This window comes from Micromonospora sp. KC606 (genome assembly GCF_004348675.1).
Classification (GTDB): domain Bacteria; phylum Actinomycetota; class Actinomycetes; order Mycobacteriales; family Micromonosporaceae; genus Micromonospora.
In genome coordinates this window covers 1-45278 of sequence record NZ_SMKN01000024.1, presented here as the reverse complement: position 1 = coordinate 45278, position 45278 = coordinate 1, and the positions used below count along the sequence as shown (strand labels likewise).

Annotated in this window: 34 protein-coding genes and 1 pseudogene; 15 read left to right on the top strand and 20 right to left on the bottom strand. The window is 69.3% G+C overall.

Features of this window, described 5'->3' with window-relative positions:
* The 5 genes and pseudogenes from E1193_RS31775 to E1193_RS08655 form a co-directional block, all read left to right on the top strand.
* Positions 1-935, top strand: a pseudogene (locus tag E1193_RS31775) (tachylectin-related carbohydrate-binding protein); the annotation flags it as partial.
* Positions 936-955: 20 nt separating this feature from the next.
* Entirely contained in the window at positions 956-1483 is a 528-nt protein-coding gene (locus E1193_RS08670) for a hypothetical protein (protein ID WP_132181962.1), read from the top strand.
* Positions 1484-1518: 35 nt separating this feature from the next.
* Entirely contained in the window at positions 1519-3516 is a 1998-nt protein-coding gene (locus E1193_RS08665) for a trypsin-like serine protease (RefSeq protein WP_165945685.1), read from the top strand.
* A gap of 55 nt (positions 3517-3571) precedes the next feature.
* A complete protein-coding gene (locus E1193_RS08660; protein WP_132181958.1) occupies positions 3572-7885 on the top strand; it encodes a polymorphic toxin-type HINT domain-containing protein in 4314 nt (1437 codons plus the stop codon).
* The gene (locus E1193_RS08655; RefSeq protein WP_132181956.1) at positions 7872-8408 is read left to right on the top strand and encodes a hypothetical protein; all 537 of its coding nucleotides are present in this window, start codon (positions 7872-7874) and stop codon (positions 8406-8408) included. Before E1193_RS08660 ends, E1193_RS08655 begins: the two co-directional genes overlap by 14 nt.
* A 171-nt stretch (positions 8409-8579) precedes the next feature.
* Here the strand turns inward: E1193_RS08655 and E1193_RS08650 are convergent, their stop codons facing one another.
* From E1193_RS08650 to E1193_RS08640, 3 genes are all read right to left on the bottom strand, one after another.
* Positions 8580-8807 (bottom strand): hypothetical protein, encoded by a 228-nt coding sequence (locus tag E1193_RS08650; protein WP_132181954.1) that lies wholly within the window; start codon positions 8805-8807, stop codon positions 8580-8582.
* Positions 8808-8978: 171 nt separating this feature from the next.
* On the bottom strand, positions 8979-9161 hold the full coding sequence (locus E1193_RS08645; protein WP_132181970.1) for a DUF397 domain-containing protein: 183 nt from the start codon (positions 9159-9161) through the stop codon (positions 8979-8981).
* Positions 9162-9165: 4 nt separating this feature from the next.
* Complete coding sequence (locus tag E1193_RS08640; protein ID WP_132181952.1) at positions 9166-10047, bottom strand: helix-turn-helix transcriptional regulator; 882 nt, start codon at positions 10045-10047, stop codon at positions 9166-9168.
* A gap of 465 nt (positions 10048-10512) precedes the next feature.
* Here E1193_RS08640 and E1193_RS08635 point away from each other — a divergent pair, with 465 nt between their 5' ends.
* Together E1193_RS08635 and E1193_RS08630 are read left to right on the top strand one after the other, a co-directional pair.
* Positions 10513-10776 (top strand): hypothetical protein, encoded by a 264-nt coding sequence (locus tag E1193_RS08635; RefSeq protein WP_132181950.1) that lies wholly within the window; start codon positions 10513-10515, stop codon positions 10774-10776.
* Positions 10773-11036, top strand: a complete 264-nt coding sequence (locus E1193_RS08630) for a hypothetical protein (protein WP_132181948.1) — start codon at positions 10773-10775, stop codon at positions 11034-11036. The genes E1193_RS08635 and E1193_RS08630 overlap by 4 nt, the downstream gene beginning before the upstream one ends.
* Before the next feature lie 94 nt (positions 11037-11130).
* Here E1193_RS08630 and E1193_RS08625 read toward each other — a convergent pair whose 3' ends face one another.
* From E1193_RS08625 to E1193_RS08610, 4 genes are all read right to left on the bottom strand, one after another.
* A complete protein-coding gene (locus tag E1193_RS08625) occupies positions 11131-11745 on the bottom strand; it encodes a TetR/AcrR family transcriptional regulator (RefSeq protein WP_132181946.1) in 615 nt (204 codons plus the stop codon).
* 43 nt (positions 11746-11788) lie between these two features.
* Positions 11789-12316, bottom strand: a complete 528-nt coding sequence (locus E1193_RS08620) for a hypothetical protein (protein WP_132181944.1) — start codon at positions 12314-12316, stop codon at positions 11789-11791.
* A gap of 406 nt (positions 12317-12722) precedes the next feature.
* Positions 12723-13088, bottom strand: a complete 366-nt coding sequence (locus tag E1193_RS08615) for a hypothetical protein (protein ID WP_132181942.1) — start codon at positions 13086-13088, stop codon at positions 12723-12725.
* Positions 13085-13339 (bottom strand): dihydrofolate reductase family protein, encoded by a 255-nt coding sequence (locus E1193_RS08610; protein ID WP_165945684.1) that lies wholly within the window; start codon positions 13337-13339, stop codon positions 13085-13087. The genes E1193_RS08615 and E1193_RS08610 overlap by 4 nt, the downstream gene beginning before the upstream one ends.
* A gap of 14 nt (positions 13340-13353) precedes the next feature.
* On the opposite strand from E1193_RS08610, the gene E1193_RS08605 reads away from it, so the two are divergent.
* Together E1193_RS08605 and E1193_RS08600 are read left to right on the top strand one after the other, a co-directional pair.
* On the top strand, positions 13354-13815 hold the full coding sequence (locus E1193_RS08605) for a TetR-like C-terminal domain-containing protein (protein ID WP_207922631.1): 462 nt from the start codon (positions 13354-13356) through the stop codon (positions 13813-13815).
* Positions 13816-13940: 125 nt separating this feature from the next.
* Positions 13941-15533: an alpha/beta hydrolase gene (locus E1193_RS08600; protein WP_207922630.1), complete on the top strand. Its 1593-nt coding sequence runs from the start codon at positions 13941-13943 to the stop codon at positions 15531-15533.
* Between the two features lie 160 nt (positions 15534-15693).
* On the opposite strand, the gene E1193_RS08595 is transcribed toward E1193_RS08600, so the two are convergent.
* Positions 15694-17673: a phosphatase PAP2 family protein gene (locus E1193_RS08595; RefSeq protein ID WP_132181938.1), complete on the bottom strand. Its 1980-nt coding sequence runs from the start codon at positions 17671-17673 to the stop codon at positions 15694-15696.
* A 259-nt stretch (positions 17674-17932) separates the two neighbouring features.
* Here E1193_RS08595 and E1193_RS08590 point away from each other — a divergent pair, with 259 nt between their 5' ends.
* Complete coding sequence (locus E1193_RS08590; RefSeq protein ID WP_132181936.1) at positions 17933-18424, top strand: DUF2079 domain-containing protein; 492 nt, start codon at positions 17933-17935, stop codon at positions 18422-18424.
* A complete protein-coding gene (locus E1193_RS08585) occupies positions 18403-18915 on the top strand; it encodes a DUF2079 domain-containing protein (protein ID WP_165945683.1) in 513 nt (170 codons plus the stop codon). Before E1193_RS08590 ends, E1193_RS08585 begins: the two co-directional genes overlap by 22 nt.
* Before the next feature lie 685 nt (positions 18916-19600).
* On the opposite strand, the gene E1193_RS08580 is transcribed toward E1193_RS08585, so the two are convergent.
* Positions 19601-20074, bottom strand: a complete 474-nt coding sequence (locus E1193_RS08580) for an NUDIX domain-containing protein (protein WP_132181932.1) — start codon at positions 20072-20074, stop codon at positions 19601-19603.
* Positions 20071-20793 (bottom strand): helix-turn-helix domain-containing protein, encoded by a 723-nt coding sequence (locus E1193_RS08575; protein ID WP_243707431.1) that lies wholly within the window; start codon positions 20791-20793, stop codon positions 20071-20073. The genes E1193_RS08580 and E1193_RS08575 overlap by 4 nt, the downstream gene beginning before the upstream one ends.
* Positions 20794-21072: 279 nt before the next feature.
* Between E1193_RS08575 and E1193_RS33935 the strand changes: the two genes are divergently transcribed.
* Positions 21073-21312 (top strand): flavin reductase, encoded by a 240-nt coding sequence (locus tag E1193_RS33935; RefSeq protein WP_132181928.1) that lies wholly within the window; start codon positions 21073-21075, stop codon positions 21310-21312.
* A 53-nt stretch (positions 21313-21365) separates the two neighbouring features.
* On the opposite strand, the gene E1193_RS08565 is transcribed toward E1193_RS33935, so the two are convergent.
* The 5 genes from E1193_RS08565 to E1193_RS08545 form a co-directional block, all read right to left on the bottom strand.
* The gene (locus E1193_RS08565; protein ID WP_132181926.1) at positions 21366-22640 is read right to left on the bottom strand and encodes a site-specific integrase; all 1275 of its coding nucleotides are present in this window, start codon (positions 22638-22640) and stop codon (positions 21366-21368) included.
* Positions 22630-22821, bottom strand: coding sequence for a helix-turn-helix domain-containing protein (locus E1193_RS08560; protein ID WP_018806103.1), 192 nt, complete (start codon positions 22819-22821; stop codon positions 22630-22632). Before E1193_RS08560 ends, E1193_RS08565 begins: the two co-directional genes overlap by 11 nt.
* Positions 22818-24167 carry a replication initiator gene (locus E1193_RS08555; protein WP_132181964.1) on the bottom strand — a complete coding sequence of 450 codons (1350 nt, stop codon included), beginning with the start codon at positions 24165-24167 and terminating at the stop codon, positions 22818-22820. Before E1193_RS08555 ends, E1193_RS08560 begins: the two co-directional genes overlap by 4 nt.
* Before the next feature lie 100 nt (positions 24168-24267).
* On the bottom strand, positions 24268-25605 hold the full coding sequence (locus E1193_RS08550) for an FtsK/SpoIIIE domain-containing protein (RefSeq protein ID WP_132181924.1): 1338 nt from the start codon (positions 25603-25605) through the stop codon (positions 24268-24270).
* Positions 25606-25631: 26 nt separating this feature from the next.
* Entirely contained in the window at positions 25632-25955 is a 324-nt protein-coding gene (locus tag E1193_RS08545; protein ID WP_132181922.1) for a hypothetical protein, read from the bottom strand.
* 156 nt (positions 25956-26111) lie between these two features.
* Here E1193_RS08545 and E1193_RS08540 point away from each other — a divergent pair, with 156 nt between their 5' ends.
* Positions 26112-26672 (top strand): GntR family transcriptional regulator, encoded by a 561-nt coding sequence (locus E1193_RS08540; protein WP_132181920.1) that lies wholly within the window; start codon positions 26112-26114, stop codon positions 26670-26672.
* Positions 26673-27570: 898 nt separating this feature from the next.
* Here the strand turns inward: E1193_RS08540 and E1193_RS08530 are convergent.
* From E1193_RS08530 to E1193_RS08515, 4 genes are all read right to left on the bottom strand, one after another.
* On the bottom strand, positions 27571-34398 hold the full coding sequence (locus E1193_RS08530) for a polymorphic toxin-type HINT domain-containing protein (protein ID WP_132181917.1): 6828 nt from the start codon (positions 34396-34398) through the stop codon (positions 27571-27573).
* Positions 34399-34480: 82 nt separating this feature from the next.
* Positions 34481-37975: a LamG domain-containing protein gene (locus tag E1193_RS08525; RefSeq protein WP_132181915.1), complete on the bottom strand. Its 3495-nt coding sequence runs from the start codon at positions 37973-37975 to the stop codon at positions 34481-34483.
* A gap of 92 nt (positions 37976-38067) precedes the next feature.
* Positions 38068-41202, bottom strand: a complete 3135-nt coding sequence (locus E1193_RS08520) for a DNRLRE domain-containing protein (protein ID WP_132181913.1) — start codon at positions 41200-41202, stop codon at positions 38068-38070.
* A gap of 239 nt (positions 41203-41441) precedes the next feature.
* Complete coding sequence (locus E1193_RS08515; RefSeq protein ID WP_132181911.1) at positions 41442-42224, bottom strand: aldo/keto reductase; 783 nt, start codon at positions 42222-42224, stop codon at positions 41442-41444.
* Positions 42225-42337: 113 nt separating this feature from the next.
* Between E1193_RS08515 and E1193_RS08510 the strand changes: the two genes are divergently transcribed.
* On the top strand, positions 42338-43378 hold the full coding sequence (locus tag E1193_RS08510; RefSeq protein WP_132181909.1) for a DNA polymerase ligase N-terminal domain-containing protein: 1041 nt from the start codon (positions 42338-42340) through the stop codon (positions 43376-43378).
* 248 nt (positions 43379-43626) lie between these two features.
* Here the strand turns inward: E1193_RS08510 and E1193_RS08505 are convergent, their stop codons facing one another.
* Entirely contained in the window at positions 43627-44019 is a 393-nt protein-coding gene (locus E1193_RS08505) for a cupin domain-containing protein (protein WP_132181907.1), read from the bottom strand.
* A 444-nt stretch (positions 44020-44463) separates the two neighbouring features.
* On the opposite strand from E1193_RS08505, the gene E1193_RS08500 reads away from it, so the two are divergent.
* The coding region (locus E1193_RS08500) for a beta family protein (protein ID WP_243707427.1) at positions 44464-45278 on the top strand (815 nt) is incomplete at its 3' end.

Sequence of the window (45278 nt, the reverse complement as noted above, 5' to 3'; positions counted from 1 at the left end):
GCACGGACCTGGCCGCGTCGGGTTGGAACCACGAGCATCTGCTGTCGCCGGGCAACGGTCTCTACTACGCCCGCACCGCGCAGGGAGCCATGCTGCGATTCCTGGACCCGGCGCCGCTCAACGGCAGCGGGACGGACATCCAGTCGTACCCGAACGATCCAGTGGATGCAACCGGTTGGAACCAGGCCCTGCTGTCCGCCGAGCCGCGGACGTCCTTCCCGGAGAGCCCGGTCGACGTGTCGATGTTCGGGATCCGGTCCGACGGCCGGTTGACGTACTCGCAGATCGATTCGGCCACCGGCGACCGGCGGGGGACCGTGACGTCCGCGGCGCCGCTGGGCTTCCCGGCGCTGTCGATGGCGACGCTGAACTTCAACACCCTGCTGGTCGCCTCGACCACGGGCGTGTTGTACCGGGTGGACATCCTCACCACGAACCCGTTGCTGTTCCAGCCGCCGGTGCAGATCGGTACGGGGTACACGCACAAGTTGTTGGCGTACGACGGGGACGGTTCGCTGTTCGGGATCGCGGCGACGACGGGGGCGTTGCGCCGGTACACGGTGCCGAGCGCGAAGCCGGCCACACTCATCAACAACACGCTGATCGGTGAAGGATTCGGGACCCTGAAGACGCTGACGGCGGCCGCACCGGATCTGCTGCTGGCCACGACCAGTGCCGGAAAGCTGATCCAGTACCGGATCACCGGCACGTGGGCGCGCACGGACCTGGCCGCGTCGGGTTGGAACCACGAGCATCTGCTGTCGCCGGGCAACGGTCTCTACTACGCCCGCACCGCGCAGGGAGCCATGCTGCGATTCCTGGACCCGGCGCCGCTCAACGGCAGTGGCACGGACATCCAGCCATTCCCGAACGATCCGGTGGACACCGGCGGCTGGAATCAGGCACTGCTGTCCGCCCAACCCTTCATCGCGTAACGGAACCGGGGAGACACATCGTGAAGCGCATGCGACTGGTCGCGGCGGTGCTCGGCCTTGGCGGCGCCGCGCTCCTCATCGGGGCGCCGGCACCGACCCGCGCCGTGGCCGACGACGCACCACCATCCATCGTGGAAGACTTCAGCTACCCGGGTGCCGCGCAGATCCTGGCGCGCCAGAACGTCCGGCTGATCTCCGGTGACGGGCACATCCTGCTGGCCGACTGCGCCACGCCGCCGCAGGGTGACATCGGCCTGTTGAAGGTCTACACCACGGACGAGCAAATCGGGGCGGATGGCATCGGGCGGGTCTGCTTCCAGGTCACGGCCCCGACCGGACTGCTCAACCTGGAGGTTCCGGGTGTGTACGAGATCCGCGGTGACGGGCAGAGCGCCGGCACCGGCCACGAGGTGACCGCGGAACTGCGCAGCGACGAGGGCGAGGCGATCACGGTGGACGTCGATCCGGACGGCAGCACCCAGGTGGGTTTGGGCGCTGATCCGGATGCCTCGCCGACCATGTTGTTGCGGCTGACGGTCACGGGTTGAACAGGGTTCTGACGATGCGGTGGAGGAGCACACATATGCGTTTCGTGGGTAAGCGACGCCGCGCCGCGGCGCTGATCGTGGGTCTGGCGACGACCCTGTTAGCGACCGGAACCCCCGCCTATGGAATCGCCAACGGGGCACCGGTCGCTCAAGGCACCGACGGCTTCGTCGCTCACTTGCGGATCGGCGAGGTCCGCGCCTGCTCGGGGGCCCTGGTCGACCCGCGCTCGGGATTCATGAACGCCCCGTCCACGCAACGCTGGGTGCTCACCGCGGCCTCGTGCTTCGCGCAGGATGGCCAGCCGACCAGGTTCGGCCCGCCGCCGTGGCCGACGACGGTCACCATCGGCCGTGCCAACCTCCTCGCCACGGACGTCGGTAACGCTCTCCAGGCCACCGACGTCATCCCGCACCCGGACCGCGATGTGGCGCTCGTCCGCCTGGCGAGCCCGGTCACGGGCGTCACGCCCGCCAGGCTCCCCGCCGACCCACTCCCGGTCGGCGGGGAGGTCCGGGTGGCCGGGTACGGCCGGACCGCGACCGAATGGGTGTCGGATCGCCTGGACGGCGGCGTCTTCACGGTGCAGGCGGTCGACGCGGCGAGCTATGACATCACCTCCTCCGCCAGCGCGTGCGACGGTGACTCGGGCGCGCCGATGTTTCGGCGTGGCGCGGGGACATCGGCTGAGCTGCACGGACTGGTCATCGCGTCCTGGCAGGCCGGATGCCTCACCGAGACCGAGACCCGGAACGGCGCCACCGCGGTGCGGGTGCAGGACCTCCGCGAATGGGTCAGCGCCAACACGGCCGCGCAGCCGAGCGGTCTCGTGCGACTCGAAAAGGGCGAGCTCACCGGCGACCAGTACACCGATCTGCTCGGCGTGGACGCCGACGGCTACCTGTGGCTCCATCCAGGACTGTCAACGCCCGCGCGGTTCGGCAGGCCGGTCCAGGTCGGCAGCGGCTGGGCGTCCATGCTGCACATGACCGTGGGCGAGTTCACCGGGGATGGCTACGACGACGTGGTGGGTGGCGATCGCGAGGGCCGGCTGTGGGTGTATCCGGGCCGAGGGCTGGCGGGGTTCGGTAGCCGGATCCAGATCGGCCTCAGCGGGTGGGCCGCGATGAAGGGTCTCGACATCGGCAGGTTCAACGAGGACGCCTACGACGACATCCTGGCGGTCGGTTCCGGCGGGGAGCTCTGGGTCTATCCGGGCCGCAGTGACGGGCAGCTGGGCCCGCGCTTCAAAATCGGCAACAGCGGCTGGGCGGCCATGGTGCACGTGACCGCCGGCGAGTTCAATGAGGACGCCTACGAGGACGTGCTGGCGATCGACGCCGCCGGCAAGCTGTGGCTGTACCCCGGGCGCGGTTCCGCCGGACTCGCCAGCCGGATCGAGATCGGCAGCAGCGCTTGGGCGCCCATGCGCACGTTCACCGTCGGTGAGTTCAACCGCGACGCGTACAACGACGTGCTGGTCTTCGACAAGGACGGCAAGCTTCGGCTGTACCCCGGCACCAACCAACCCGGTGTCGGATCGTGGGTGGAGATCGGCGAGCGCGTCGTACCCGCCCCCGGCACGCCGGTCGGTCACGATGTGCTCGGTACGCCGGTGATGGAGGAGTACGCCTACCCCCACGCCGAGCGGATCCTGGCGGAGCAGAACGTCAAGCTGATCTCCGGTGACGGGCACATCCTGCTGACGGACTGTGCCACACCGCCACAGGGCGGCATCGGCCTGTTGAAGGTGTACACCACCGACGAGCAGATCGGCGCCGACGGCATCGGGCGGGTCTGCTTCAAGGTGCGCGCCCCATACGGCTTCCTCAGCCTCGAGGTGCCGGGCGTCTACGAGATCCGTGGTGACGGCCTGAGTACCGGCACCGGGCATGAGGTGAGGGCGAATCTTCGGGACGACGACGGCAAGCAGCTCACGGTCGAGGTCGATCCCGACGGCAGCACGCAGGTGGGTATGGGCGCCGATCCGGACGCTCCGCCGACGATGTTGCTGCGCCTGACCGTGACGGGCTGAGCCGGCACCCCTCGTCTGACCGCTTCTTACCCCTCCACGGGAGGAGTCACCCGCAATGAGCCAGTCGCTTCGATTCCGCGCCGATCGGCCCCGCGCGCTGGTCGCCGCGCTGACCGTCCTAATTCTGCTGGCGGGTTTCCTGCGCGCCGGTCCGGCGCGTGCGGCCGAGGAGCCGACCCCCGTCGATCGGACGTTGGTGGTCTCGGCATGGCAGGCGGGCGGTACCCAGGTGCGGGCCGCGGCGGAGGCCGCGCTGGTCGGCTCCGACGACCAGGTGCGCGCGTTCGTCGCGAGCGGGTGGCAGGAGGCCCAGCGGCTCGACGAACGTGACGCGCTCGTCGGTGTGATGACCGATGGGGGGCCGGCGGTCCGGGCGGCGGCGAAGCAGGCGCTAGACGCCGCCGGCGACGCGAACGCGATCGCCACGTTCTTGAACGCCGGGTGGCAAAAAGCGTCCAACATCGACGCCCGGGTGTCGGTGAACCAGCTGATGGCGACCGGCGGCCCGCAGGTGCAGGAGGTAGCGCAGCGGGCGCTGGACTCGGAGAACCCGGCGCTGCTGCGGAAGTTCCTGGACTCCGGTTGGCAGTCGCAGTGGGTTACCGATCAGCGGTTGCGGGTCAACCAGGCGATGGCCACCGGTGGTCCGCAGGTGAAGGCGGCGGGGCAGAAGGCGCTGGACGCCGGTACGCCGGAGGCCTTGGAGCAGTTCCTGGAGTACGGGTGGGCGGTCGCCTCCGCGCGGGATGACGAGGTCGCGACGCTGACCGGCCTGCTGGCGCAGGCGGAGGCCGCCGGGAAGATCGCGGCGGAGGAGACGCGGCAGGCCAAGGAGGAGGCGGCGCGGGCGAAGGAGTCGGCCGACGCGGCGCGTCGGGCGGCGGCCGCTGCGGCGCGGGCGACGGAGGCGGCGCGGAACAACACCGTGCAGGCGGCGGCGCACGCCAAACGCGCGGCGGTGGCGGCGCGTAAAGCAGCGGAAGCGGCCAAGGTGGCGGTGCAGGCGGCGGCGGCCGCGTCGCGGGCGGCGCGGGCGGCCGCGACGGCGGCGGCGCGGGCCGCCGCGGCTGCGTCCCGGGCGGGTCAGGCGGCAGCTGGCGCGCGGAAGGCCGCCGCGGACGCGGCGAGGGACGGGTCCAAGGCCTCCGCCGCGCGGTCTGCGGCCGAGTTGGCGAACGCGGTCGCCCGCCAGGCGCGCAACTTCGCGGACAAGGCCACGGCCGCGGGTGAGGCGATCGAGGCGGCCCGGGGCGCCATCGACGCGGCTAACTCGGCGGCGACCAACGCGCAGCTCGCGGCGGCGGCCAACGACGAGGCGGTGCGGGCCGCGAACGCCGCTGGCGCGAACGCGGCGGAGGCGGTGGCGGCGGCGGCGCGGGCGCGCGCCAACGCCGACCGGGCGGTACGGGCGGCGCGGGCGGCCGAGCGGTACCTGCTGGTGGCACGGAACGCCGCGTTCGCGGCGGCGGCCGCCGCCCGGCGGGCGGCGGACAACGCGGAGGCCGCGGCGCGGGCGGCGGTCGAGGCGGCCGAGCACGCCGGAGAGGCGGCCGAGGCGGCCCGCCGCGCGACCGAGAACGCGCAGGCGGCGACCCTCGCCGCGCAGGACGCTGTCAAGGCGGCGACCGACGCGGTCGGCGTGTTCGAGGCGGCTCGGCAGGCCGACGCCGAGCGGCTGGCGGTGGCCCGCGACGACGGGTTGGAGGCGGCCCGGGACGCGACCGCGGCGTACGAGGCGCAGCAACAGGTCGCCGATTGGGATATCGAGCAGGCGGCCAAGCGGGACGCGGAGACCAATCGGTTGATCGCCGAGGCGCGGAATCCGGCCACGCCGCGGGAGGCGGCGGTGGCCGCCGGCCGCCGGGTGGCCCTCGCGCTGGCCGGCGCCGCCGGCACCTGGACCCGGCAGGCCGCCACGAGCGCGCTCGGTGGCGATGACGAGCAGGTGCTGTCGTTCGTGCATACGGGGCTGGCCGATGCCGCCGCCCAGGACGACCGGCACGCGGTGATGAACCTGGCCGTCACGGACAACACGGCGTTGCGGGACGCGGCGCGGGCCGCGCTGGCCGGCGGCGCTGCGGACGTGCGGCAGTTCCTGGCCACGCAGAACTATCCGGGCCGGTACACCGCGGACCGGATGAAGGTGAACCAGATCGCCGCGGCCGCGCGCGAGGCCGGCAACGCGTACCTGGCGCAGAAAGCGCAGGAAGCGCTGGACGCCGAGAGCCTGCGGGCCCTGCGCGACTTCCTCGACACCGGCCAGTACAACGCCGCCGCGGTGGGCGAGCGGCTGCAGGTGAACCAGATCCTGGGCAACGCGGACAGCGGGCCGGAGATCAAGGCGGCGGCGCAGATCGCGCTGGACGGCCCGCCGCTGGGGTTGCGCGAGTTTCTCGAGAAGGGCCGGTACGCGGCCGCCGAGCGCGACCATGAGAGCGCGGTGCACCTCGCCGTCGTCGGCGGGCTGCTGGAGAAGATCAACCAGGTCGCCGAAACCGCGGTGCGGACCGCGCTGGAGGCGCAGGCCATCGCCGCGCAGGCCCGCAACGACGCGGCACAGGCCGCGAACTACGCCAACCAGGCCGCCGCGTCGGCGCAGAAAGCGGCCCAGTACGCCAACCGCGCCCAGGGGTACGCGAACCAGGCCGCCCAATCGGCGGACAAGGCCGCCGCCGCGGTCAACACGGCCAGGAACGCCGCGACCCGCGCGAACGCGTCCGCGCGCAGCGCCATCCGGTCCGCGGCCTGGGCCATCTCCTCACAGCAGGTCGCCGCCCAGGCCGCCGCCGACGCGCAGGCCGCCGCCCGTCGGGCCTACAAGTCGGCGATCGCCGCCGGCCAGGACGCCACCGCGGCGGCCGTCGCCGCTCAGAACGCGTACAAGGAGTACGAGCACGCCAAGAACGCCGAACTGCTCATCTGCGCGGACCAGTACACCTCCAAGCCGTCCTCGGAGCTGGAACAGGCGCTGGGCGCCCAGGAGGGCGAGTGGCTCGACAACTGCGCAGCAAACGTGATCGCCGACAAGACGGAGCTGGCCACCCGGGCCTACACCAACTCCTCCTACTGCGAGGTGTTCCGTCCGGGCAGCCAGGACTACCAGAACTGCGTCCACAGCGTCCTGGACCCGGCGTTCAAAGGGAGCCTGCAGCTCAGCCTCATGCTGGAGGCGCTCAACTACACGACCGCCCTGCTCACGCCGCTCGCGGTCGGCGTCGGCGGCGTCTGCCTCCTCACCGTCGTCTGCGGGATGGTCGCCGGGACGGTACTCACCATCGGCGACGTCGGGCTGAACCTTCACCGGCTCATCAACGGCGACCAGTCGCTGGCGGCCACCCTGCTGAACCTCGGCCGGACCGTGCTCGAGTCGCTGCTGTTCGCCGGCCTGGGAAGGCTGCTCAACGTCGGCTTCCGCAGCATCAAGGCGATGTACGTCACGGCCAACAACGCCAGGACGGCGAGTCTGGCACTTCAGACCGCGAACTTCAGTCGGCTTCGTCTGCTCCAGCTCACCGCCTGCCTGCGGCACAGCTTCGATCCGGGCACGCCCGTCCTGCTGGCCGACGGCACCTATCGCCCGATCAGCGGCATCAAGGTGAATGACCGCGTCCTCGCGAGCGACCCCCGCACCGGGCGTACCACCGGCGAGTCGGTCACGCACGTCTTGCGGCACCAGGACGTGGCGCTCACCGACGTGCAGGTAGTACACCCCGACGGCGCTACCGGCACGATCCATACCACCGCTGCGCATCCGTTCTGGTCAGTGACGCGTGGCGCCTGGGTTGACGCGTCCGACCTTGCGGTGGGTACGCGGCTGCACACCCCGACGGGCGTACCGGCCAGCGTCGGCGAGGTCCGCTCCTTCACCGGTTCGAAGGTGATGTACGACCTCAGCCTCGCCGACACGCACACGTTCTACGTGTTGGCCGGCGGCGCACCGGTCCTGGTACACAACAACTACGAGTGTGTCGAGTTCCCGAATACGATGGCCGACCGACTGGAGGCAGAGCTCGAACTCGCCGATGACCTCGGGGTCCGCCCGGTCAGGCTGGGAGCGGCGGGGTTCGACGCAACGATTGAACAGGGCACACTGAAGTGGGTGATCACGATGGACGGCTCGATCCTGGTGATGCCGCACACGGTACAGGCAACGGAGATCTCACACACCGCGCTCGCGCGAGGTGCCCCGGTTCTGGCCGCGGGCGAGGTGGAGATAGCGGGTGGCGGCGGTGTGTACTTCGGGCTCAGAATCTCAAACCACAGTGGGCACTATCAGCCGTCCGATGCCAGCCTTGATTTCGCGGTTCGAGTCTTTGCTGATGCCGGAATCACGTTCGACCCCGGGGACATCGAGTATGCCAACCGATGATGTCGAGCGCCTCAAGGGTCTCGGTGTGAAGGGTCAGGGTGAAATCCGACGATGGTTGCGGGAGAAACAGCCGGACCGGGGCAGCGGACGTGCCTTCTGGTGGGAGAGCCTTGCCACGCGAGCGCTGCATGAGGTGTATCACGCTGGAAACGACGAGGACAGACGTGCCTACGCGTCAGTGGTGAAGGCGGTGACCGACGAGGCGGTCGAGGTGACGGTGTTGAGCCCGGTCGACGGCGCCATCCGGATCGCCAAGCTCGCAGCCGTCCTGGGCGAACAAGGGCGGGGGCTCTTCGACGCCAACGAGGTCGTCAAGGAGTGTCTCTCGTACATCGGGGTCCCGTTCGACGTGGCGGCGACGCAGGCAAGTGACTGGCGGGCACTGCCGCTGCCCGGCATCCTCGCCTTGAGGCGAGCCAAGAATCTGATTTCGGCGAGTTCGCCGCTGAGGGATCGAGTGACCGACGCGGGGCTCTTGGCCGACTTGACGCGGTGGGCCGCACTGCGAGACCAGCTTCCGTGACGTACCTCAACTGCCTGCGCAGCGGTCCCCCATGATCAAGGCGTCCCTCAATGTCCACCGTCGTCCGCCCCCACCGGGTACGTCGAGGAGCACGATGTCCGGGATGAAGAGGTCGTCACCGGAGACGACATTGGTTTCGAGACAGAGCCACAGCTTCACTCGGCGAGCCGCCTACCTCAGCAGATGCGCAAGATCAAGCTCGGCGTTCTGGTGGTCGATTCCGGCATGTGGTGTCACGATCACGCTTCCGCTCAGGACCTCGACCTTGGGACCGTTGGTCTCCGGCAACAGGTCGAGGGCGAGCTGGGCGGTCCACGGCTCGTCGTGCCAGCGCAACACGTCGAACGACGGCTCACTCGGCTGCGGCGCCGGCTCGGGCACGAATGCGGCCTGGGCCATCCGGGCTCACCCCCTCAACGGAACATCCTGCTGCCGACCAGCCTAGTCGCGCAGCCCCGCCCGGACCCGCATCGCACCGCCTGTGCGTCGCGGTCGGCGCTCGTCCCACCGGCCGTGTGGCTGGGTGATCCGGGTGCCCCCGGTGGTCGGGGCACCCGGATCGCCCGGGCGTCACGGACGGCTGGTGAGGGCTCCCGAGCAGGTGGCCCGGACGAAGCCCGTCCAGGCGTCCGGGGCGAAGGTCAGGACCGGCCCCTGCCGGTCCTTGCTGTCCCGCACGCCGACCGAGTCGGCGAAGCCCGCCACCTCGACACAGTCCCCCTCACCGCCGGACCGCGACGACGTGCGCCACACCCCGTCACGTTTCATGGTTCATCTCCTTCGCTATCGCCGCCATCAGGGCGCGGCTCTCGTCTTCGTCCAGCACCCGCTCGCCGAGAGAGCGCCAGGCGTCCTCATAGGTCTGGATCTCGTGTGGCTTGTCAAGGTAGACCGCCCCACACGGGCCGTCCATGTAGACGGTGGTCGGCTCCTGCTCCCGCACGTCGGTCGGGAAGTCGAGCATGGTGAAGGTGCCCGCCTGGGCGCAACGGAACAACCCCGCGTCCAGCGGCAGCACCTTGACGCGGACGTTGTGCTGCCGGCTCGCCGTGACGAGGGAGTCGAGCTGCCGGGCCATCGCCGCCCGGTCCCGCAGCGGGCGGCGCAGCACCGCCTCGCTGAGAACCACGTCGAGCTGCGGAGCACGCGGCACCGCGCGCGCCAGCAGCCGTTGCCGGCGCAGCCGGACGTCCACCTTCGCCTTCCGCTCCGCCTCGCTGAGGTCGGGGCAGTCCGTGGCGATGACCTCGGTCATGTACTCCACCGTCTGCAACAGGCCCGGCACCAGGTCGGCTTCGTACTTGCGGATTCTGGACGCGGCGGCCTCCAGGCCGACGTACAGCTTGAACCAGTCCTTGATCGCCTCCCCGTAGCTGTGCCACCAGCCGTGCGCCTTGGTCTCCCGGGCCAGCGCCCGCATGGTCTCGATGGTCTCCCGCGACGCGCCGTAGACCCGGCACATGGCCTCCACGTCGTTCGGGTGCATGGAGACCTGACCGGTCTCGTACCGCCAGATCCGGGGTGCCGACCATTCCAGTTCCTTGGCCGCCGCCGTGACGGTGACGTACGCGTTTTCGCGAAGCTCTCTCAAATACCTGCCGAGTTGCCTACGCGGGACGGTGCTTCCCGAGTCGTCCACGTCATCATCCTTCCTGCTGTCGCGTAAGGCACCTCATCCCTTGGTCCGCATTCTTCTGCAAAAGATTGCCCCGCCGCAATGCGGAACCGAGCATCGGAAAGGGCCGCTGACCAGTCACGGTGACCCTTCGGGCGGGAGCCGACTCCTCAACCTCATCCCCGCTCCCGCCCGTACCACAACAGGGACGAACATCCACGGAGGTACGCGCGTGGGAATTGTCAGAATGCGTTTTCCCAATGCCCCGGTACCAACGGCACCTCGGCACCGGCGGAACTGGTCGCGGTGGGGCCGATACTGCGTCTGCGGATTGCGCTGGCCGTGCCCGGACCGGCACGCCGTCGTACCGACGCGTCAGCAACCTGCGGCGGTCCCGCCGCTGCCCACGCCGCGCAACCACCGGTGGCACCGTCGCGGCGCGGACCGGATCGCGCGGGGCCCGGCGCACCGGGGAAACGGGGGCCAGCGGTGACCCGGCCGGAGCCCGCGCCGCCGGTGGCGGTCGGCGATCTGGTCGAGATCGGCGAGGCCGACTACTGCTACGGCACCGGGACGCTACGGCTGCGGGTCACCGAACGCCCCGCCGGGCTCGACCGCCCCGGCCTGGAGTGGGTGGAGTTGACCGGGGTGGAACTGCGGCCGGACGGGCGCGCGGCGCGCGGCGGTGAGCCGCGTACCGCGCTGGTCCGGGTCGCCGCGCTGCGCGCCCGGTCGTCCGGCGGCCGGCGGTGACCGGCGACGCGCCCACCGCCGCCGGCCCCGACCGGCACCTCGCGGCCCGCCCCGCCTGGCGGTGCCGGTCGTGCGGCGCGCCGTGGCCCTGCCAGCCCGCGAAGCTGCACCTGCGCCGGGAGTACGCCCACGACCGGGCCGGCCTGGCCACCTACCTCTGCCTGCTGATGCACGACGCGATCGGCGACGACCTGCGACTGCGCCCCGGCCACGTCGACCCGGCGGGCTACTTCGCCCGGTTCATCGGCTGGACCCGCTGACTGACCTTGCGAGGGCCTGCGGTTGTGGGGTTCAGCCTCGGCGACGCCGACTCCGACGATGAGCGCACGCTTGGGCCGGGTGGTCATGTCTGGGTCATTCCTTCCGCGGGGTGAGTCCCGCAGCGACGATGTCGATGAGCAGGTCGAGGATCGTGGGGTAGCTGGCGGGGTCGCCGAGGCGTTCGGCGAACATCGGCACCAGCAGCACGCACTGCAGCACGCCGATGATCACGGCTGGCTCGGCGGCGAGGAGTTCGCCGCGACCGGTGCGGTCGGCGACGAAGTCGCTCAGCGCGGTGACGGGGTTGTCGTTCATGGCGGTGACGCGGGCGGGGTCGAGTTTGCGGGCGACCGCCTGCATTTCCTCGGGGTGGGTCATCAGGCGGCGCCACAGCGGGTTGGTCGACAGTTCGGCGACGGTGGCGTGCAGGAACCGGCGCAGCCCTTCACGCGGGTCGTCGGCACTGAGCAGGGCGCTGTCGATGACCTTGCGCTTGACCTCGGCGGATTGCTGGATCATCAACTCCAGGTACAGCGCTTCCTTGGAGTCGAAGAAGAGGTAGAAGCTGCTCTTGGCGACCCCGGTGGGGGCCATGAGTTCTTCCAGCGACGTCTTGCGCAGCCCTTGGCTGGTGAACAGGCGCTGGCCGTGCTCCAGCAGCAGCGCGGTGATGCGGGCCTTCTCCTCGGCGGAGAACGCGGGTGGCATCACGCAACCCCTTTCCCTCTGTGAACAGTTTGTTCAGATAGTTTCATGAGGGCGTGGCCTCACCCGCGCGCGGCCCCAGCCGGAGCCCTTTCCACCTGGCGACAGCGATGATGACCGCGGTCATCACGATGGCGCCAAGCCCGAGCGGCAGGACCGTGGCGAGACCGTCGCTGCCGGAGTTGGCGACAGTCCACGCGATCTTCAGGGCCAGACCGCCGTCGATGATGACCAGACCCCAACCGATCGAGCGGAACCAGAACGCCGCGCACAGCCCGCCGAGCAGCGCCGGGATCAGCGGCAGCGTCACCCAGGTGACCCAGGTCGGGTCGGCGAACAACTCCTTCTCCATCTCCAGCACCCCGGCGATCTTCGGGTCGACCTGCCCTTGCGGCGGGGCGGGGAACCAGAAGAAGCTCGACAGCATCGCCACGATCGTCACAGTCAGCCACACCGGGCGGCGCGTCCAGCAGAAGTAGGCGATGGGCAGGAAGAACAGCGGCCGGATGTACCAGCTGATCGGGTTGAGGTGACGCGGCCAGGCCCAGGCGAGGAAGTCGTTGATCAGATCCATGGCGAACTCCTTGGTCTCAGAGAGGACGAGGCGCCCTCGCGATTGAGTCCATAAAACCAGCTTGGAGATATGTTTTCAATGGCTGCCGCAGCGGCGAGCGCGCCTGGCCTGGCGTTCGGACGCCAGCGGCCCGGGCACCGATGGCGCATGGCGCCCGGGCCGCTGCGTGCCAGTGTTTCCGGGCCAGCGTCATCACTTCCCGGCCGTCGGCGCGGACGGAGACGACGGCGGATTCACCGACGTAGCGAGGCCACGGTCAGCTTCATGATTTTCGCCTCTGCGCTGGCCGGAGCCGGCCTTTCGAGGGCTTGACGCAGCGGTGGTCCGCGCCTGCTCTCGGGTCCACTCGGCCCGAATCCCCTGCTCGCGGCACGACCCGCCGTCCGGCATGCCGGGAGCTGCCGCGCTACCGGATGCATCGGTAGTACAGGTGGGTCACACCGTCGCCGGGAGTGACTCGGAGGGGCTCGCGTTCGCGGTGGGTGACCACGAACACCGGGGCGCGAAACGGTGGCTCCTCGCCCCAGGGTTCCTCGCCGAAGTCGAACATGGTGCGACCCATCACGTAGGCGCCGGTGCTGGTGAACTCTTCGGCGACCAGCTCTGACGAGATCGTGTGCTGGCCGCCGGTCATGCCCTGCCGTTCGCGCCAGGCGGCCAGGTCGAACACCCAGTTGTGCACCCGGTTGCGCACCGGGAACCACTGCTCGGGATCGCTTGCGCCGACGAAACCGTCGACCGAGATCGACATTGCCGCGACAACCTTGCTCATCGGGCACCGCCGATTTGGTAGTGCAGGTTGACGACCCCGGTGTCGAACCGCTGGCAACCGGCCAGGGACATTGCGACCCGCTTTCCCTCCTCGGGGAACAGGCGGGTCCCGCCGCCGAGCACCACGGGGAACACCATCAGGTGCAGGTCGTCCAGCAGCCCGGCGGCCAGCACCGCCTGCACCACCGAGATGCTGCCGGAGATGTTGATGTTGCGGCCCGGGGTGTTCTTCAGCGCGGCCAGGCCCTCCACCAGGTCACCGTCGGGTGAGCAAGAAGACGATCTACCGCTGGTGGCCGTCCAAAGGGAGCGTCATCCTGGACGCCGTCGACGACGTGGCCACCATGGTGGCCGACTACCCGGACACCGGCGACCTCGCCGCCGACCTGCACACCCAACTGACTGCGGTCATCGACCTGCTCACCCCGCCGGACCGCTCCCCCGTCGTCGGGCTGATCGCCGAAGCCCTGCACGACCCGGATCTGGCACAAGAGCTGCGGGAACGACTCATCCGGCCGCGCATCGCCCAGTTCAAGGAACGGATGCGCCAAGCCCAGCTCAGCGGGCAGGTGGCCGCCGACGCGGACCTGGACCTCGCCGTGGACCTGGTATACGGGCCTCTTTATCACCGACTCGTCTTCCACCTCGGCATGCCGGACGCCCGGGAACTGAAGTCGCTGGTCGCGTACGCCCTGCGCGCGCTCGGCCCGACATCCTCGGCTCGGTGACCGCTCCGGTAGCGCCCGGCAACAGCACGCGCCCCGCGAACCCCGAATGATCGTCATCGACTCGGCCTCACCCGGCGTGGAACGGCACCCCTACCATCAGCACCATCGATGAACGGAGGTGCTCGATGCTCGACCACGGGAGCTCCACCCGTCGGCCACGGATACGGCGGTCACTCGCGCTCGTCACGGTGGCCGTGTTCGCGGCCACGCTCACCCCGGCGACACCGGCAGGAGCCACGGCTGCAACGGCCGGGCCGGTCTGGGGCACCTGCCCGCCCCCGGCCGAAGGTTCCGGGCGCGACGCCCGCCAACAGTGCGCCACACTGCGTCTGCCGCTGGACTATCGCCATCCGCACGGCCGCCAGATCGACGTCACGATTTCACGGATCGCCACCGCCGAGCCGGGCCTACGGCGCGGCATCCTGCTGTCCAACCCGGGCGGGCCCGGCGGCTCCGGCCTCGACATGCCCAGCTTCCTCGCCGCCGCGCTGCCGGCCGAGGTGCTGACCCGCTACGACCTGATCGGGTTCGACCCGCGCGGTGTCGGGGCGAGCACGCCGATCACGTGCGGCATCACCGACCCGGTCGCGGTGACCGACCTCATCCTGCCCTACCCGGCACCGGACGGGTCGATCGCCCGCAACATCGAGTTCGCCCGGACGACGGCGCGCGACTGCGCGGCGCACTCCGGCGAGTTGCTGCCGCACATCACCACCGCCAACACCGCACGCGACATGGACCGCATCCGGGCCGCGCTCGGCGAGCCGAAGCTGTCGTACCTCGGGTACTCATACGGCAGCTACCTCGGCGCGGTCTACACCTCGCTGTTCCCGGGCCGCAGCGACCGGATCATCCTCGACAGCGCGGTCGACCCGACCCAGATCTGGCACGGCATCTGGCGGCAGTTCGGCCCGTCCACGGCGGTGCGCTTTCCCGACTTCACCGCCTGGGCCGCCGCCCGCAACGACGGGTACGCGCTGGGCACGACACCGGCGGCGGTGACCCGAACCTATTACGCGACCGCCGCGAAGCTGGACCGCGAGCCGGTCGTGACGCCAGAGTTGGTGCTCACCGGCAACGTCTACCGCGCGATCACTCGCGCCCTGCTGTACGACGACCGCAACTTCCCGCTGCTCGCCACGATCTGGCAGGAACTCGCCCAGGCGACGCCACCGGCAGCCCTGGCCGCGCTGCGACGACGGGCAGCAGCCGCCCAGGCACCGGCCGACAACAGCATCGCCGTCCTCTACGCGATCGCCTGCGGCGACGTGGCGTGGTCGCGCGATGTCGACCGGTACGCCCGCGACGTGGCCGTCGACCGCCGGCTGTTCCCGATCACCGCCGGCATGCCGGCCAACCTCTGGCCGTGCGTGTTCTGGCCGAACCGCCCGCTGGAACCACCGGTGGCGGTCACCGGCAAGGGGCCACGCAACGTGCTGATCCTGCAGAACCTGCGTGACCCGGCGACCGGCTGGCGGTCCGCGTTCGGGCTGCGCCGGGCGCTGGACCGACGGGCCGCGATGGTCACCCAGGACGCGGGCGGGCACGGGGTGTACGGCATCCGGTCCGGTCCGTGCGCCGCCGACATCGCCACCGCGTTCCTCACCACGGGGACGCTGCCCGACCGGGACCGCTTCTGCCCCGGTCCATCACCCGACGACGTCGGCATCGCGTCACTCGCCCCGCCGATACCGTCCGGTCCGCTCGCCGTCCGATAGACCGTGACGATCCCGCGCACCAGGATGTTCGGACGGTTGGGCGTCCTGGTGCGCCGGGACAGGTTCCACCAGCGCTCACGGGGAGCGCGCACGCCTGCCCGGACAGGTCAACCGGGAAGGCCCTGACCCGGGACGACGCCCGGGCCAGGGCTCCGATGGTTCAGCTCTTGCGGAGACGGACCGAGACCGCCGTCCTGATCTGGATCAGCTCGGCCCGGTAGCCGTCCACACCGGTGAGGGTGACCGTGCCGAACCGGCCGTTGATCTGCCGGGCGTGCAGCACCGGCACCACCACACCGGGTGCCGGCGGGCGCTCCGGGTCGAGGGTGAGCACCAGTTCGGCGCGAGGGCCGAGGGTCGCCCGCCGCGTCACCGTCAGCGCCGGCTTGCCGTTGTCGCGCAGGCTCACCGCCAGCGCGGCGCCGTCCGCCTGGCCGTAGTCGCCGTCGACCCGCACCTCCCCGGCGGCCCGGTCCAGGCGCAGGGTGCCGCCGCGCAGCTCGACCGGCCCGTGGCCCAACGCCGTGGCCGAGGCGGCCACCAGGGTGCCGGCCAGCAGGCGGGTGCCGCCGGCGAAGCTGTTCCGGCCGGTCAGGGTCAGCGTGCCGGTGCCGTTCTTGACCAGCGTGCCGGTGCCGTCAATGTCGTTGCGCCAGGTGTCGGCGGCGTGGAAACCACCGGCGGCGGCGTCCATCGTGACCGTCACGGTGTCACGTAGCGAGCCGTACCCGTCGGCGGCGGCGAACAGGTTCAGCCGGCCCCACTGCTCCGGCCCGTCCAGCAGCGGGTAGCCGCCGGGAAGCGCGGTGCTTGCCAGCACCGCGCGGCGCTGCTCGGCGTCCAGGTAGGGCAGCCGGGTCTCCAACAGCACCTCGGCGCCCTTCGGCACGTCCAGCGGGGTGTCCTCGCCGGTGCGGGTGAGCATGTACGTCAACCGGGGCGTCACCCGCGCCAGGTTCGCCTCCCGGTCCGCGTACGGGTCGGTGTCGGAGCCCGCCGAGTGGGCGTACGCGAACAGGTCGGTGGCGTTGGTGCGGGCGCGCAGGTATTCCACGGCCTGGCGGCGGGCGGCGACCTTCAGCTCGGCGGTGGCGGGGTTGCTGAGGACGGCGGCGGCCAGCGCGGTGGCCAGGATCCGCCCGCCGATCACGTCGACCGGGGAGTGCATGCCGGCGGCGATCCGGCTGTCCGACACGTCGCTGGCGCGGGCCAGCAGCTCCTGGAACCGCTCCGGAATCGCGTACGCGAAGCCGAGCGCGGCCAGCCAGGCGGCATTGGCGTGGCCGCTGGGGAAGCCTCCGTCGCTGGCCGGAGTCTCGGACCGCTGGCGGAGCAGTTGCGGAACGACGAACGTGTCGGCGTCGTAGACCGGCACACCGAGCACCGGGATGCCGCCGGTCGGGACCACCCGATTGTCGTCGCTGAGCCGCCACGGACGCGGGTACTGGTAGGCGAACTTGCTCGGGTTGCTGGAGGTGAAGTTGCCGCGAACGCTGTTGACCAGCGTGACGACCGTGCCGAGCGCCGAGGAGGTGGAGCCGGCGCCGAGCGCGGACCCGGCCGGAGCGTCCGGAGGCACGACATCGTTGATTTTGGCGGCCGGGATGCCGTCAGGCGCGGACGTGATCCCGGTGACGGCGAGGGAGCCGGCCAGGTACGGCTCGGCCAGCGGGCCGAGACCCCGGATCGCGCTGTAGCTCTGGTGCTGCCGGTCGAAGATAAACGCCTGCTTCGCCTCGGCCTCGCCGCGCTCGGTCGTCCGCTTCACCACGTAGCGGATGTTGGCGCGCAGCACCTCCGGACTGCGGGGCACCCCGTTGTCCCAGGAGAGCCCGGTGCTCCAGAGCTGCTCGAAGCCGGCGAGGATCCGCACCGCCGCGTTGGTCTGCGGAGTCAGGTTGGCGGTGGTGTTCGTGGCGTAGTCGTCCACGAAGGGGCGGCCCGGGTACTCGGGCGGCGGCGGCACCTGTCCGGCCTTCGTGGCCGCTGCTGTGGCCGGCTCGGCGGTCGCGGGGGCGGCGGTCGCCGCGGTGGCGGCCAGCCACTCGCCGGCGACGGGAAGGGCGACCAGGGCCGCCGAGGTCCCCACCGAGCGGCGCAGGAAGCCACGCCGGTCGAGAGGCCTGTGCTGAGGGATCATGGCTGTCGACCTTGACGAAGCGCCATGAACACCGCCGGTCGCCCAGGCCAACAACGGATTGCGGCAGATCTTCGCCTCGTCGCCGCTGTCCGCGCCGGCGCGGAGTCGGCTGTTCGATTGGCGGAAGATCATCTATGCGGCGCGGTCGTGTCGACAATGCGGGAGCATGTGATCAGGTTGCTCCGATCGCCGTGTACGTGGCTTGTCCTGATCGCGATCTACATCTTCGGACGGTGGTCCGCGTGCCCAGTTCCTGGCGATGCATCCCGCGGTCGGAGCATGTGACCTGGGCATCTTCCACCAGGCGGTGCAGGGCTGGGCGTTCGACGGCTGGCCGCACGTACCGATCAAGGGCTTCGCGCAGCTGGGCGACCACTTTTCGCCGGTCTTCGCGCTCCTGGCGCCGATCCTGTGGGTGTACGACTCGCCGATTGTCCTGGTGTACGCGCAGGTGCTGCTGATCTGCTTGTCGGGCGTCCCGGTCTATCACCTCTTCCGGCGCCGGTACGGCGTCCGGGTGGCGAGCGGAATGCTTGTCGCCTACCTCGGCAGTCACGCCGTTCCAAACACGATCAGATTTCCCGTGCACGAGGTGATGTTCGGCGCGGTGTTCCTGGCCTGGGGCCTGGAACGGATGCTCGCGGGCAGATGGACGCAGGCGAGCGTGCTGATAGCCGCGCTCGTCAGCGGACGGCAGCCTGCCACCCGCTGGAAGTCCTGCAGCTCATGGTGGACCAGCCGGCCAAGGTGACAACCTGGCAGCAGTTGCTGATTCCGATCGGGTTCGTCGCGCTCGCATCACCGCTGGCACTGCTCGCCGCCCCACTGATGCTGGCTCGGATGCTGTCGTCACGCGAAACCCAGTGGTCATCGTCGCTGTACTACGACATGCCGTTGATGCCGATCATGTTCGCCGCCGCAGCCGACGGCATCCGGCGCATCGGCAACCTGCTCGACCGGCTTCGAGGGCTTCCGCCGACACCCGACCCGACCACCACCACCGCGGCCTCGGCCCAAAGCCCACCACAGCCGAGTACGAACGTGGAGACCTCGCCGGCGGCCAGCACCGACAGGAAGTTCAGCCGGCCACTCAAGCGAATCAAAGCTTCGATGGTGCTGGCAGCGATCACGGCCACCGTGCTCAGCGGCGCCGCACCGTGGGAACCTGGGCGGCGACCACCCAGCAGAAGCCCCGCCAGGACATACCTCACAGGGCTTCAGATTGCTGCCGCGACCGAATGAAAAGGTGTCGGCGGCGCAAAGACACTTACGCCTCGCCTATTCCCCTGGCGATGTGGCGAGCCGCATCATCTGCCACCTCGCTCCACACGACCAAACCCTCCGATTCGAATTCCTCCAAGAGGGCCTGCCGAACTTCATCCAGCGGGTGACCACTGTGAATTCGACGCACATTCGCTACGGCTCGTTCAAACTTATCCAGATGCTCTTAGAACGCGCGGCATATCCCTATCATATTCGGCGGGATCAACCATCCTGACATCACCACCTATCACTCTCTAAGGGCTCTACAGCGATCAAAAATCCCTGCGATATATCTGCTGCAAGTGCATCGCTCCCGGACCAAAGATGTGTTCAGTCCTCCCGCTCACCTCGTCAGTGATACGGGTGGTTATATGCCCCTCCGCACGGAGTCGTTCGTAGGTGCATCTACACATGCGGAAGATAAGGATGGCTGGGCGATCACCGGAAGCTGTGCGGGACCGGCGTCCACCCCCGCCAGCACATAATACGTGTGGAATTTTCACCCCGTCACGCAGTGTGACTTACGTTCTCATGGCGTTTCACCTGGCCTTTCGTGCGTGGCACCAACTCGCCGCATCGAAATCTATCGGTGTTGACGGCGACGGTGGCGGCGACCCGGGGAGACGTCTGCGCTCTTCAGCGGTCAGGGAATCGATGGGTGGCGTTATCCGAGGTAGGGGGTGTCGCGGTGCTCGGCGTGGTGGTGGAGGCGGAGTCGGACGGTGTCGTGGATGGGGATGTGGTCGAAGTCGGTGGGGTGGATGAAGCGGACCTCGGTGGATTCGTCGCTGACGGTGATGGTGCCGCCGGTGACTCGGGCGAGGTAGGTGATGGTGAATTCTTGGCGGACTTCGCCGTCGGCGTACGCGATGACGTGTGCGGGGTCGGTGTAGATGCCAAGTAGGCCGGTGATGGCGATGTCGAGGCCGGTCTCCTCTTTGACCTCGCGGACGGCGCACTGTTGGAGGGTTTCGCCGATGTCCATGGCGCCGCCGGGTGGTGCCCAGTTGCCGGAGTCGGTGCGCCGTTGCAGCAGCACGCGGCCGTGGTCGTCGGTGACGATGGCGGCGGCGCCGGGGAGGAGGCTGTTCGCGGTGGGTGCGTGCGGGTCGTGGTAGTAGTCGCGCCGGCCGGTCACCGGGTCTCCTTGGGGTAGGCGGTGGTGGTTTGCCAGATCTGTTCGAACTGGTCGGCGTGGGCGGCGAAGATGCCGTGCGGGGAGAGTTCGCGCAGGTGTAGGGCGGGGTGTTGGTAGCCGCGGGCGCGGTAGAGGTGTGGGGTGACGATCATCTGGTGGTCGAAGCGGAACACCGAGTTGTAGAGGTGCACGGTGTGCAGCCCGATCTCCACCCCTGGCACGCCGTGGAGGGGTTCGCAGAAGTTGAGGGCGTTACGGATCCGGCCGGGTAGGGTGCCGCCGATCTGTTCGAGGGCGTCGCGTTCTGCGACGTGCGGGCAGTCGGGGTCGGCGAACGCGAGACGGACGCGGGCGCCGTTGGTGGCTTTGTCGGTGATGAGTTGCATGGTGTTGGGCAGCAGTTCCAGCAGGAACGGGTAGGCGTAGCCGAGCAGGTCGATCCGGGTGGTGGCGCCGGTGAGCAGGGCCGCCCACACGTGGTGGGGGATGTCGGCGCGGTGGGCGTAGGCGGCGACAACCTCGGCGGTGGCTTCGGCGCCGGGTGCTTGGTCGGGGCGGGTCTGGGGCCACAGGTCGGCGTCGGTTTCGCCGAGGGCGTCGGCGACGGCGAGGCGGGTGCGCTGGTGGGGGACGCGGCCGGCGAGCCACCGGGTGACGGTCTTGACGTCGACACCGACGGCTGTGGCGAGGGCGGCCGGGTCGAGGTGGGCGCGGAGCATGGCCGCGCGGAGTCGGTGACTCATACCGTCCCACGGTAGTGGACACGACGGGACGCGCCAGGGTCGTGGAAGTGTCCGGCATGGTGTCTGTCGGGACGTTGGGGTGCCCGGGGCTGGTTCGTAGGTTCTGCGGCAGGGCCTTGCCGGTTCGCTTGCGGCAGATTCGCCGGGCTGGTGGGTGCCAGGGGGAAGGGGTTGCCGGCGGCCCGGGGTTGGTCGGGTCGGGTGTCTGCGGTGGCCTCTTCCCCCTTCCAACGAGTCGGGAGGGTGGTGGGGTGAGTGTCGGTGCATCAGCCGGTACGGCCGCAGTGGCTCTGCGCGGGGTGCGGGGCGCCGTGGCCGTGTAGGACCCGTAAGCGGCAGCTCGTGGCGGAGTTCACCGGGGCGCGGATCTCGCTGATGCTGCACCTGTCGGCGTACCTGGTGCAGGCCTGTGAGGACCTGCCGCACACCCCGTCAGGAGTGCTGCACGCGCGGTTCCTCGCCTGGCCACGCTCGGCGGCGCTGCGCAGCGAGTAGCAAAGCGCCCCGACCAGGATCATGGGTCTGATCGGGGCGCCGCTGGTCGGATGTCAGTCGTCGGCCGGTGGGGTGTCGTCGTCCGGGTCGGGGTGTAGGGCTCGGTTCATGGCTTCGATGGCGTTGCGGTGCAGGCGGGGTCGGACGTGGGCGTAGATGTCGGCGGTGACGTGCAACCGGGCATGTCCGAGGAGTTCCTTGATGGTGACGAGTTCGACGCCCTGTTCCAGCAGCAACGTCGCGCAAGTGTGTCGGAGATCGTGAAAGCGGATGTAGCGGACCTCGGCGAGGTAGCAGATCGTCTCGTGCTGACGGTGCACGTTGGCAGGATCGAGCGGTCCGCCAGTAGTTGAGGCGAACACCAGGTCGAGATCTGTCCAGGTGTCGCCGGCTTCCTGCCGGTCGATGTCCTGTCGGCGCCGGTAGCGGGTCAGCGAGGCGATGCAGTCTCGGGGCAGCAGGATCCGCCGTTGTGAGGCTTCGGTCTTGGGTGGTTGGAAGGTCATGCCGCCTTTGGTGCGGGCGAGGGTGCGGCGTACGGACAGGTGACCGGCTTCGAGGTCGATGTCGGACCATTGCAGGCCGAGGAGTTCGCCGCGTCTCATGCCGGTGCGTAGCGCGAGTTCGAACAGTGGGCCGTGGCGGTGGAACGCGGCGGCGTACAGGTACTTGCGGGCCTCGCCGGCGGTGAACGGCTGGTATCGGCTGCGGGCGGGGGTGGGGAGTCGGACCGGGGAGGCGACGTTGCGGTGCAGCAGTTCCTCCCGTACGGCGTGGGCGAGGGCGGCGGACAGGACCGCGCGGATGTAGCGGACGGTCGCCGGTTTCACGTGGCGTTGGCAGCAGGCGCCGACGGCGCAGCAGCGGGGCCGTCGGTCCTTGCGCGGATGGTGCGGGTCGCGGCGGGCGTCCCAGCCTCGGGCGCAGCACTGGCACACGGTCTGGATGGTGTCGAGGAAGGTGCGGACCTCGGTGACGGTGAGGGCGGCGAGCCGGCGGTGACCGAATGCGGGAATGAGGAACTGGCGGATGTAGGTGTCGTAGTTGGCGTAGGTGGTGGGCCGTACCTGGTGGACCGCCACGGTGGTAAGCCAGCGGGTGAGGTAGTCGCCGACGGTGAGCGTCGGGTCGGCGGTCGCGGGCAGGCCCCGGTGGGAGTCGGCGAGTTTGACGGCCAGCTTGTCGGCGGCTTCCTTGCGGGTGGCGCCGTAGACCCGGACCCGTCGGCTGCTGCCGTCGGCGGCCTGGACGTAGCCAGCGCCTTCCCACCGGCCGTCGGCGCGCTGGTAGACGGTGCCTTCACCGTTGGCGCGTTTCCTACCGGCCATGTCCGGTCACCTCCCCGCTCAACTCGCGCAGGTAGGCGGCCAGCGCCGTGGCGGGGATGCGGCGGCACCGGCCGATGCGCACCGACCGGAGTCGTCGGGTGCGGATGAGGTGGTAGACGGTGTGCTTGGAGACTTGGAGCCGGTCCATGACCTGGGCCACGGTGAGCAGGTCAGCCGTCACGCCCCACCCCCGGGCCCGGCATAGCGCCAGTCGCCGACGACGAGCACGCCCGCCGGGTCGACACCGGCCCGCTCGGCATGCCGGTCGGCCATCCAGCTACGGCGTTCGGCCCGCAGCGCGGTGAAGGTGGTCGAGTAGCGGCGTGAGGTGGTGGCGAAGTGCCCCCGGAAGCCGAGGGTGTGCGCGTACCGGCGCAGCCGCAGCCGACCGAGCCCGGGTTGGACACCCAGCCACCAGCAGGTGTCAACCAGCTGGCGAGCGTGCCCACTCAGGTGCCGCAGGCTGACACCGGGTCGCCGACCAGTGCCCGCGCACCGGAGACACAGCACCGCAGTCGTGCGGTTCGTGCCGTGGCCGTCGCAAGCGCGGCAGTAGATCGGGCCGAGGTCGACCCCCGCCACCTCGGCGGCCTTGGTGGCGTACTTCGCCACGTACCGGGCCACGACCGTCTCCGACATGCCATCCGTGCGGGTGATCGGGCGGATGTCGACCTGCCGGCCCCACCTCAACCGTCGAACTGGCACCCGTCGGCAGGCCGGAGTGGTGACCTCGACCCGCCGGATCGCGGCGTGGATGGCGTGGTCGAGCAGGTCGACGCTGGCCCAGCCGGCCGGGGCCGAGGACGGGCCGTCGGCGCCGTCCAGGCGGACGATCGCGTGCAGGTGCACCACGCCCCGGGCCTGGAACTCGGCGACCTTGGCGAACACCACCCGCACCTGCCGGGCCGCCACCGCCCGAGGCAGGCCAGCTGCGGCGGCCAGACCACGACGCGTCTCGGTCGTGAACCGCGCCCACAGCGGCCCGGCGTGCGCGTTGAACAGCACCTGACCGGGGTAGTCGTAGCCGGCCGGGTCCAGGGGCGTGCCGATCGCCGGATCGCCGGCCGGGTGCCACCGGCCACAGCTACGACGCACGGGCGTACGTCGGGTGCGGGGATGGCAGGGGCGGGGCTGGCCGTGCCGGTCCGGGCCGAGGTGCACCGGCCCGAACGACGGCGCGGTCACCGTGACGAACAGCTGCGGCCGGTCGGCGACCTGCGCCGGGGTGTCCTTCCCACCGTGCAGGCCGGCGGCGATCAGATGGTAGGCGTCCAACTTGTACAACGCAGAACAGGCCGGACACACCGACACGCGGCGGCTGCGACAACGCAACCCGACCACCCGGCCAGGCGTGATGGCCGTGTCCAGGCGGTCAACGACCCTGCCGGTGCCGCGCTCGACGAGCAGAGTGCTACCGGCGACAGCGACCGGATGCCGGCACTCGCCAACCCGGTGGGCCACGCCGGCGGAGGCCGCCACGCGGAGCAGGCCACCCGGGTCGGCCGGTATGGGGTGAGGTGACATCATCGAGGGCGGTTCCTTCTCACTGCTGGGATAGGGGCTGGACCCGGGCAGCGCGGCGGAGTGTTCTTGGCGGAATAGGCCGCCGCTCTGCCCGGGGAACTCGTCATCGGGGTGCGGCATCGGCCACCGCCTCCCCCGTGGTCAACAGGTGCAGCGGATCGCGGACCAGATGCGCGGTCGCGGTGGCGATCGCATCGGCGGTCGCGTCGGGCACGTACGGCGTGCGGACCAGGGTGAACCCGGGCCGACCCTGCGCAACCATCGACGCCACCCCGACATAGGCCGGGTCTTGCAGCCGACGCGGATGCTCATCCGGCGCGGCCGTGATGTCCGAGCCGAGCACGGCCGTGGCCGCCTCCGAGGTGCGCTGCGCGAAGCTGACCGCGACCTGGCAGTTGTCGCGGATCTTCGTCGGGATCGCATCCCCGGTCGCCTTCTGCGTCGCCAAAACCACCTGGATACCGACGTTGCGGCCCTTACGGATCAACTCCTCCACCAGCCGGGCGGTCTCCCGGGCCAGGGCGTCGAGTCGCTTGGACTGCGCGTCGGTGCCCTTGGTCTCGTTCAGAAACGTGTGCGCCTCATCGATCACCACGACAACCAGAGGCCAGGAGGCGGACGGGCCAACGTGCCACACGTTCTTCACTCCGAGCACGGCCCGGATCGCGTGCTGGCGGGCGGCCATCAACTCCCGCACCCGGGCCAGATGGTCACGGACCTGCTCCGGGTCGTCTTTCGCCGACAGCCAGGCACGGGTGAACAGGTCGTCGTAGTCCGGGCCGCCCTTGCCGTCGATCAACACGAACTGCACCACCGGCGATGGGGCGAGTTGGCAGAACCGGGCGTTCAAGAACGACGTCTTGCCGTAACCCGCCAGCCCGGCCACCACCACGCCGGAGACACCGGCCGAGCGGATCGTGACCGGCTGGCCGTCGGCGTCCACGCCAGCGACCCACACCGCCGGATCCGACCCAGCCTCGGTCGGATCGGTCCAAGTCGCGGGTTGGGTGAGGGGGTCGTGCAGCAGCGCCCGTATCTGGACCAGGCCGGAGCGGACTTGCGCCACCCTCACGAGGGGCACCCGCCACACGTCGGCCAGATGCCCGGCGGCCTGGGTGAACTCCTCAACGCCGAGACGACCGACGGTGGAAGCGTCGACGCGCACGCCCCACCGTTCGGCCGCCACCGTCACCGCTGGGATCAACTCCCGGGTCACGACCGTGCCCGGCGGCCGGTTGGACCACCACGGCGAGTGGATCCGCTCAGTCTGGGCCAGGCCGACCCGGCGAGCGGTCCGCCGCCACGTGTACTTGATCCGCCACGCGACCCGCAGCACCGGACGGAGCTGCTTGCCTGCTACCAGGTACCGCACGGCGTGCGCGCCGAGCCATACGAGTAAGGCCAGGGCGGCGACCGCCAGCACGGCGGTCGGTACCGCCATGACCAGGCGGGTATCAGGGGGATGGATCATGCGGCCTTCACCGCCGTCAACGCCGACGCCCGGAAGATCTGCCAGGCCCGGCCGTTCTTCTCCCCCGTCACGAACGTCAACCCGGACGCCTTGACCATCTGCCCCACGGCCAGGTCCTTCGGCACGCTCGGCTGCGGCACCGACACCCGCAACACCTGCGGCTGCCCACCCTCGACCGTCAACGCGAGGGGTACCTCCACCAACGGCGCGCCCGTGACCCGATCCGTCGCGGCAACACCGTTGGCCTTGTCCTTGAACTGCGGTGCCGGCACAGCCAGCACCAACAGCGTCTGGCTGCCATCAATCGGCAACACCAACATGTTGTGTTCTCCTCTACTCCGGTCCACGCCACTGCGGCGTGCGTCCCGTGCACATAAGGTGTCACGTGACACCCGTGACGGTCAAGAGGTTTGGGCACACGAGTGTCATGTGACGCCTGTCTCGCCTGATCAGCTCGTGATAGCTACGATCAGCGCATGGCCCACGACCCAGACGACAAACGAGCCCTGTTCCAGCAGGTCGTCGACGACATCCTCGACCAGATCCGCGACGGACGCCTCAACCCCAACGACCCGCTACCGTCCGCCCGCAAGATGGCCGACCTCTACGGCGTGGCCTCCATGACCGCCCAACGCGCACTACGCGAACTCCAACACCGGCGCATCACCTACAGCGTCGCCGGCAAAGGCACCTTCGTCCACCCCGACGCCTTCGACCTCCTACGCGGCGGCGTCCTCCGCGAACCCATCGACGACCCCGACCTCCGCCGCCGAGTCGCCGCCTACCTCGCCGACCAGCAAGCCATCACGGTCCGCTACCACCACGCCAGTACCGCCGACGACAAGAACGCCGCCCTGCACGAGCTCCTGCGCCACGCGGACACCAACAGCGACCTCATCGACGAAGTGATCAAATACCAGGCCGACCGAGGCAACTTCGCCCAGCAGCCCGAACACCTCCAACGTCCCAGCAACGACGACGCGCCATCACCCGCCAAGCGCTCCCGCAGCAGCCGCAACCGCGCACCCAAGCAGTAAGCCAGCCGGACCAAGGCCCCCGACCAAGATCCGACTGGCTCAAAACTGCTCTACAGGATCAAGAACGGCCCCGGCCGAAGCCGGGGCCGCGCGCACGCGCTACAGGCCTACGGCCCCGCGCGCACGCCCGCCATACCGAGCCAACCAACTCCGAGAAGGGTTCTGTCGGCGGCGCCATGACACTTCCTTCGAAGCCATCACGATGGGTGGCCTTCGGGATCGAAGCTGCACCACCGAACCGTCTGGTCGCGCACGACCGAGGCGCTCATCGGCATACTTGGATGCCAACCCCGCGCTGACGGCAACCGTGACGGCAACCCAGGCAGACAGCATCGACCCCCGACAGCTCTGCGCTACGCGCTGTAACCGCAACCCTGAATGAGCGAGTGAACGCAGAGATCACGCGGGCGGCCAGGGGGCCACACCCGGATCAGAGTACAGACAGAGCAGCGGGCGGTTCGCGCAAACTGCCAGCTCCAAGGATTCTTCAAAGCTCGAACCCATTTCCCAGAACCATCCCATGCCAGCAGCAACCACTCTCCCCCCAGATTCCAGGAAAACGCTTGAGTAGCTTAGCCATTCACCGATAGGGAAATACTGTCCACCAAGAACAGTCTCTACCTCCACAGCTAGGGCACGCTGACCCGATCCGGCCGCGATCGGATCGAAATTGTAAGGCTCATCATTAGCAAAGTTTGGGCCAACCGCATTGCACGGCTCAAGCGAAAGCCCTCCCAGCGCAGACAGGGCAGCTATGGCCAGAGTATGGACCCGGTAGCCCTCTCTCTCCAGAGGTTCTACCCACTGGCCAGCGTCAACGGCGCGGTCTACGCTCCATCCGGAGGCGTCAAGCGCTCTAAGCACGTCCTGACTGAGTGAGTCAAAGCGGATCATAAGTTCACCCGATCCCGAGATCTTCCAGTAGCCGGCTACAACGACCGCAAGGGTACGCCGGTTCGCCATGACCAGTCGTATTTGACGTCGGCATAGAATTGTTTCTCGTCTGCACCGTGCGCATGGTTCCACCCCTGATAGCGTCGGGACCTTCCGCTGCCTGAGCTTGGATCAGGCAATGCACCTCTGCACACCCTCCATGGTGGCCCGCCCGCTCAAGCGCGTCCGCTAGCGGTCCTTCTGCCTGCTGTCCATGCCTATTATGGCCGTAGTACTTGGCGCCTGAAGGCGATGTGTACTCCGAGGCAAATTTGACTCCAGGCTTATTTCGCACGCTGTCGGCATAGTTTGCAAGGTTGCAGTTGTGTACGAGTACGGGGGTGTTGCCGGCGAGCACATAGTACGTGTGGATGGTGTCGACCGTAAGGTCGTGCATGACTCTAGAGGCGAGGTACGACCGAACAGCGGTGACAGTGACAAGATCCCCGCCGACAGTCAGCAACTTCTCGCCGACCCGGAGTTCACCAGCGTGCACCCAGTCATGCCGGTCACGGCTCCACACCGGGTGGTTTTCCGTGGTTTTCAGGGCGACAGTGCGACCACCGACCGACAGGGTCAGGTCGGTCAACTCCAGGTCGACATTGATGTGCGTAGCGACCACTGTCTGCGGCCCGGACTTGCCACTCTGTGGATCCGCAGCGACGACCTGGTCACCCGGACGTATTTCCTCGATGGGACGGACCGACCCGTCGGCAAGCAGCACCAAGGTCCCTGGCGCGAAGCTGTGCTTGCCACAAGGGTTCAGATAGGCCTTAACTCCGTCGATGAGGTCGCCCAGGAGGCCCTTGACGCGAGTAGCCAGGTTGGCGGCCTTCTTCCATTTCCATGGAGCGCCGTATCTGGCGGCCAGTTTGCCGAGGACGCCGCCGAGCATGGCGGCGGCGATGTTGCCCGCGGTCGCCAGACAGCCGCCCATGTCGCCCTTGGTGAGGCAGTTGAACGCGTCGGTGATGCCCAACTCGTCGGCGAGGATTTTCGCCAGGGCCTTGGCCGAGTCGAGGATCTTCTGCTTGGCCCGGGCAATCCGCGCCTGCCGCTCCTTCTCGGCCGCGGCTGCCGCCGCCGCGCGGCGGTCCTCCTCACTGGCGCGAGGGTTGTTCCAGGCGTTGATGGTGGGTTCTTCCGGATCGAACGCCCCCGAGCAGCCACCACAGCCGTCGTTGTGCCCCTTGATGTTGTGGTAGTTGCCGTACATGTCCTCGTAGTCGGCACCGGGACCGCAGGCGTCGTCGGAGCACGCCTTGAGGCCGTCGGGGTCGGAGAACGAGATGGGGTTGTTGTTGGCGTAGGCGTACCCGTTCATCTGCTGCGGGTCGCCGTTGTCGATGATCGGGTCGACGGAGACGAACCGACCGGTGACGATGTCGTACTCGCGGGCGCCGATGTTCACCAGGCCCGTGGTCGAGTCCACGTTGCCGTTGACGAAGCCCTTCTCTGTCGGCCACTGCCCTGGTGCCAGCGGGTTGCCGCGAGCCTCGCCGAACGGCGTCGTCCGCCGGTGTGTGATCGCGCCGTTCTCGTCCACGGTCGCCTGGCCGGTGCCGTGGTGGTCGGAGGCGACGTAGAACAGTCCGTTGAGCTTGCGGACGATCGTGCCGCCGCCCGGTAGCCCGTAGTAACGGGTGGCGTCGGTGGCCCGGGTGGTGTGGTTGAGCCGGATCTCCATCCCCGGCAGGTAGAGGGTCGTGGCATTCGGCTCCTTGCGGAGCATCCGCGAGCCGTCGACGTCGTAGAAGAAGCTCGTCTCCTTGCCGGCGGCGTCGGTGACCGACTCCAGGTTGCCCTCGGCGTCCCAGACCAGTTTCTGGTCCTCCCCGACCTTGGTGCGCCGCTTGGTGTTGCCGGCGGCGTCGTAGTCGTAGGTGTAGAGGCGGTCCCCCTGCGGTGTGCTCTCGGTCATCTGACGCAGCGTGTGCGGCTGCGCCGTGCCCGCCGCCGGGTACGTGTACGCCCGGTGGATCAGCCTGCTGCCATCGGCTGCGTACTGCGTCTCGGTCTTGCGGTTGCCGGTGTCGTCGAAGGTGTAGGCGTGGTGGTACGGCGCTACACCACCGATGCCGGTCACCGACGGTCCACCAGTGCACGGGTCGGTCGCGGTGCTCGCCGACGTCCAGGCCTGCTCCATCCGGCGCAGGTAGTCGTAGGTGAAGCACTGCACATCCCGGTTGCCCGTGGGCGGCGTGTCGGCGATCCGGGTGATGTTGCCGGAAGGGTCGTAGGTGTAGTGAGCGTCGATGTCGATGACGGGCGCGCTGCTACGGTCCAGCCGCAGGCCGGTCAGCCGCTTTGTTCCGGGCTCGTACCGGTACCTCGACCAGACCTTGTTGGCTCCCAGCGGCGACTCGGTCAGGATCACCTGACCAGTCTTCGAGTAGTCGACGTCGGTGAGGTACTTGGCGTCTCCCTCGGCGGCGGTCAGCCGCTCCAAGCCGTCGTAGGTGTAGGCGATCGCCTCGAAGGGCAGGCCACCTCCCGCCGACATCCCGACCGAGGCGACGGTGCCGTCGGTGTTGTATTCGGTGGAGAAGGTGTACTCACCGGCGAGTTCCGCGCCGGCGTGCTGGGGCACGTGGTAGTAGGTGGCGTGCGGTCGGTAGAACTCGTCATAGGCGGTGTAGTAGGTGGCGTACTCCTGGCCGTCGATCCAACGGCTGGTCGCGGAGAGCTGGCCCAGCATCTCCAGGTCGTAGGTCCAACTGCTGAGCAGCGCACCCGTCTCGGCCGTGCCCTTGTAGGTGGCGGCCGTCCGGCCGATCGCGTCGTAGGTGGTGCTGATCGTCTGGCCAAGCCCGTTGGTGGTGCTGGTGACCCGATCCAGGTTGTCGTAGCTGATCGTCGACGTGCCGGCGTCCGGGTCGATCGACTTGACCTTGCGGCCGAGCTGGTCGTACTCGTGCTTCCAGACGTTGCCCACCGGGTCCTTCACCGTGGCCAGTTGACCGGCCGGGGTGTAGGTGTACTCGGTCGTGTGGTGGTCGCCGGAGGGGCCGGAGCCCTTGTACTGCAACAGTTGGACGGTCTGGCCCAGCGCGTTGGAGATGGTCGTGGTGGGAGTGCCGCCCTCTGGTGGGTCGACCGTTACACGGTCACCGCCATAGGTGGTGGTGGTCCGCCACTTCTCGTTCCCCGCGACGGAGAAAATCTCCGCCTTGACCCGGTCCGCGCCGTCGTAGACGTAGAACGTCTGGCCCTCGACCTCACCGATGGTGACAGGAAAGATGGCATCGGTCGGCGCGCCCGCGGCGTTGTAGGTCGCGTACGTCCGGTCGAGCTTGCCGGTCGGGGTGTACATGGTGTCGGCGATCATCCGGGTGCCGTCCGGCCCTTCGGTCTGCACCTGACGCGGACGCAGCAGGCCGTCGTGCAGCTTGTACTCGACGCTGTAGCTGCCGTCCCGCTGCCGCTTTTCGGTCTTGACCGCGACCGGCTTGTCGGCCCGGATCAGGTACGTGTACCTGATGCTCGGATCGAGCCCGGGCGCCCCCGTCCGGTCCGGCATCCACACCTTGCTCAGCCGACCGAGCGCGTCGTACTCCAGCTTGCTGACCAGATTGTTCGGGTCGCTCTGCCGCACCGGGCTACCCCAGGCCGGGGCGTACTCGGTGGTGGTGACATGGTCGAGCGGATTTTTCTCGACCACCTTGGTCGTCAGACCGTTCGTCTCGGTGTAGTCGGTGGTGGTGGTGTTGCCCATCGCGTCGGTTGCTGACTTCGGCCGGCCGAACGAGTCGAAGGTGCCGGAGGCGGCCGTGATGTAGGTGGGCGTCTGGCCGTCATGGCTCTGGAGCCGCTCCGAGCGGGTGGGGTTTCCCAACGTCGGGGCCACACCGAAGGCCTTGCCGTCGTAGAGCGTCCGGGTGTCGGAGATGACCTGGGTCTTGCGGTTCGGCGTGTCGGCGCACTTCACCGTAACCGACTCCGCCCGGGCGACCAGGCTGTACAGGTGGAGGGTGGGGTTGTCGGCGTACGTGGTGCGAGTGCAGGCCTCGTCACCGGGGACGTCGACATCGCCCAGGTTCTCGGTCTGGGTGACCCGGCCGAAGGTGGTCTCGAAGGTGGAGACGTTCTTGTTCTCCCGCATCTTGCCGTCGGCCAGGGCGACAAAACTGCGAGTCGACGACGTGTTGGTGAACCACGCCGACCTGCTGCCCCAGCTGTACGTCTTCGTGGCGGTGTTGTGCCGCCACGGCGTGGCGATGGTCCGGCTGACGATCGCCGGGCCGTCGTAGACCGTGCTCTCTAGTTGGTGCCCGGAGAACTGGTCGTGGTCGGTGTGTTCGACGCCGCTGGCGTCCTTCACGGTTTCGATCCGAGTTCCGCCACCCGGCTTCTTGTCACCGTGCATGCCGCGCAGGTAGCGGTACTCGGTTTTCGTGGTCTGGACATTGCCGTCACCAACGGTGACGACTACCTTGCCGTAACCGCGCCACTCGCTCCAGGTGAGGTCCTTCGGGTCGGAGATTCCGTCGGGATCCGCATGTCGCCAGGCGGCGCCGTCGAGGTACCGGTACTTGGTGACCATGAGTGGCCCGCCACCGGTCCGGTCAGTCTCCTCGACGGCGGAAACCACGTACTTGTGGAACCAGTCCGTGATCGGGTCGCCGCTGCCGAACGGGTTCCACTTGACCGGGTAGCAGCGCTGGGTGCTGTTGCCCTCGGTCGGCAACGTGCTCGGGGTGCAGTCCGGCGCGTCGTACTTGACGTCGATCTGCCCGCCCGTGTCGGTATAGACCGTGGCGAGGCGGTACCGGATCAGCGGGCTGATGTTGTCGTTGGGCCGGTCGACACGGTTCGGCAACTGAAGGCCACCGAGCACCACGGACGGCATGGCGATGTCCGCACCCGGTCCGTACATACCGGTGTGGGTAATCGAACGGAGCCAGAGCGTGCGTGACCCGTCACCGTTGTCGGTGAGCAGGTGATCGAGCTTCCACTTGTCGACCGGCGTCCAGCCGCTGCCCTCGCGGATCTCGGTGGTGATGCCGGTCAACCGGGCCCGGGTCCAGAACGTCGGCATGATCTGGTCGAGCTTGCACTTGGTGTTCTCGTTGCAGTTGCGGTCGAACGGCACGTCCGGCCAGTACGACGCCGTCTCGGTCTTCAGGTCCTGCGGGTCGCAATCGACGTTGCCGCTTGGCAGGCACCGCTCCTTCACCTCGAAACTCACCCGGGCGGGTGCGTTGGTGGTGTAAACGGCGTTGTGGCGCTGCCCGTAGTCGATTCGTTTGAGATAGCCGCCCCGGTGATAGGGCACCCCGTTGATGTCGGTGCGCTTGCTCCGGGCGTAGTGGTTGGTTTCCCGCTCGTAGTAGTACGAGCTGACGTTGCCGTAGCGGTCCTTGACGTAGTCGAGGCTCCACCGCCACGCCTGGTCACAGAACGAGTCGAGGAAGGTGGTCTTCTTGCACGGCTCATCCGTGTCGTCACCGAAGACCGGAACGGTCCAGGTCGAGTTCGTCCGCTCCTTGCCGGCAGTCCAACCTGGCAGTTTGTTCAGGCCGAAGTAGTACTCGGTGCCGTCGGTGGTGGTGACCCGCCAGTGCTCACCGTCATTGTCGTCGTTGTCCGCTCCCCTGAGGCGCTCGACTTTCGAGCCGTCGTCGTCGGCGAACTTCCACCTGTCATTTCCGAGGTCGACCAGCTCGGTGGACTTGCCGTTGAGCACGATGGTCGCGTTGTCGTAGGCCCAGCACTGGTCGACGTACTGGTCGTGACCGTCGTCGGCGCAGGACTTGTACCGGCGCTCGATGTGGCCCGGCTCGTAGTTGAATCCCTCGCCGATCCAGGAGCCCTGGTTGTTGGTGGTAGCGGTACGGCCGTCGACCGACTGCGAGGAGTAGGACAGGCTGATGCCCGGTGCACCGCCACCCGGCACCGGTGGCGTGCGCAGCGGGTAACTCCAGGAGAAGCCGCCGGTGGACGGAGCCACCGACCACTTCGAGGCCGGCGCGAGCTTACTGGCGCCGTAGTTGCCCTGCGAGGATGCCTCGCTGGCCGCCAGCGCGAACGTGGCGCCCGTCCCCGCCACGCTCACCTGCGCCGAGACGGTTCTCGCCTCACCGTCGTTCACGGTCGACACCCGCTGCGGCGCGCACTCGGCCCGCTCCGGCGTGGTGAGGGCGCACTCGGGCAGCTTGACCAACGTCAGGCGTGAGCCGAAGTCACCGCCGTACAGACCGGCCAGGCCCTCATAGCCGATGCCGAGCTGGATGTCGGCAGCGCTCTGCTGACCGTCGGCGCGTTTGACCCGCACCAACGGACCGTCGACCCTGGCCCGCTCCGAGGCCTGACGATCGAGCACCTCGGCTCGGATCCTGCTCGGGGCTGGCTGCGTCGCCGCAGCCGCCGCCTTGGCCCCGGCCTTCCCGGCGGGAGCGGCGACGGCGGCCACCGACACGGTGAGGCCGCCGGCCTTGCCGGTGGCGGCGGCCGGCGCGGGGGTCCTTGTGCCCACCCGTGCCGCAGCCGCCGGTGCGGTGGGTAGGGTGATCTCAGCAGCGCCCGCCGCAGGCCAGGTCACCTTGGCCGGTGTCGTCGTGGCGGCGTCTGCCGCCGGGTCGCCCTTGCGCGGTTTCACACCGAGCGGGGCACGGTTGGGCAATGTCTTGCTTGTGTCGGTGGCTGCCGGACGAATGCGCTCGGCGGCGGCCGAGGCGGGGGCGTCGGCCACCTGAATGAGAGTCGCGCTCATCACGCCGGCCATTGCCCAGGACACCGGTCGCACCATCCGACGCTGCAACGCGCCGGACGCGACCATGAGTCGGGAGAACATCCACCCTCCCCGGGGGTCAGTTTCGGAAGTAAGGCAGGAAGCGTTGGGGCCGCCCACTATTGGACGGCCCGACGCTGTGCTGTCAGATGGTGGGAGCCTCGCCGATCAGGCGAAGCTTGTCGATCTTTATCTTGTCCGCGACACCGTTGTAGACGCGAACCTCGTCGATGTTCCCGGACAGGTGCTCGCCGGCCGTCGTCCCTAGGAAAGAGCGGCCGAGCTGGATGTTCGACATCGAGGTTGGCTTGAACGGAACGGTCAACGGCTCCAGTTCTGTCGACACTCCCTCGACCCAGAGTGTGAGCTGACGGCTGTAGCCGTCGTAGACCAGCGCGAGGTGGTCGCCGGCGCCCACGGTGCGGGGAGTCTGATCCGTCGCCTGGGCCAGGAAGACCGCACCTGCCGTATCGTCCGTGGTCGCGGCCAACTCCCACTTGCCCTGGCTGTTGGCACGGACGATGACGGCGCTGTTGTTCGGCCCCTTGATCGAGAAGGCGGTCATGGCGTGGTTCTGGGAGCTGCTGGTGAGCCTCACCCGCGCGGTGAGGGTGAAGCTACCCGTGGGGTCGACCAGGCCGTTGGTCGACTGGGCGTAGTGATCGGACCGACCCTTAAGTTCGAGGTGACCCGTGCCCACCATTCGCCCGATGGGAGTCGGCGTCTTGACCAGCAGGCTCTGTTGGCTCAGGGCCAACGGCGGGCTGTTGCCCACCCCCGGGCTCTGGCCTGCGGTCTGGTCGTTGAGCTGCCAGTAGGCCTTACGGACCAGCAGTTGCTTCTGCAGCCCGGTCGAGTCCTCGGCCACAATCGGCCGATCGAACACCGACACGTCCGCCATGCCGCCCTTCCAGAAGTCGGAGTAGCCGCCCCCGGCGTAGGTCTGGCGGCCAAGCTGGAGGGCACCCCGGGCTCGAGTCAACGAGCGGCGTTCGCCCTCAACAACGGGGTTGTTGCCTACCTGGAGGGAGATCTTCCTGTTCGGGCCGTCGAAGATCGCCGTGACGAAGGTCCAGTGGGTTGTCGCCCCGCCCGCCATCACCTTCCACTCGCCGAGGTTGATGACATCGCTCGTCGGCATGCGGAAGAACCACTTCCCCTGGTCGACGCCGAGGCTGAAGCCGGACTCACCCGTACCGTCCTGACTCACGGCCACCTGGCGGCGGTTGACGTCGTCCACACGGAACCAGCCGGTGACAGCAAAGCTCTGCGAGGTGTTCGTCAGTACGGAGGTGTCAGTCACCATGTAGGCGTTGGAGGTGCCGTCAAAGATGGCGGCGCGGTCCCACTCGCCGAAGTTGTTGGTGGAGGCGAAGCTGACACCGCTACCGACGGTCGCATCGTGCGAACCCCGAATATCGTTCGCCCGCGGCTCACCGGCCGCGTCCGCCATCGGCCACTGGGCCACCGGGGGACGCTTACCCACCCGGAATGTGCAGGTGGCAGGTGCGCTGGCCCGCTTCGCGGCGTCGATGGCCTTGACGAAGAGATTGTTGGGGCCTTCCTTCTTCGGGGTCCACCTGATCGTGACGGGGGCGCCGGAGGCGGTCGGCTTCACCCGCACGGACGGCTCGTCGTTGAAGATGTACTCGTACTCGACGACGTCGGTGTCCGCCGGGGTGAAGGTGAACGAGCCCTGGACACCGAGCGAGCCGAGCCAGTCGGCGCTGTCGATGCACTCCGGCGTGGTATCCGTACTGTCATCGGGGAGATACTCAGGCGAGTCGACGTCGGGCACCTTGGGACTGGTGGCGTCGTAGACGAACTGACAGACGTTACGGGATCCGTCGGAACTCCACGGGCCCCAGCTGACGCCGTCGCCACCGCGAACATCCCAGGAGATCGTCACGTTCTGCGGTATCGTCTTCGGTACCGCGTAGCTGAACCGCGAGCCGCTGGCCTTGAACCCTGTCTTCACCTGGAGGACCGTCGGCGTCGAGCTGCCCTTCAGCGTGTAGGTCACCCGAAACTCGGCTTGGACCTGCTCGGTGTGGGACGACGAGTGGTCGGGATCGCGCAGGGTGGCGTCGAGACGCGGCACCTCCGAGGTCAGAGGCGCGACGGCGCCGTAGGCACAGATCCCACCCGGTGACAGCAGCAGTTCCGACTGGTTGGGTATCAGGGGCGCCCGGTTGTAGCGGACCGAGAGCACCGCGTTGTCGCAGAACCGCTTGGTGTGGGTCGAGTCGCCCTCGTTGACGGACTTCAGTCCGAGGGTGATGCTGCTCCACCCCTTGGCCACGGCCTGTTGTACGGCCGCCTTGGCGTTCCACTCCGTGTTCTGGTTGGTGGCCGTACAGTTCGACTGGACCCTGGTCGGCGAGTTGGTGTCGAGGTGCGTCGCGCTCGACCAACTCGATCCGCCGGGCTGGTTGCTCCAGTTGGTTGAGGTGGCGATCGGCCCTGGCATGAGGTAAAGCGCCGCCGCCCGCGCCGTGGTGTTGTAGACGTGTTGCAATGTCACCCGGAAGGTGGCCTCCAGGATCGTCTTGCCCGCATACGGCGTGGCGAGCCGGTAGAAGAGGCGCTTGACCTTGGAGTTGTTGCAGGAGTTCGGGCAGAGCCCGATGCGCTCGTGCCGCTTGCCGTCGAACTTCCAGTACTCCTCGGACGGGTAGCCGCTGTCGACCATGGCCCAGGCGCTGTTGGTGCTGCCCTGCCACACCGGATCCACGTAGACGGGATAGGTGGTATCCGGGTCAGCGAGCATGACGGCGTCCGGAGTCAGGCGCAGCGTCCCCTCGGAGTAGGCCAGGCCCACCGGGGCGACCCGAGAGGTCTCCCCCGGTCCCCGGGCGGACGCGCCGTTCGGGTCCTCGGCGACGGTGGTGCTGGTCCTCTCACGCTCACGCAGGCCGATCGCCTCGCCGCCCTCCTGGCTACCGCTGTCCCACATGGTGGGGGCATCGGCCTCCATCACCGGGTTCCCGGTGGCCGGATCGAGGGCGACGATGCCCCCGTCCTCGGTCTCCTCGATAGTGAGCCCCTGACCGGTGACGCCAAGTCGAAGGTTCTGCAGCTCTGGCAGGTTGGCCGCCTCCGGGGTCTTGAGCACCAGGACGTGTGAGAAGCCCTCGACCGTCGCGATCGCCACCAAATCAACGTCCCGGAAGACCTCCGGGTAGACGAGTTGGTCCCCGTTGACTGTGGGGATCGGCAGCGGATTAGGCCAGGTGAGCGTCATGACACGCGAATCCCGCTCGGCGACCATCAGCGGGGTGGTGCCTCCGGCGGACAGGCGCATGTCGAGCAGCGCCGCGGTGGGCCTGTACGTCCCGTCCGGATGGGCGACGAGCGTCGCGTCCGAGGGCACCCACGCGTCGTTCTGGAGCACCCGGACTGCCTGGTTGTGCTCGTTAGCGATGAGGGTGCCGTCGGGCTGGGCATAGACGTCCCGGTACTCGCTCCGTTCCGCCAGCACCTCGACAGGCCGGTTGAGTGCTCTGGCCGCCAGCAGCGCCTCCGCCTCGGTGTCCCGGACCGGGCTCTCCTCGACGGCGGCAACTGGTTCGGTGGCCGGCGGCGACTCCGGTGGTTGCACGAAGGCGAAGCCGGCCAACAGGCCCGCAAGGCCCACCATGAGGCCGAGGTTGAAGAGCCGGCCTCGCTTTCTCGTACGACGGGCCACCCTCAAGTCCTCCCCCGTTGAACTGCGCGGATTCGTGCGTTCCATCAGCTGATCGCCGCCCCGAAGCTCCTGTGGCCGGTCGGAATGCCATTCACCCCGGGTGTCCAGCTCTGCGCCGGTGCCGTGCTTCCGGCGGCCAGGGCGGACCATGTGAATGCGTGAACCCCGTCGTCGCCGTACGGGGTACCGATGAGAAGTCGCTGGGACGTGACGCCGAGCGACGTGCCGACGATCTCATGTGCCCGCATGCTGCCCGGCAAGCTCGACCCATCGCGCTCGATGGTGACCGGCGCGCCGACCGGGTTGGCCAAGGCGGGGAATACCTGAACCTGACCGGCGTCAACCTTGTCCCCGACGTCCTCACCCGGCACGCCGGCCGCGATGAACATGGTGGCGTTGGTACCCTCGCTGGCCGGGGCGATGTTCACCACCGCAACCTTCTCGCCGAGGTAGTCGCCGTCCTCCGGAGCGAAGGTGATGGCCGGCAGTTCGGTAAAGGTGTTCGTGGAATTGACGTGAAACCGTTGCACCATGCCCGCGTCGGGTGCCGTTGTGTTGGTCGCCGCGACGGTGATGTCCTCACCGGGCACACCGACGACGACCAGCGAGTCCGCCCGCCAGGGGACAGTACGCGCCGGTCGGTACGGGGCGATGGCGACCGACTTCCCGAAGCCGTCGTTGGCCCTGGCGACATCGGAGACGTTCGGCTCGTCCTGTGTCAGCCCGGCCGCGATGGTCGGCAGGTTGTTGGTCAGGGTGTGGCTGAAGACGTTGACCGCACCGGCGAAGGCCTCGCTCCCGATCGCCTCGCCGGGCGAGCCGACCGCCCAGTGATGGGTCGACGCGGCGACCGAGAACCCGGTCCGGTCGTCACGCTCGGGGGATCCAGGGATGCCAGCACCCTGGTTCATCGCCACGTTGGTGGTTCCTCGCAGGTAGTGCACGAGACCGGTGTCCTCGCTGGTGCCGATGTCCTCACCTGGGACGCCGATGACCAGGTAGGGCTCTCCGGCGGTGGTCTGGCTGCCGGCGACCGAGTAACCGAACCAGTCCCCCGCCTCGGCGGCGTCCGGCACGTTGGTGGCGTCCTGGTGGTGAACCAGCGAGGCCGGTCCCTGTGCCAGGCCGGCGGGCGAGCCCAGCAGCACGTGGACCGCGCCCGCGTCAGCCAGGCCGGAGACGTCCTGGTAGGGGATGCCGACCGCGAGGTCGGTGCAGCCGTCGTTGTTGGCGTCGTAGGCAGAGATCGAGGTGCCAAAGCCATCGCCCGCGCCCGGGGCACCACCGACTTGCTCGGCTCCCTCGTGCAGGGTCTTCACGGTGCCCGCACCTCCGTAGCTGACGTGTACGAGCCCTGCCTTCTCCTGGCCGTTGACGGTTGCCTCGGGGTCGGCGATCGCGACGTCGGTGACACCGTCGCCGTTGAAGTCGCTCTCGGCCTCGCCGGTGCAGCCCGTGACAGGCGGCGCTGTCGTCTCGTAGACGGTCATCTCGCAGAACGGCGACCAGACGTCACTACCGGCCACCCCATCGGAGGCCTTCACCCGCCACTTGTAGCTGCCGCCCTCAATGAAGGCACCGGCCGGTACGGTGGCCGACGCGGTGGCGCCGGACGCGACGCCGGTAAAGGCGGTTGAGCCGATCGCGGTGGTGCCGCTGAGGGCCCACCACTCGAAGGCCACCGTCATCGCGGTGCCGTCACCGTCAGAGACGGTGGCCCTGAGCTGCGGCGTCAGGGTGTTGACGAGCGGACGACCCGAGCCGGTGACGCAACTGGTGGCCGGAACGGTGGAACGGGCGGTGACGGTCGGCCAGGAGTTGTAGGTGACCGACGCCTTCGGGTCCTCGGCGGCGTTGGCGCCTTCGCGGGACCGGAACTGCTTGAAGCCGGCGGTCGCCGTCTCGTCGGTGGCCCGCACGCCCATGCCAGCCCGGGTCTTGTTGGCGGTGGCGGCCTTCTGAAAGAAGGTCTTGCCGTCGATGGTGGCCCACGCGTCGGCGCAGTTGGTCGAGCCGTGGGTGGCGGTGGACCTCGCGTCCGGGCCCACCGTGTCCCAGGCGGGCTGGTTGGCGAACGTCGTGGTGTGGGTCGACGGCGCGGTGGTCCAGATCTCCCAGGAGGTCGCGGTGCAGGTGTGCGACCAGTAGTTCCAGAACGAGACCGTGGCCGAGTTGATCTGCTTGCCGGCCAGAACCGTGGTGTCCCAGGTGAGGAACGACCGGGTGAGCGTGGCCGGAGTGGTGGCGAGCAGCCCGATCTGGAGATCGGGCTCCTGGTTCTGGTCCGTGGTCACCGTCTGGCGGACGTACGTGTCGAACGTCGTGCCCAGCGGGTTGACCGTCGGGTCGATGGTGACCGGGTACGCGGTGGCTGGGTCGCGCAGCCAGGCCCGGTCGGGGGCCAGGGTCAGCTCGACGGTGTCGCCGCGCCTGCCCAGTTCGGTGGAGACCGGCCTTTTCACGGCCGGAGCGCCAGTCAGGTCGTTCTTCTTCGCGTCCCACATCAGGGGCGCGGGGATGTGCGCGGTCTGCTTGCCGGCCCGGTCGGTGATCGCGATCGAGCCGTCCTTCGCGCGGCTCGAGCTGGCGACGCCGGGGCCGGTGAACGGGAAGGTGACGGTCTCGACCTGCGTGGCGGCCTCCCGGGTCTTCACGACCAGGAGCTGCTCGAAGCCGGTTCGGGTGGCCTCGACCACGAGGTCCACGCCGGGGCGGGCGTCGAGGTAGGTGGCGCGGTTGCCGTCGAGGACCGGTGCGGGCAGCGCGCCCGACCAGCCCATGGCCACCCGCTGCGTGCCGGTGCCGATTGCAGCCAGTTCGTGCTCGCCCGCGCCCTGCCGGCCGGAGATGCGCAGGTCGTTGGGGTGGGCCACCGGGGCGACCGAGCCGTCCGCCGCCGCCTTCAGGGTGAGGTCGACCGGGATCCAGTCACCGCCGCGCCGGAACCGTTGCATGCCGGCGGCGATCTCGGCCCGGAACTGCCCGTCGGGCAGCGCGTGGATCAACGTCGTCTCCGACGTGAGGCTCTCGACCTGGACCGGCCTGCCGGCCTCCCGTGCCTTGCGCAGGGACACCGCCTCGTCCGAGTTGTTCTCGACGCCACCGCTGACGCCGTCCGGGCCTGCGGCAATGTACGCCGCCGGCTCGCCGGATATGCCGAACAGTGCGACCGCCGTCATCACGGCAACGACCGCCGCAAGACATGAACGGACGGTGGCAGTCTGACGACGTGCCACTGATCCTCCCCCGTGAGATGCAGTTGTCTGTGCATCGAGGACTGTAGGGAGATCAATGCTTAATGCACAAGCTTAATCACAGACAGCGAGGACGAAAGCGGCTATGGACGCTTTTCGGGAGCCCTCGTCACCATGCGGAGTATTGCCTGGTCAGCAGCGACAAAAGCCGGTGACTGGTCGCTTCAGCCGCCGAGCGCGTCGATGTCGCGCATCTCCTCCGCCGTCAGCGAGAAGCCCCAGACGTCGGCGTTGACCCGAATCCGTTCCGGCGTCACCGACTTCGGAATGACCACGATCTCGTGGTCGATGTGCCAGCGCAGCACCACCTGGGCCGGCGACACGCCGTGCGCGGCGGCGATCCGGACCAGCACCGGGTCGGCGAGGTCGGTGGTCTTGAATGGGCTGTAGCCCTCCAGCACGACGCCCCGGTCCCGGTGCTCGGCATGCCGCTGCCGGTCGTACAGGAACGGACCCCAGCGGATCTGGTTGACCGCCGGGTTCTCCTCGGTGGCCTGGATCAGCTCGTCGACCTGGGCCGTGCTGTAGTTGCTCACCCCGACCGCGCCGGTGAGGTTCTCGTCTCGGGCGGCGAGCATCTCCCGCCAGACCGGGATGCTGTCCGCCGGGTTGGCCGGCGGCCAGTGGGCCAGCCACAGGTCGACGTACTCCATGTCCAGAGCGCGCAGGCTCGCCTCGATGGTCTCCCGTTCCAGGCCCACCCGCTGCGGCGGCAGCTTGGTGGTGATGAAGACATCCTCCCGGCGCAGCCCGCTCTCCCGGACCGCCCGGCCGACCTCCGCCTCGTTGCCGTACATGGTGGCCGTGTCGATGTGCCGGTAGCCGGCGTCGAGGGCGGCCAGGACGGCGTCGTACCCGGCCTCGCCGGTGGCCTGCCAGGTGCCGAAGCCGAGCAGCGGCATCCGGACGTCGCCGGGCAGCAGGACGGTGGGCTGGTCGTGGTCCATACCGAAGGTTCTACCCGTGCTGGTCGGGGACATGCCGGGCGACCGGCGAACCGGGCTGGAGCCAGTACTGGGGCAGGCCCATGAGCCGGGGCGGATTGCCGGAGAATGCGGGTGTGGCTGACCGGCTGGAGGAGTACCGGCGCCGGCGGGACGCGGCCCGGACCCCCGAGCCGGTGCCGCCCAGGCCGCCGCGCCGACGCGCGGGGGCCGCCGCGGCGCGGTTCGTGATCCAGCAGCACCATGCCCGCTCGCTGCACTGGGACCTGCGGCTGGAACGGGACGGCGTGCTCGCCTCCTGGGCGGTGCCACGCGGCCTGCCACGGGACAGCGGACGCAACCACCTGGCCGTGCACACCGAGGACCATCCGATGGAGTATCTCGACTTCCACGGCGAGATCCCGGCCGGCGAGTACGGCGGCGGGACGATGACGATCCACGACCGGGGCACCTACCGCTGCGAGAAGTGGCGCGACGACGAGGTGATCGTGATCCTCGACGGGGAACGAACCAGCGGCCGGTACGTGCTCTTCGCCACCGGCGGCCGGGACGGGCGCGACTGGATGGTCCGCCGCACCGACCCGGCTCCGCCCGGGTGGACGCCCATGCCGGACCTGGTCCGGCCGATGCACCCCACGCGGGCGGCACGGCTGCCCCGCGACGCCGACGCCTGGGGGTACGAGCTGCGCTGGGACGGGGTGCGCGCGATGGCGTACGTCTCGGGGGGCCGGTTGCGGCTGCTGTCGGAGACCGACGAGGAGGTGTCCGGGGCGTACCCGTGGTTGCGGGGGATGGCCGAGGCGCTGGCGCCCACGGAGGCCGTGCTGGACGGGGTCCTGGTCCGGATCGACACCCGCGGCCGGGTCCGGCCGGCGCGGTCCGGGCGGGCCGCCCCGGACGCCCAGTTCCTGGTCTTCGACCTGCTCTGGCTGGAGGGAGTGGCCAGCCTCGACGTCCCGTACGCGCAGCGTCGGGAACTGCTCGACGGGTTGGCGCCGGCCGGGACGCACTGGCAGACGCCGCCGTGGTTTCCCGGCGCCGGCGCCGAGGCCCTCGACACCGCCCGGGCGCAGGGGCTGCCCGGCGTGGTGGCGAAGCGGCTGGACTCGGTCTATGAGCCGGGTCGGCGTAGCCGGCGCTGGCTGAGCATCAGCTGACACCCAGCGGGTCAGCCAGACCGATCGGGCTGCCTGCGTCGCGGCAGGCCGGTTGAGGGCCGCCTGCTCGAGGCAGGCCGGTTGAGGGCCGCCTGCTCGAGGCAGGCCGGTTGGGGGCTGCCTGCTCGCGGCAGGCCGGGTTGTCGGCCGCCTCCGGTTGCGGCAAGTCGCGCCTTCCGCGCGCCGTGGGACAGCGTGGACTGCCGCAGCCGGAGTCGGTCAACCGACCGGCCCGCCGCAGGTCGGGGTCAGGATGTCGGCGGCTCGTCCTCACCGGCGGCCTCGGCCGCGTCGGCCTCCTCCTTGGTACGGTGCACCACCTGGTCGGCGTGCTCCGGCGGGCCGTAGACGGTGTAGAGGACCAGCGGGTTCGGCCCGGTGTTGACGAAGTTGTGCTTCGTCCCGGCCGGCACGACCACCAGGTCGCCCTGGGCGACCTCCCTCGTCTCGCCGGCGACCCGAGCCTCGCCCGTGCCGCTGACGAAGGTGAGGATCTGGTCGATCCCGTCGTGGACCTCCTCGCCGATCTCGCCGCCCGGCGGAATCGTCATGATCACCAGTTGGGTCTGCTCGCCGGTCCACAGCACCCGCCGGAAGTCCGGACTCTTCTGGGCGACGGTCGCGATCGTGAAGTGCTCCATGGCGCCGTCATACCCGGCTCGGCCCTGGGTCACGCCGGGACGGGCAAATGGTGGAATTCCGTCGGGTTGAGGTTTGACCTCGGGCGGAACGGGCATCGACACCTCAGCCGGCGCGGAAACGCGACCGGTCGAGCCAGGTCCCCGCCGGCGTACCGCCGGATGGCTGCGAGGGTGGGAGACGGCCGGAGCGCGGCGACGCGACGACCCGCAGGGCCGTGCGCCGCCGTGCGCCCGTCCGTCGCGCAGTGGACCCCACACGCCGCCGAGGAGCAGCCCGGGGTCGCCGCCCGGCTGCGGGGTCGCGGCGACACGACCGACGGCGGCAGTCACCGAGCGGCCACATTGGCCGCCACGCCGCTGATTCCCGGGCTCCACTGAGGAAGTCCTGCGACGAGTACCGATGTCCCGGTAGATTGAAGTATGGTGCCCGCCCACGGGGGCCGGGTGACGGAACCGGTCTACCGCCCGCTCCTCGCCAGCCGACGGGGTGAGCTGGAGGCGTTGGCTCATCTCGACAGCGCCGCGGCCACGCTGCTCGCGCCGGTCCTCATCGTCTCCACAGTCGGCAGTTCGCTGGTCGATCTGCTCGGTCGGTTGCCGGCCGGGCTGGTCCCGACGGTCGACGTCTCCGCCCTGCCGGACGCGCCGGAGACCGAGCTGGTCCGCTGGGGCGTACCGGTGGTGCCGGCCATCGGACTCGCGGACAGTGACCGTCGGCTGGTGGCGCACGGGGCGGCTGCGCAGGCGTACGCCCGGCGCGCGCTGGTCCGGCTGCGGGCCGGGCGGGACCGGTCCGGCCCGGACGGAACCACGGCTGCGGCGGAACGGGTCTGGCGCCATGCCCGGCTCGTCCCGGAGCAGTGCGACCTGCTCGTCGACGCCGGTGACGTCTGCTGCCCGGCCGAACTGCGGGCGGCCGAGCCCCGGGTACGCCGGCTGGTCGACTGGTCGCGTCGGCACGCCTGGCGGACGGTGACCGTGGCGGCCGGCGGCATGCCGCCCACGCTGCACCGGCTCCCCACCGACGAGGCGGTACGCCTCGACCGTTGGGACTGGCAGCTCTGGCAGCGGCTGGCCGATCTCGGGGTCGGGTACGGCGACTACGGCGTCGCGCCGGCGGCGCCCGGCGACGACGGGGCCGGTGACCGGCTGCCCACGGTCCGGTACACGGCGGACGGGGCCTGGTGGGTTTACCGGTGGTCGCGGCGGGGCGGGCGGGGCGACGAGCGTTTCGCCGACCTGTGCCGCACGCTGGTGTC

What these genes read in the sequence shown, in the direction of transcription:
- E1193_RS08530 (WP_132181917.1), bottom strand. Translation starts at nt 34,398, where the DNA reads ATGTTCTCCCGACTCATGGTCGCGTCCGGCGCGTTGCAGCGTCGGATG.
- E1193_RS08515 (WP_132181911.1), bottom strand. Translation starts at nt 42,224, where the DNA reads ATGGACCACGACCAGCCCACCGTCCTGCTGCCCGGCGACGTCCGGATG.
- E1193_RS08540 (WP_132181920.1), top strand. Translation starts at nt 26,112, where the DNA reads ATGGCCCACGACCCAGACGACAAACGAGCCCTGTTCCAGCAGGTCGTC.
- E1193_RS08650 (WP_132181954.1), bottom strand. Translation starts at nt 8,807, where the DNA reads ATGGCCCAGGCCGCATTCGTGCCCGAGCCGGCGCCGCAGCCGAGTGAG.
- E1193_RS08545 (WP_132181922.1), bottom strand. Translation starts at nt 25,955, where the DNA reads ATGTTGGTGTTGCCGATTGATGGCAGCCAGACGCTGTTGGTGCTGGCT.
- E1193_RS08520 (WP_132181913.1), bottom strand. Translation starts at nt 41,202, where the DNA reads ATGACGGCGGTCGCACTGTTCGGCATATCCGGCGAGCCGGCGGCGTAC.
- E1193_RS08550 (WP_132181924.1), bottom strand. Translation starts at nt 25,605, where the DNA reads ATGGCGGTACCGACCGCCGTGCTGGCGGTCGCCGCCCTGGCCTTACTC.
- E1193_RS08660 (WP_132181958.1), top strand. Translation starts at nt 3,572, where the DNA reads ATGAGCCAGTCGCTTCGATTCCGCGCCGATCGGCCCCGCGCGCTGGTC.
- E1193_RS08565 (WP_132181926.1), bottom strand. Translation starts at nt 22,640, where the DNA reads ATGGCCGGTAGGAAACGCGCCAACGGTGAAGGCACCGTCTACCAGCGC.
- E1193_RS08665 (WP_165945685.1), top strand. Translation starts at nt 1,519, where the DNA reads ATGCGTTTCGTGGGTAAGCGACGCCGCGCCGCGGCGCTGATCGTGGGT.
- E1193_RS08615 (WP_132181942.1), bottom strand. Translation starts at nt 13,088, where the DNA reads ATGAGCAAGGTTGTCGCGGCAATGTCGATCTCGGTCGACGGTTTCGTC.
- E1193_RS08575 (WP_243707431.1), bottom strand. Translation starts at nt 20,793, where the DNA reads ATGCTCCGCGCCCACCTCGACCCGGCCGCCCTCGCCACAGCCGTCGGT.
- E1193_RS08655 (WP_132181956.1), top strand. Translation starts at nt 7,872, where the DNA reads ATGCCAACCGATGATGTCGAGCGCCTCAAGGGTCTCGGTGTGAAGGGT.
- E1193_RS08590 (WP_132181936.1), top strand. Translation starts at nt 17,933, where the DNA reads ATGCATCCCGCGGTCGGAGCATGTGACCTGGGCATCTTCCACCAGGCG.
- E1193_RS08625 (WP_132181946.1), bottom strand. Translation starts at nt 11,745, where the DNA reads ATGCCACCCGCGTTCTCCGCCGAGGAGAAGGCCCGCATCACCGCGCTG.
- E1193_RS08525 (WP_132181915.1), bottom strand. Translation starts at nt 37,975, where the DNA reads ATGGTGGGCCTTGCGGGCCTGTTGGCCGGCTTCGCCTTCGTGCAACCA.
- E1193_RS08600 (WP_207922630.1), top strand. Translation starts at nt 13,941, where the DNA reads ATGCTCGACCACGGGAGCTCCACCCGTCGGCCACGGATACGGCGGTCA.
- E1193_RS08620 (WP_132181944.1), bottom strand. Translation starts at nt 12,316, where the DNA reads ATGGATCTGATCAACGACTTCCTCGCCTGGGCCTGGCCGCGTCACCTC.
- E1193_RS08555 (WP_132181964.1), bottom strand. Translation starts at nt 24,167, where the DNA reads ATGATGTCACCTCACCCCATACCGGCCGACCCGGGTGGCCTGCTCCGC.
- E1193_RS08595 (WP_132181938.1), bottom strand. Translation starts at nt 17,673, where the DNA reads ATGATCCCTCAGCACAGGCCTCTCGACCGGCGTGGCTTCCTGCGCCGC.
- E1193_RS08505 (WP_132181907.1), bottom strand. Translation starts at nt 44,019, where the DNA reads ATGGAGCACTTCACGATCGCGACCGTCGCCCAGAAGAGTCCGGACTTC.